The following is a 54,306-nucleotide window of genomic DNA, read 5'->3' on the forward strand; positions in this document are numbered from 1 at the left end:
CGGTGCGACGGGCGAGCCAACCGGCGTAGGAGTCGGCGCTGTGTGCGGTGACCGTGTACACGGGGTGGTTGGCGGCGGAGGGATCGAACCGGCCGTAGTGCCAGTCGCTCGGTATCTCCGCATGGCCGGTGTCCTTGAGGAAGACCGCGAACTCCGCGTTGGTCACCGGGTATCTGGCGATGCGGAAGGCGGCGACCGGGAGGGTGTGGCGGGGGCACTCCTTCTCCACCCAGGACCGCTGCACGCCGAACTGGGCGGAGTCGGCGTGCAGTTCGTCGACCTCGCTCTCGGGTGTGCCGAGGAGTGCCCGACCGGCGGGGACGCGCAGCATCTGCGGGGCGTCCCAGCGAATCCGCGGGTCACCCGCGAGAGCCAGCGCGGTGCCCGCCGCCAGTCGGTGTTCGAGCGCGAGTGACGCGTCCTCGACCTCCACGGCCAGCTCGTCGGCGGGGTGCCCGGCGACGAGCGCGAAGTGCCGGAGGCGCTCGGCTCTGGGCTCCACGTAGCCTTCGGGCAGCCCCATCGCCGCTCTGTCGGTGAGGGAGTTGATGTCGGCGTCGACCAGGTTCGTGTGCGCGATGTGGGAGGTCACGTCGCTTCTTCCTCGTGAGGGGCGGACTGGGGCTCCAGCACGGTGCGCACGTCCTCGCCGATCCGGCGCGTCCCGATCACGCGGAAGACCGGCGCGGCATCGCAGGACGGCACATCGAGACCGCGGACGGCGGGCGCTCCGTCCTGTCCGAGCAGCCGGGCCGCGCTGTACCAGATGATCCGGTCCACCAGGGACTCGGCCAGGAGGGCGCCGGCCAGCGTGGCCCCTCCCTCGACCAGGAGCGACCGGATGCCCCTGTCGTACAGCTTGTGCAGGGACGTGGTGAGGAAGCGCGAGCCGGGGTCCACGGTGATCAGCTCGGCCGCTCCGAGGTGCCCGTCCCCCGCTGTCCGGGTGGTGAGGATCCAGGTGGGGGCCGCTTTGTCGGATGCGAGGCGGGAGCCGGCGGCGGTGCGCAGGCGGCGGTCGAAGACCACCCGCACCGGCTGCCGTGCCCGCGGGTGCCCGGCGGTGTCGCGGGCGGTGAGCTCGGGGTCGTCGACCAGGACGGTGGTGCTGCCGACGGCGATCGCGTCGGTCCTGGCGCGCAGCAGATGGGTGTCCCTGCGCGCCGGCGGCCCGGTGATCCAGCGGCTGCTCCCGTCGCGCGCCGCGATGCGCCCGTCGAGCGTGGCCGCGAGTTTGAGGGTGACGTGCGGCCGCCGGGTGACCGAGCTGGCCAGCCAGGCGTGGTTGACCTCGGTGGCCCGCTCCGCGAGGAGCCCGGACCGGACGTCGACTCCGGCTTCGCGCAGCACCGCCGCACCTTCGCCGGAGAGGGTGGGATCGGGGACGGCGTAGACGACCCGGCGGATCCCGGCGTCGAGCAGGGCCTGGGTGCAGGGCCCGGTGCGTCCCTGCCGGCTGCAGGGTTCCAGGGTGACCACGGCGGTGCCGCCCCGGGCGAGGGAGCCCGCCGCGCGCAGGGCGTGGACCTCGGCGTGCGGTCCTCCGGCCTTGCGGTGCCAGCCCGCCCCGGCCTGCCGGCCCTCGCGGTCGAGGATCACCGCTCCGACGACCGGGTTCGGAGCCACGGTGCCCAGTCCGCGCCGGGCCAGTGACACGGCCCGCCGCATCGCGGTGCGCTCGTCCTCGGTGAAGGTCCGCGCGGCCTCGTGGGGCGCGGATGTCATGACGCCCCCCGCGGTGGGGCGCCGAGCGGGTGCCCGATCAGCGGACGCGTCACGCCCAGCGCGTCGAGATGGCCCATCAGCCGGTCCTTGACCTCCAGGTACGCCTCGTTGAAGGGCGTGCGGAAGCCGCCGAGCGGAACCCGGTCCTCGACCACGATCCCCTGGGTGGCGAGTTGCCCGACCTTCTCCGGGTTGTTCGTCATGAGCCGGACCCGGGTGATGCCCAGATGGCGCAGGCAGTCCGCCGCGATGCGGAAGTCACGTCCCTCCGCGGGGAAGCCGAGGGCGAGGTTCGCGCTGATGGTGTCGTGCCCCGCCGATTGCAGCGCGTAGGCACGGATCTTGTTCGCCAGACCGATGCCCCGCCCTTCCTGGCGGAGCATGTAGACGAGGACACCGTTGTGCGACTGGACGATGGTCTCCAGGGCCGCGGACAGCTGGGGGCCGCAGTCGCACTTCTCGGAGCCCAGGACGTCGCCGGTGAAGCAGGCGCTGTGGATGCGCGCGATCGGCGGGGTGCCCGATTCCCTCCTGGGCGCGATCGTCCGCAGGGTGACCACTTCTTCCGTCTCCTGGCCGTCCGCGCCGGCCTGGCCGAAGACGGTCAGCTGCATCAGGGTCGAGCCGACCGGGACAGGGGCACTCGCCAGGCGCGCCACCAACGTCTCATCGGATGTCGTCATCAGGCGGCTCCTACTTGCTCCGGCCGGAGTTCACGGCGGCGGGCGTCCCGATCCCGTACACCCGGCCGTCGTAGGAGGAGGCCAGGAAACGCCCAGGTGAGCCGGATGCGGTCAGCGCGGAGATCCCGGCGGTCGTCGGCCGCTCGTCGCCCACCCATTCGCCGGCGGCCGGGTCGTAGACGGCAACCCGGCCGTGGTAGCCACCCGTCGCGATCAGGCTGGTGTGCGGGTCGACCGCGACGCACTTGATGCTGTTGCGGTGCGGCGTCGTCACCACTGCCTGCTGTTCCCCGGCAGCCGTCCAGATCCTCAGCGTCAGGTCGCGGCTCACGCTGACGAACCGACCGTCCGGGAGCGCCGCCGCGCCGTTGGCTATGCGAGCGTGCGCCTCGTCGTCGGCTGCGACGAGTCCCAGATCCGGCAGGGAGTGCCACCTCGCGGCGCCGGTGGCGCACACGCTGAACAGCACACCGTTCTGGATGGCCATGCCCTTGACGGCGTTGTCCTGGATGCGGTGTTCGCCCACCGGCTTCAGCCCGGTCCCCGCCTCATCGCGCAGAACGATCGCCTCTCCCGTGTAGGTGCCGACGACCAGCGTGTCGCCGTCAGGTGAGGTGTGCACGGCCGCGCAGTTCAGCGGTGAGCGGTGCTGGTACAGCTTCACTCCGGTGATCGCGTCGTACAGGGCGCCGAGCTGGCCACCGCTGACGACCGTTCCCGCGACCGGGACGACGAAGTTGCAGCAACTGCCGAGCTCGGCCACCGCCTCGTCGTCGCGCCGGACCGTGCCGCTGTCACCGACCGTGAACCGCCCGAGGGGTGTACTCGCGACCGCGTTCAGGCCCGGGGTGGGCTCGACGGGGGGTCAGGTCCCAGCCCCCGGTGCCCCGGTCGAAGACGGCGTAGCTCGACCCGAAGGTGCCGAAGACCCAGCGGGTGGCGTCCAGTTTGGCGCAGGAACGCAGCCAGACGCCGGCCGGCACCTCACTCGTCAGAAGGTGGACGGGCTCCGCGCCCTGGTCCAGACTCCACAGCCGCACCGTGCGGTCGTAGCTGGAACTGAGCAGGATGCCGCCCTCGGCGTCGTAGGCGAGCCGTTTGATCCCGGCGTCGTGCACACGGTGACGCCGCGTGCCCGAGGGATCGACGAGGATCAGCTCTCCCTCGTCGTTGCCCAACGCGAAGCGGTCCACGCCCAGCACCGCGACCGTGTCCGTCTCGACGTCCCCCAGGTCGATGACGCTCAGCACGCGTCCGCTGACCGCGTCCCAGCGGCGGACCGTACCGTCGTCGCTGGTGGTGACCAACTCCGCCCCTCCGCACACCCATTCGACGGACAGGACGTCGGCCTCGTGCCCCTCAAGGCGGTGGATCAGCCGGCCGTCCAGGTCGTAGATCCGCGCGATGTGGTCGCGTGACGCCGTGGCCACCCGTGTCTCGTCGGGCGAGACCACGGTCATCTCCACGTCGTCCTTCTGGTCGGCGAGAACCGTGATGAGGCGCAGGTCCGGGACGGACCATAAACGGGCCGAATAGTCGCTGCTCGACGTCACGACGATGCGGCCGGAAGCGGAGAACCGGCACTGGTTGGCGAGGTGGTCGTGGCGCGCCTCGGTGATCGCGGTGCGAGTCGAGGCATTCCAGAGAATGACCCGGTTGTCATATCCGGCGGTCACCACAAGACCGCCGTGGGCGTCGATTCCGCTGATCGGGGACGTGTGCTTGATCATGGATTCTCCCTGTCGTCGCGCTGCAACGCGGCATTACGGGCAGGGGCGTGCGCCCGTACGAGGCGATGACGCCACATGGGTGATGCGGACGGAGTCCGCCGACTGAATATCCCGTGAAGGAAGGGCGAACGGAGCACTGAACTGGATCGAGTCGTGCGTCGACGGCGGGCCACTTCACGGCCGAGGAAGGACTGTAGTTTTGGCAAATGTCGGCGTCAACATCCGCTGGACGGCTGTCTCGTTTTCACATGTTCCGCTCAGCCGGAAACGCTCCGCGAATTGAGCCAGGGCCGCTTGCCGGCGACCGCGCGCCGACACCGGAATCTCGTGCGCCGCCCGTGCGGGCGCCCGATCAGTGCTCGCTCCGGCCGCTCGCCGAAACCCGCCCCTCCGGGCCGGGCGGTCTGCCCCACGCGCCTTCCGGCCGCCCTGGAACCAGCCAATGTGCAGTGGCCATGTTGCCGGGAGGAGCGGCTTCAACCTTCCATGGGGGGAAGCGATCTTAGAGGGGGATCAGTGGACGAGCTGGACGGCGCTCTGCAGTACCTCGGCGACTCCGGGCCGGAGTTCGGCCCCGGCGTGAGCAACCACGGGCCCATGGCCGCGGAGGCCCTCGGGCAACTCGGGCACACCGCGGCGATCGGTGCGTGGGTTTCCTCCTACCGAAAAATCCTCTACCAGGACACGTACGGACGCTTCCACCGGATCGATCACGACAACTGGCGGCCCGCTCTCGGCAACATGCGTCTCCTCGGAGACTGGACCGAGTTCTTCCGACGGGAACTCGCCGGCGCCGCGTGGACCGACGTCCTCGCCCGGTGGTGGCCACGCCTGCTCCCTGGATTCGCCGCAGGAGGCGGCCACGGCGTCATCCGCACCGGGCACGCGGTGCGGATGCTGACGGAGGCCCACACGCCATGGCGTCTGGAGGAACTCGCCCGGGGGCTCGGCTACTGGGCCGGCCGGTACCAGGAACTCCCCGAGGCGCCTTCGACACCACGCGAACGGGACCTGGAGGAGGCGTGGGAGGCGGTCCCGAGGCTGCGCAGCGACCAGGGCATGGGCATGATCTTCCGGATCCGGCTCGAAACGGTGTGGCTCGAACCGGACTTCGCGCCGGCCGTGGACTCCCTGCTCCCCGAGGACGACGCCGACAGGGCGCTGAGCCGGCTCACCAGGGCCGCTGCCGGCAGCTACCTCGGGGACGATCACAAGACCCCCATGGCCTTCGTGCACGCGCTGACCACGCCCGCTGCGGTGCGCCTCGTGCTGCCGAGCCTGCCTCCCGAGCTGCACTGGCCCAGCGTGACCGCAGCGGTCCGCTTCTCCGCGGCCATCCGCAGCGCGTACGGCACCGGACGACGCGAGCACCATCCCGAGGAGCCGCCCCAGGACTACGTCACACTCGCCGAGCGAGCCCTGGCGACCGAGGACCCGCACGCCATCAAGTACGTCGAGGCCTGCCGGCGTGAGGACGGGCTGACCCCCGATCCGGTGTACGCGATCGCGGCGACGGACTGGGTCCGCCGCTGCGAGACCGGCTCCTTCTGATCGCGGCCGGAGGATCTGCCGATGACGGAGCGCTCCTGGTGGGACGGTGCCGTGATCTATCACGTCTACCCACGGAGTTTCCTGGACACCGACGGGGACGGCGTCGGCGATCTGCGCGGCATCAGCCGCCGGATGCCCTACCTCGCCTCACTCGGAATTGACGCGCTGTGGCTGTCGCCCTTCTTTTCCTCGCCCATGGAGGATTTCGGTTACGACATCCGCGACCACACCGCCGTCGATCCCCTCTTCGGGAATCTGGCGGACTTCGATACGCTCATCCGTTCCGCGCATGACCATGGCCTGCGCGTCCTGATCGACTATGTACCCAATCACACATCGAGTGAGCACACCTGGTTCCGGGAGTCGAGAAAAGGACCGGAAAACCGACTGCGCGACTGGTATGTGTGGCGGGATCCGGCATCCGGAGGCGGGCCACCCAACAACTGGGTCACCTTGTTCGGGGAATCCGCGTGGACCCGGGACACGGAAAGCGGCCAGTACTATCTGCACTCGTTCCTGCCTTCCATGCCCGATCTCGACTGGCGCAATCCGGCGGTCAGGAAAGCGATGTTCGGCGTCGCACGCTTCTGGCTCGACCGGGGTGTCGACGGATTCCGCGTGGACTGCGCTCCGCTGATCGCCAAGGACCCCGGGCTACGGGACAACCCGCCGGCGCCCGCGGAATTCACGGCCCACCACCGTCCCATGGGTGCCTATGACGGCCAGCAGCACATCCACGACCAGGGGCACCCCGACATCCACGAGATGTACCGTGAGTTCCGCGGGCTGCTCGATTCCTATGGAGAGGCCGGGGGCGAACGAATCTGCGTGGGCGAGATCCACGAATACGACTGGCCGGTCTGGAGCCGCTACTTCGGACGTGACCTCGACGAGTTCCACCTGCCCATCAACTTCGGCCTGCTTCGTACCCCTTGGCGGGCCCGGGCCGTCGGAGAACTCGTCCGGGCGGTCCTCCAGGTGCTCCCCGGCGGGGCGGTGCCGACCTGGGTCATGGGCACCCATGACGACCCGAGGGTGGCCTCCCGAGTCGGGGCGGCACAGGCGCCGAACGCCATGATGATGCTGCTCACGTTGCCCGGCACGGCCATCCTGTACAACGGCGACGAACTCGGCCTGCCGAACGCGGACATCGCGCCCGAGGACATCCGGGACCCGTGGGGGCTGCGCACCCACGCGCTGAGCCGCGACCCCGCGCGCTCCCCGATGCCATGGAACGACGGCCCGGCTGCGGGATTCACCGAGCCGGGCGTCCGTCCCTGGCTGCCCGTCACGATGCCCCCCGGAGGTAGTGCGACAGCCCAGGAAGCAGATCCCCGATCCCTTCTCAGCCTCACTCGGGCGCTGCTGGACCTCCGTGGCCACTCCGCACTCGGGCCCGGCGCGATCGAGTTCCTCGACGGCTCCGGCGAAGTCCTGGCCTACGTCCGCCCCGGATCTCCCGGAACCGAGGACCTCCTGATCACGCTCAACCTCACCGACCGACCGGTTCGCCTGGACGAGACGCCCGGTGGCCGCCGTTGGGAGCCGGTGCTCTCCACGGCCTCCGCCGCCTTCCCGCGCGGCGACTCGCCCGTGCTGGCGCCCGCCGAGGGCGTGATCTGGAGACCGGCCGACTCCTCGGCCCTGCGGGCGGCAGCCGGTCAGGGCAGCGTCCAGAAACGGACCGTGACGAGGTAGAAGACGGCAGCCCAGAAGGCCATCGCGACCGCGACGATGCCGAGGCCTCGGAGGTTGGCCTTTGCCCCCGGTTCGTCCGGCGACGGCCGCAGCCAGCGCCCGAGCAGGGGGTTCACGTAGAAGGGCATGGTCAGAAAGCTCATGGCGAAACTCGACAGCAGGTTGCCCAGGAGCAGGCCGATCCAGAGCGGCAGGTGCAGCGGGAACAGCGCGAGCGTCAGGAGCACGACGGTCGGATACAGGCCGACCCAGACGGCGAGGGAGGTCCTGGTCTCGGACGGCGGCGGCGGTGCCTCCTTGCCGTTGCCCTCGAAGGCGAACCAACTGCCGAACGAGTTGTCGATCGTGTGCAGTCTGAAGTCCTTGAACTTCTCGCCCTCGGCCAGGACCTCCTGCCGCTGGGGCGACGTCAGCCAGGCGTCGAGGTGCTCGGCGCTGTCGTAGCGGTACAGCGTGGTCCATTCCTCCTGAAGGCCCTCGATGGGGCGGAAGATCTCGGTCCCGCGAAACCCCTCGAACTTGCTCTCCTCCTGCACCATGTGGTGCTGCCAGTCGAGGAAGTCCTCGACCTGGTTCGGAGGGACGCGGTGGGTGACCACCACGGTGACCAGCGGATCCAGAGACTGGGTACCGCTGCTGACCACCTGCTGGGTCGCCGGACCGTCGAAGTACTTGGCGCCGACGTCGAGATACGTCTGCCTGGTCGCGCTGTTGATCCAGGCCTGAAGATGTGCCACCGAGTCGAACCGGTACACGACCACCCAGTCGGGTTGCAGCGGTGTCGGCGGGGAGATCTCGGCGCCGAGGAAGCCGGGGTAGTAGGCGGCCGCCGTGTTGAGATTCTCCTGCCAGGTCTCGAACTCCCGTTCCACCCCTGGCAGGATCCTCTGGCCGATGATCGCCGTCGCGGTGGCGGCTACGTTCTTTTCGGTGTTCATGGCGGCTCAACCTGTCGACACCGACTGCTCCGCGGGGAGCCGGCCGTATATGCGTTCCGGAGTCAGCGGCAGTGCGCGGTAGCGGACCCCCGTGGCGTCGTGCACCGCGTTCGCGAGTGCGGGGGCCACCGGGTTGACGCAGCACTCCGCCATGCCCTTCGCCCGCATGGGTCCCACCGAGTCCGCCGAACCCACCAGAAGGACTTCGGTGCGGGGGATGTCGGCGTACGTCGGGATGCGGTAGTTCCGGAGGTTCGGGTTGACCATGACGCCGTTGTCGTCGACGTGATGGTTCTCGGTCAGAGCGAAGCCGATTCCCTGGGCGACACCGCCCTCGATCTGGCCCCGGACCTGCGCCGGGTTGATGATCACCCCGGCGTCCGCCGCGTGCACGCTGTACAGGATGCGTATCTCACCGGTCACGCGGTGCACCGCGACCTGGAACCCCTGCGTGTTGGAGGTGACGCTCCGGGGCGAGCCGTACGCCTTGCGTGCCGCGGTGAAACGGACGCCACGCGCCCGGGCCAGCGCGACGAGTTCGGCGAGCGACATCCGCCGGTCCCCGCAGACGACACCGTCGTCGTCCATGGTGCACATCACGACATGGATGCCCGTGTGTGCCGCGGCGAATTCCAGGATGTGGTCACGCACGGCATTGGCCGCCCGGAGGACCGCGTTGCCCGCCACGAAGAGGCCCGCGCTCGCGAAGGCACCGGTGTCGAATCCGGTGCGGTCGGTGTCGGACTGCACCAGCCGGATGCGCGACGGCGTCGTGCCCAGCTGACTGGCCGCGATCTGGACATGGGCGGTTGAGGTGCCCTCCCCGAACTCGACTGTGCCGACGGCCAGTTCGTAGATGAGGTCGTCGCCCAGGGTGACCCAGGCCTCGGAGAGGTGTTCCGTCGGGGGCGCGGTCTCGTGCATCGAACTCGCCACGCCGATTCCGACGAGCCACTCGGGGCCGGGAGGCGGCCGGTGGGCCGCACGGGCCAGGGCTTCGTCCACCAGGTCGACGCACTTGGCGAGTCCGTCCTCGGTGAAGACCACGTCGTCCGGGCCGCCGTCCATGGCGACCAGGGGCTCACCCGGCCGCACGATGTTGCGCCGGCGCAGCTCCAGCGGGTCGATGTGGAGGGCGCGGGCCAGCTCGTCCATCGCCGACTCGACGGCGAACGCCGGCTGCGTCATCCCGTAGCCCCGCAGCGCCCCGCTCGGCACGGTGTTCGTGTAGACGGAGTACGCGTCGTACTTCTTGTTGGGGCATCGGTAGATCATGACGGCGGCTCCGCCCGCGTACGCCGTTTCGCCGCCGTGGTTGCCGTAGGCGCCCGTGTTCGACACGTTGCGCACCTGCAAGGCGGTGAGCGTGCCGTCGCCCTTCGCGCCGAGCTTGACCGTGAGCGTCATCGGATGCCGCGGCGAGGCCGTGGTGAACTCCTCCTCACGGGTGTACTCGAGGCACGTGGGCCGCCCGGTGTCCAGGGTGGCGAGCGCGACCAGGTCCTCCGCGATCACCTCCTGCTTGCCGCCGAAACCGCCGCCGACGCGCTTGCAGAACACCCTGAGCCGGTCCGGGCGCAGCGCGAACAGGTACTCCAGTTTCTCCTTCGCGATCGAGGGTGACTGCGAACTGGTGCGGACGTTCAGACGGCCGTCCTCCATCCAGGCGATCGACCCGTGGGTTTCCAGATGCGCGTGCTGTACGCGCGGTGAGGAGTACGTGCCTTCGTGGATCACGTCGGCGGCGGCGAAACCCGCGTCGACGTCGCCGATGTGCGAGTGGAGTTCGAGCAGGATGTTGTGGACGGGGTCGCGGACGAACGGATCGTCGGAGCCGTGCAGTTGGGGTGCACCGTCGGCCATCGCCGCCGCCGGGTCGAAGACCGCCGGCAGCACCTCGTACTCGACCGCGAGTCGCCGGCAGCCCTCTTCGGCCGCCCCGGCCGTGTCGGCCAGGACCGCGGCGACGCGCTGGCCGGCGAAGCGGACCGTGTCGTCGAGGATGCAGGTGTCGTCCGGGTCGACCAGGTGGTCGGTGTGGATGGCCGTGGTGAAGCGTCTGCGGGGTACGTCCTGCCAGGTGTAGACCCGGTGCACGCCGGGGACGGCGAGGGCCGCGCTCTTGTCGATCGAAAGGATCCGGGCATGCGCATGGGGTGAGTGCAGCACCTTGAGGTGCAGCATGCCGTCGATCCGCGTGTCCATGGTGAACTCGGCGTGGCCGGTCACGACGTCGTGGCCCGCCGGTGCGCCGACGCTCGTCCCGACGGCCTTGCCTGGGGCCGCCGTCTCCACCGCGCCGACGCCCTTCACGGCGTCCTCGATCGCCCGGTATCCGGTGCAACGGCAGAGGTTGCCCTTCAGCGCCCGTGGCAGATCCGCCTTCTGCTCCTCGGTGAAGGTCGCACACGTCATGATCATCCCGGCGGTGCAGAAGCCGCACTGGAACCCCGGGGCTTCCTCGAACTGCCGCTGCATGGGGTGCGGGACACCCGGCCGTCCGAGGCCTTCGATCGTGGTCACCTCGCGGCCGTCCGCGCGGAACGCGGGGGTGATGCAACTGTGCACCGGAGCGCCGTCCAGCCACACTGTGCAGGCACCGCAGTCGCCGGCGTCGCACCCCTTCTTGACACCGAGATGGCCGAGTTCGCGCAGAAAGGTGCGCAGGCACTGACCGGGGGCCGGTTCCCGGTCGAATTCCCTGCCGTTCACGAGGTAGCTCATGCAAGGTCCCCAGCCGTGAGTTCGCGGCAGATCTCCTCGGCGAAGTGCCGTGTCAGATGCCGACGGTGGTCGGGAGTCCCGTTGGGATCGGCGAACCAGAGGTCGGCCGGCACCGCGTCGATGCTCTGCCGCAGGGTTCGAACATCGGGCAGGGATTCGAAGGCGATGCGGACCGGCCGCGTGGTGCCGGCGGTGATGGTGAGCAACAGGTCGCTCGCTCCCAGACGTTGCGTGCCGACGAGGAACACCGTCGAACGGCCGAGGCGCGTCAGTGCGAAGCGGCGGTGCGCGGTGCGTTTGCGCAGCGCGTGCTCCGGGATGGTGACGCGCCTCAGAACCTCCCCCGGAGCGAGAACGTTCCGGTGGTCGCCCGTGACGAAGTCGAGTGCGTCGACGAAGCGCGCGGAGCCGTCGGGGGCCCATAGTTCGTACCGCGCCTCCAGCGCGACCGTCAGCGTGATCATCGGTCCGGCGGGCAAGGACATGCAGATGTTTCCGCCGACGGTCGCGGCGTTCCAGACCTTGAACGAGGACAGGAACGCCTCACAGCTCTTCCGGAGGAGAATTCCGGCGGTCCAGCCCACCGGCCAGGAGAAGGCGTACAGGTCGCGGATGGTGCATGTGGCACCGATCTCCAGGCCCTCGTCCGTCCGGACAAGAGGTTCCCAGGGCAAGGCCGTCAGGTCGACCAGCCGTCGCAGCTCCGGCTGCTCCACGGAATAGAGCCATGTTCCGCCTGCGAGCCAGGCGTCGCCCTCGTGCCAGTCCATGCCTGGGCGCTCGGACGGTCGCCGGACCACTTCGGTGATGGTGTTGAGGTCCATGAGAACCGGCCCACAAGAGAACGTATCTACGGGAGGACAGATGTCCCGTGACGCCCGGTGACGCTGGTCTCACGCCGGCCGAGCAGCCGTGAGCCTTCGCGCCGTACCGCTCGGGGCGGCTGAGCCGCGAGGGGCCAGCTTACGCGTACTTTTGCCATATTTTATCGCAGTATGCGGATGTGGGCATGGGGGTGAGGGCCGCCCCGAGGTGTCGTGGCGGTTCCGCGTCACGGGGCGAGGACGCAGAACTCGTGGCCTTCCGGGTCGGCCAGACACGTCCACGGCACGTCGCCCTGGCCGACGTCCAGATCGGTGGCGCCGAGAGCCCGCAGCCGGGTCACCTCCGCCGCCTTGTCATCACCCGGGCAGGGCAGCAGATCAAGATGGACGCGGTCCGGCACGGTCTTCACGCCGGGCGTGCGGATGAACTCGAGATAGGGACCGCCACCCCGGGCCGAGCGCAAAACCGCGCGATCGTCGGTCACCTCGTGCAGGGCCCAGTCCAGCGCCTCACCCCAGAACCGGGCCATGGCCCGCGGATCCACGCAGTCGACCACCATCGCGGCGATCGGCCCGGTGTCCCGGTAGACCTCCCGAGGCTCCAGCACGCAGAACTCGTTGCCCTCGGGGTCGGAGAGGACGGTCCACGGCACGTCGCCCTGGCCCACGTCGGCAGGCGTCGCACCGAGAGCCTCAAGGCGCGCGACCAGCTCCGCCTGGTGGGCGGCGGACGTGGTGGCGAGATCGAGGTGCATGCGGTTCTTCGTCGCCGTCCTGGGTTCCGGGACGGGCACGACGTCGATGCCGACGGCGACCGGGTCCGGCCAGACGAGGCCGCCGACGGGGCCGACGTACGTTGTCACGCCGGGGCTGTAGGCACTCCAGCCGAGCGCCTCCGCCCAGAACCGGCCGACCGCCGAGCCGTCAAGGGCCTTCATGTTCACCTGGACAGGTCGCAGTGCCATGCCGGCGATCCTATGCGGCCACTTGTCCCCGCTCCACGACCCAGTCATGCAGGCGCCCGCGTCCTCCCCCGCACCGCGGGCCGTTCCGGTTCGGCCGGCAGCCTCAGCCGGGCGGGGGCGGCAAGCAGTCGGCGAAGCGCGCGGTACGACCGGTCCGGCCCCCCATGAACGCGGGTGCACCAGGCCGATCGCGCCGCCGTGCCGGTGTCTCCGGTGGTTCGGCTCGCGGCGAGTCAGGCATGGGCGTGGCGCGGCCCGTTCGTCTTCCGTGAAGCGGCGTGGTGCGCGGGCTCGGCCGCGCTCGCGGCCTGGAAGCGCTGCAGCCACAGGGTGGTCGCGGCCAGGAGGCCGGCGAAGATGGCGAGGAGGAGGGCGGATACCCACATCTGCCGGCTCCCGGGAGACTGCCAGCTCGTCCAGGCGGTCGACGCAGCCCACAGCAGGGCGCCCACCGCGTAGAAGGAGCGAACCCGGCGCAGCTGCCGCACGGCCCGCAGGGACATGAGATCAGTTGTGGATGCCATGCCGCCCCGTGTACCCCGCTGAACGCCGTTCAGCGCTCCGGGATCGCCCCATCCGCTCCGCCAGGCCCACGAGTTGATTGGCTGGCTGCCTCTCGCAGCCTTATGGACACCCCGTGAGGGGACGTGCTCTCATGCTGGGTGCGTGATTTCCATCGTTGAAAGCGTAGGCGGCTCTTTCTGAAGTGGCCGCATGTCTCTGGTACTTCCGCACCCAGCCCCACCACCCAGGAAACAGACGCACCCTGCTCAGCGCCGTCGGTGCCATGACGTGCCCGGGACGGATGAGCCGCCCGGCCGACAGGAGAACGGAGTCGCGTATGCCAGCCCCATGGACAAGGCGCCGGCCGAGATCGCCGCAGCGCCTGGTGGGAGGTGCCGTTGCCCTCGTCACGACCGCTGCGATGGCACTGACCCACGCCGGTGCGGCAGCGGCGGGAGCCGTGCAACGTGCTCACGTACCGACCGTCTCGTCAGGTGACGCCCGCTTCGAGATTCTCTCGCCGACACTGATCCGCACCGAGTACGCGGGGGACCAGAAGTTCTCCCACGAGCCCACCTTCAACGCGATCGGCCGCAGCGGATTCACCCCGGCGGCCTACACCACCACCACGTCCGACGGCTGGCTCACCATCAGGACGAGCGCCATGACCCTGCGCTACCGGGTCGGCTCCGGACCGTTCGACGCCCAGAACCTCTCCGTACGGCTGACGGCGGGCGGCACACCGGTGACCGCCACTCCGTGGCACCGCCTGACCTGCGCACTCGGTGCGTTGTGCGAAGCCGAGAATCTGCAGCTCAGCGGAGTCTCCGTAGCCTCCGACCACAGCGGCCACACCGGAACCGGTTTCGCGGCGGGCTTCGAAGGAACAGGCAGCTCGGCGTCCGCTGACATCGATGTCAGCACTGCCGGGACCTATCAGTTGGGCCTGAGGTACGCCAACTCCCGCGGCGGCGACGGCCAGACCAAGCCCCGCACGCTCACCCTGACCGTGGACGGCGGTGCGCAGCAGACGGTGACTCTGCCGACCACGGCTGACTGGGACACGTGGGGCCTGGTCACCAGGAGCCTTCGACTCGGCGCGGGACACCACACTGTCGCCCTGACCCGGACCGCCTCGGATTCCGGTGACGTCAACCTGGACAGCGTGGCACTCGTACGGCCGGGCGACCCCTACCCCCCGCTCTCGGCCACCGCGATCCCGGACTGCCGTTTCGGCGTGAGCTGTGAGGCGGAGGCCGCGCGCATCGGCGGCACGGCGGTCAGTGCCACGGACCACGCGGGATACGCGGGCACCGGCTTCGTCGCCGAACTCGACCAGGGAACCGGCTTGTCGACCCATGTGGTCGGCGTGCCCTCCGACGGCGTCTACACGCTCCGGGTGCGGTACGCCAACGGCACGGGCGGCGACGGCCGGCACGAGAACCGCACCGCCACCGTCAGCGCGGGCGGCGCCACCGGCACCCTGACGTTCCCGGCGACGAAGGACTGGGACGACTGGGAGACGGCCTCAATACCCGTGACCCTCAAGGCGGGCGCGGATGACATCACCCTCGGCTGCCCGGACGCGGCCAGCTGTCACGTCAACGCCGACACCCTCTCCGTGGCCGGCCCGGACGCGGCCGCGCCCCCGCCGCATGTCGCACTCGGCGGGTACCGCCGGGGCCTGGACGGAGTGAGCGGCAGTTCTCCCATCGTGACCACGCCCGGCCTGCTCAACAGGGACGGGTGGTATCTCCTGGACGACACGTCATCGGCCCTGTACGACACCGCGACGCGCAAGGTCACCCAGCGGCCCGGCCACGGCGGCGCTCCCTACCAGGACGGCTATGTCTTCGGCTTCGGACACGACTACAAACAGGCACTGGCGGACCTGGCCGCCTTGACCGGTCCGCCCGCGCTGCTGCCCCGGTGGGCCTACGGTGTCTGGTACTCCGAGTACATCGACCGCACCGCGGCCGACTACAAGGACAGGATCCTGCCGGCGTTCCGGTCCGAGGGCGTTCCTCTGGACGTCCTGGTCACCGACACGGACTTCAAAGCCGTGAACAAGTGGAGCGGCTGGGAGATGGATCCCGCCGAATTCCCCGATCCCAAGGACTTCTTCGACTGGTCGGCCGCCGAGGGACTGCACAACACGCTCAACGTGCATCCGAGCATCCTCGCCTCCGACCCTCAGTTCGCCCAGGCGCAGACCACCGCCAAGGGCAAGCTGACGAAGGGAGGCTGCGCCTCGGGTGCCGGCGTCCAGGACAACTGCTACACCTTCGACTTCGGCGACCCCGACCAGCTCGAGGCGTACATGGACCTGCATCGCACGATGGATCAGCAGGGCAACGACTTCTGGTGGCTGGACTGGTGCTGCGACGCCTCGCAGTCCTCGTTGCCGGGTGTGACCCCGGACGCGTGGATCAACCAGCGGTACGCCGCAGCCGGCCCCGGCGACCGGGGCTTCGTCCTTTCCCGGGCCTACGGCTCACTGCAGGCCGGCGGGTACAGCGGCCAACAGGCCCTGCCGACCGGGCCATGGGCGGACAAGCGCACGACCGTCCACTTCACCGGCGACACGTCCTCCACGTGGGGCGTGCTGAGGCAGGAGGTCGGCTACACGCCGGGCGAGTCCGCCGCGACCGGGATGGCCGCCATCACACACGACATCGGCGGCCACAACGACACGACGGGGCTGACCGGTTCGGAGACCTACACGGACGGCGGCAAGCCCCGCACCACGTACAAACTGCCCGACGACCTGTACGCACGCTGGGTCCAGTTCGGCGCGTTCCAGCCCATCGACCGCCTGCACAGCAATCACAGCGACAGGCTGCCCTGGCAGTACGGGACGGCAGCGCGCCGGTCGGCCGACAGGTTCCTCAACCTCCGCGAAAACCTGGTGCCTTACACCTACTCGCTCGCCGAGGAGGCTCATCGCACCGGCGTGCCGATCGTCCGCCCCACCTATCTCGAGTATCCGGACGAGCCGCAGGCGTACGCCGTCGCGAACAGCGAGTACTTCTACGGCTCCGACGTGCTGGTCGCTCCCGTGACCACACCGGGTGACTCCGCCACCACGTCGGTGTGGTTCCCGCCCGGCCGGTGGACCGACTACTTCACCGGCAAGACCTATTCCGGCGGAGCCACGCGCGACATCACCACCGGCCTCGACTCGATGCCGGTGTTCGTCAAGGCCGGCGGCATCCTGCCCACGCGCACGCACGACGTCGCGCACGACGACCACAACGCCCTGACCGACGTCACGCTGGCCCTCTCCGCCGGCGCCTCGGGCTCGTACAGCCTCTACGAGGACAACGGGGCCGCTGCGCCGAAGAGCGCCACGACGAGGATCCGGTACGGGCAGACCGGATCGCGCCACACGGTGTCGATCAGCCCGGTGAAGGGGGCGTTTCCGGGCCAGGTCCAAAAGCGTCGGTGGACACTGACGTTCCTGGGGGGCGAGGCGCCCGTCGAGGTGGCCGCTGACGGGAGGAGGCTCTCCCCCGACGCGTATCACTGGGACGGCGACACCGGGATGCTGACCGTCGCCCTCCCCCGGCACAGTGTGCACACCCCCGTCACGGTCACTTACCAGTAGGGGGGCGGCCAAGCCCGCCTGCGGCCGCCCGCGGACCAGCGCGTACCCGCGCTCCCGGGCGGCCGCACCACGTCGGTCAGCCCGGGCGAGGTGGGACGTGGCCGGTGAACGGCGTGAGCAGGCTGCGCGGATTACGCGGCGGCCAGCCCTGTCGTCAGACCGAGCCCGGCCGCGAGTAGCGGCAGCTCGGGCGATCGCCTCGGGCGGGATCGCGCCGATCATGCCTGCCCCTCCGCCTGGATCGAGCCGCATCCGGTTCCCCCTGTGCGTGCGAAGCTGAAATGACGGAAGCAGCGGCGATCAGCGGCGAAGAGGGAACCCCATGACCAGCTGGGTGGTGCGACCGGACGGTGGCCGTCCGGAGGGGCGCAGCTGTGCACACGCTTCGGATGCGGGCTCGGCACCGGTGCCGGCGCCCCAGAGCGGCGTGTGTCTGGAATGCCGAGCCCGAGGACGCGACGGAGGGCGCCTGCGGCTCTGTCTGACCTGTGGGCACATGGGATGCTGCGACAGTTCGCCGGGCGCCCATGCCACCGCTCATTACGAATCGACCGGCCACCCTCTCGCACGCTCCACGGAACCGGGAGAGGTGTGGGCCTGGTGCTACGTCGACGAGGTGTACCTGCAGCCCGCAGGGACCGCGTGACCTGCTCCCACATCCCTCAGCGGCTCGATGTGCGGGGCGGTCCGGCACTCGTAGAGGCCGCATGCTCGGTTGGTCGTGTCGGCGATGCTCACCTATCCGATCACCCGGAACGGGTGTTCAGGAGGGCCGGCGGATTCTGACGGGGGTCTTCTCCGTGGTCATCCGAGGGCGTTCCAGAAGGTGCAGTGGTGGCGGGAGGGAACCGTGCGGGTGGGGACGACGTGGTCCGGTGCCAGGGACAGCACCGTCTGCCGGGGCCAGGGCGGAGACGACGGGCCGTTCGGGTCGGCGGTGCGGGCGAAGCGGGTCCAGTAGCCGATCATGGTGTCGGCCAGCCGGTGCTGTGCGGGGGTCAGGTCGCGGGGGCGGCCGCCCAGGTCGAACAGGTAGGGCAGTTCGCTCGCGTGCGGTGCGCCGAGCGGGAAGGGCGGCGTGCCCGGGGTGAACGGCGGAGCGTGCTCGTCGGCGAACTCGTAGCTCCAGACGGGCACACGGGCCCCGAGGAGACTCTCGGTGCGCGCGGTCGGGCAGGCGAAGTCGGCGTCTCCGATGACCGCGCCGAACACCGGGCCGCCGTCGGTGCGGTGCACCGGGTATTCGTGGACGATCGCCTTGGCCTGTCCCGGCCCGGGGAAGAAGGCGGCCACGACGTCGGTCCAGGTGCCGGGAGTCACGGGGTTGCCGGCCTGGATGATTCCTGCTGCCCAGCCGTTGCCCTCGTCGTGGTTGTGGCCCATCAGCACGGGGACCTGGTGGAAGCGGCCGTCGGCCGCCGCCGTCGCGGGATCGTCGGGCAGCAACGGGGTCGCGTGAGCCGGTTGCTGGTCGGCGTCCTGGGCCGCGAGGAGACGGGAGACGTCGAGGCGCCGTAGGCAGGCCATCACGTCGCGGGCGGAGCCGCAGCCGGCCTTGGCCGCGAAGTCCGCGCCCGTGACGCGCGCTGTGGACAGGGGAACGGAGGACGGTGCGAAGGGCCGGTCGGGACGGCCGGTGCACGGGCCGCTGCCGATGATCGCCCGGTCGAAGAGACCCGCGGCGGCGGGTGAGGCGAGCTGGGCGCAGACGCTGTACCCGCCCGCCGATTCGCCGGCCAGAGTCACGTTGTGCGCGTCGCCGCCGAAGGCGCCGATCTCGGCGCGGACCCAGCGCAGCGCCGCCTGCTGGTCCGCGAGGCCGAAGGTGCCGGAGCCCGGCAGCCCGCCGTGGGCGAGGAAACCGAGGGCCCCGAGGCGGTAGTTGACGGTGACGACCACGACGTCGCCCCGGGTGGCCATGCGGTGGGCGTCGTAGGAGCTGCCCGCTCCAGTGGTGAAGCCGCCGCCGTGCAGCCATACGATCACCGGCCGGGGGCGCGCCGGTCCGGCGCCGTCGGGCGTGGTGACGTTCAGGTGGAGACAGTCCTCGTCGGTACTGCCGCCGGGCACCTCGCCGGCCGGCTGTGGGCAGGCGCTCGCGGGCCGGGTCGCGTCCCTTGCTCCGGGCCAGTGAGCCGCGCGATGGGGCGGTGCCCAGCGCAGCCTGCCGACCGGGGATGCCGCGTAGGGGATGCCTACGAAGGTGCGGTAGCCGTCGTGGGCGGCGCCCCGCACCAGACCGTCGTGGGTGCGAATCGTCGTGGCGGAGGGCGGGGCGGGCCGCGTCGGCGGTGCCGCGGAGGACCATGCGGTCGCGAGGACGGTGGTCAGGGCGCAGCTCAGGGTGGTCAGGACGCGGTACGTTCTCATCGTCTCCCCATCCGGGCGGGTCAGCTGCCGCCCATGCCGCCCTGTGCGGCGATCATGGTGGTCGGCAGTGCGCGTACCGCTTTCTCGAGGCCGGGCGCGAGAGCGGCGAGGGTCCCCGTGCAGGCGTCGATACGGGCACGGCGGATCTTGTGGTCCTGCCGGGACACGACCGAGCGGACGCCGCCCGCGGCGGCGAGCGCCAGCAGCGCGGCATCGGCGGCGGGGATCTCCCCTACGGGTCCGTCCCCGTGCAGCGCCGCGGATACGCGGGCGCGCAGCGCGGCGGGCACGGCGCGGTCCGTCACGGTGAGCCTTCGGGTGCCGAACGGCGTGCGGGGATCCTTCACGGCGAGGAGTCCCGCCGCGGCGAGCCGGTCCTCCACTTGCGTCAGGGTGCGCCTGCGGTCGCTGCGCATGAGGTGCCTCCAGCCATGTGCGGCGGCCGCCTCTCGCAGCACTCCGTCCAGGACGGGGTCGCCGGTCGGCCCGGCCCCCGACACGGTGACCGTGCCGTCCTCCTCCCCCAGTCGGCCGCGCAGTACCAGGTCGATCAGGGCGGCGGCACGCACCACGAGCCGCGTCCGGGGCCGGTCGTAGGGGCCTTCGGCCGCATCGTCGTGGGCGAGCAGATACATCAGGCAGGGCAGGTCGTCGATCACACCTCGACGCTACGGCCGGCCGCACCGCGCGCGGATCGGCCGTGAGAGCGGTCCGGCACTGGGACCGCGGGAGGATCGCGGCCCGGTCTCCTACCTGAGGAGGAGACCGTGTGAGGAAGGGAGCCCCATGTGCAGAGGGGCGTCGGGATGCGGCGACCGTCCCGATGAGGGGGAAGTGGCGTCAGGAGCGGCGCGGTCGCACGAGACCGTGGTCGTAGGCGGCGACGACGGCCTGGACCCGGTCACGCAGGCCCAGTTTGCGCAGCACCGCGGTGACATGGTTCTTGACGGTCGCCTCCGACAGGCCGAGCCGCGCGGCGATCTCCGCGTTCGACAGCGCCTGCCCGATCAAGGTCAGCACCTCCCGCTCGCGGCCGGACAGATCCCGCAGGGAGGGCGGCGGCGCCGGGTCGGGCGTGGTGCGCAGGTACCGGTCCAGGACCCGGCTCAGTACGGCCGGCGCCAGCAGCGCGTCCCCGCGCGCTGTCAGGCGGATAGCGTCGACGAGCTCGGTGGGACGCATGTCCTTCAGCAGGAAGCCGCTCGCCCCGGCCCGCAGAGCGGCGACAACGTTCGCGTCCACGTCCCAGGTCGTCAGCACCAGCACCCGGGTGCGGCTGCCGCACGCCACGATCTGACGGGTCGCCTCGATGCCGTCCACGACGGGCATCCGTACGTCCATGAGCACGACGTCGGGTGACAGTTCCCGTGTCAGCCGCACCGCCTCCTGACCGTCGGACGCCTCACCTGCCACCTCGAGATCGTCCCGGGCGTCGATGATCATGCGGAATCCGGTCCGCACGAGGGCCTGGTCGTCGGCCACCACCACACGCACCGTCATGACTCGTCCCCCACCGGCAGCCGCGCCGCCACCTCGAAACCTCCCTCGGGCGACGGACCGGCACGCAACGTACCGCCCACGAGCCGCGCCCGCTCCTCCATCCCCACCAGACCGCGTCCCGCTCCGGCCGAAGCCGAACCCGTCTGCCGCGCGCGGCCGTTGTCGACCACCGTGACCTCCACGCACTCCCCCGCAGCCGTCACCCGAACGCTCACCTCGTCAGCGCCGGCCGCGTGGCGCAGCGTGTTGGTCAAGGCCTCCTGGACGATCCGGTACGCCGCCAGGTCCACCGCGGCCGGCAGCCCGTCCACGGCACCCTCGCGGTGCACACGCACGGTCAGCCCCGTGGCACGCACGGTGTCGGTCAGTTCGTCCAGGCGAGCGAGCGAGGGCCGCTGTTCCCGCCGCGCCCCGTACTCGCCCTCCCCCGCCTCCGGCCTGAACGCGCGCAGCAGCAGGCGCAGTTCACCGAGGGCCGAGCGGGCGCCCGTCTCGATGGCCCGTAGCGCCTGACGGGCCTGGTCGGGCCGTTCGGTGAACACGTCGTCGGCGGCTCCCGCCTGAATGACCATCACCGACAGGGTGTGGGCCACGACGTCGTGCACCTCGCGCGCGATCCGGGCGCGCTCCTCCACCACGGCCCGGCGCATCTCCGCTCTCACCCGAGCCTGCTGCGCCCTGCGCCACTGCCCCGTCATCCACGCCAGGACCACCGTCAGCAGATAGACCGCCAAACCGGTGGCTCCACCCGCCCCGAACGCCAGTGGCGCGGGCGCGCACATCGCCGCCAGCGCCCCCACCGACACCCGCCGCGGCCTGGTGGCCGACAGCACGCACAAGGTCACCTGCGCCGCCAGCAGCGCCCCCGTCAGGGACACCGCGGGCAGCAGTGTCCACACCGCGAGCCCGGACGCCGCGTTCACGGCCAGCACGCGGGCCGGTGCGCGTACCTGCCACCTCAGGGCGCAGGCCTGCACCAGGACCAGGGCCACCGCCACGGGCAGCCGCCGGCCGCGCCCCGTACCGGCCACGAGCACCGACGTGCCTACGACGGCCAGCACCAGGGCGGCCGGCCCCCACCACAGCGCCCGGGCCACCCGGGACTGCAACCCGCCCCGCGCCTCCCCCTCGAGCGCCTCGTCCGGCTGCCTGATCCCGCTGTCCACGTCCCGACGATATCCAGTCGTGCGGGCAGGGTCGCGAATCCGGCGCTGCCCACATCCGCGACGTGACGGCTCCTGCGCCTCCGGCGTGAGCGCGCACCTCCGCCCCTTGCAGGCTAACGGCGTTAGCCCTACGATCGCATGACAGCCAACAGCATTAGCCATTCGGCTCGGCACCGTTCGACCCTGGAGGCAGCAGCCGTGACCGCAACGGCCACCACTTCCGCGCCGCGCTCCACACTCACCGTTCTGCACCGCTCCGCATGGCTGGCCAGTGCCCTCTTCTGGTCGGCCTTCGCCGTCGTGGAAGGCGTGAATCACGGCCCGCTCGCCGGCGGCCTCGCCCTGCTCTTCCTTGTGGTGCCGGACCTGACCTTCCTGGTGGCCCTGGGTGACGCGACCCGCACGGCCAAGGGGCAGCCGGCCCCGCGCGCGGTGCCGTACTACAACGCCACGCACCGCGCCCTGGTCCCGCTCGCGCTGATGGCCGCCTACACAGCCCTGCCGATCGACTGGCCGCCCGCCTTCGCGGCCCTGTGCGGCTGGGTCGCGCACATCTCCTACGATCGCGCCTTCGGCTATGGACCGCGTACCGAGAAGGGCTTCAGGCGTGGCTGACGGAACGACGGCCGACGGGCCGATGACCCTACGGCTCACCCCGCGAGCCCAGCAGATCGCGGCGGTCGCCCGGGAACTCCTCGAGGAGTCCGGCCCGGCCCTGCTCACCATGCGCACCCTCGCCGACCGCCTCGGCATCAAGGCGCCGTCCCTCTACAAGCACTTCCCGGACAAGCACGCCGTCGAGGTGGAGCTGATCGTGCAACTCCTCACCGAGACGGCCGAGGCACTGGAGGCCGCCGAGGCCCGTACGCCCGGCTCCCTGGAAGCGCTCGCCGACGCCTACCGCGACTACGCCCTCGCCCACCCCCACCTGTACACCCTCGCCACCGAACACCCCCTGCCCCGTACCGAGCTCCCCGCAGGCCTGGAGGACCGGGCCGCCCTGCCCCTGCTCCGCGCGTGCGGCAACGACATCGACCTCGCCCGAGCCGTCTGGGCGTTCGCCCACGGAATGGTGGCCCTGGAGATCCACGGCCGCTTTCCGCCCGACGCCGATCTGGACACGGCGTGGAAGCGGGGTCTGAAAGCCCTGCACCCCTGACCTGGCTCGACCCGCCACGACGGGGAGCCTGATGCCGGAACGAGCACCGCGTCCGGGGGCACCTCCCGGCCGACAGCGCCTTCCTACGCGCTTCGCGGCCGCCGGGAGGCCGTCTTCTTCGCTGTCGACTTCTTCGCTGTCGTCTTCTTCGCCGCGGCCTTCTTGGCCGGCTGCTTCCCGGCCGGCTGCTTCTTGGCGGCCGCCGTCTTCTTCGGCTTCGGCAGCCGGTGCACCTCGCCGGGGCCGGCGTCCTCACCGCGGGATGCCTTGGCCTTCTGCACCGACTCGCTCAGCGCTGCCATCAGGTCGAGCACCTGGGCCGGCGCTTCCGGCTCCGGCGCCTCGGGCAGCGGCTTCTCCTCCCGCTTCGCCTCGATGATCTGCGCCATGGCCTCGGTGTAGCGGTCCTGGAACTCCTCCCCCTCGAGATCCTCGCGCGTCATGGTCTCCATCAGGGCGAGCGCACCCTCGATCTCCTCGTCCGACACCTCCACCGGCGGCGGCAGCAGCTCCTCCGGGGAGCGGATCTCGTCGGGCCAGCGCATCGCGTGGAGCACCAGGACGTCGTCCTTCACCCGGAGCAGGCCGAGCCGCTCACGACCGGACCACGCGTACTTCGCGACCGCCACCTTCGATGAACGGCCGAGCGCCTGGACGAGCAGCTTGTACGGCTTGGCCGCGACCTTCCCGGCCGGTTGCAGGTAGTAGCCCTCGCCGATCCGGATCGGGTCGATGGAGGCGAGCGGCACGAAGGCGTCGATCTCGATCGCCTTCGCCGTCGGCAGCGGGAGATTGCGCAGATCCTCTTCCGTGATGGGGATGACCTGCGTCTTCGTCAGCTCGTAGCCCTTGCCGATCTCGTCCTGGGAGACCTCACGGTCCTCGAGCTCGCAGATCTTGCGGTAGCGGACGCGCCCCATGTCCGTGGTGTGGAACTGGTGGAACCGGATCGAGTGGTCCTCCGTCGCGCTGACCACGTTGATCGGCACGGTGACCAGACCGAACGAGATGGCACCGGACCAGATGGTTCGGGGCATGCCCACACCTCCGCAGTAGCCTCGAGCACCACCAGCCTAAGGACGCCGCACGCGGGCCGCACCCCACTGGGCCGGGCCGGCAGTGCTCCCACCGGGTGCATGGGCGGGCGACGACGCCTTCGAGGGGTGAAGCTGAGACCGTGAGTATCAAGAACGAGCGTCCGGTGAGCGCGGAACAGATCAATGCGGCGCTGAGCGCACTGGGAGCCGAACCGACGGCGGATCCAGGAGCGCGACGCGAGGAGCCGCAGGAACCCGATCGGCTGCGACTGCTGGGCCATCTGCTGGCCAGGGCGGAGTGGGAGATCACCGCCGCGACGCGCCTGTCCGAGGAGGGGGAGATCGAGGATGTCCTCGACACGATGCTCGGCTGGGCGGAGCACCTCGAACATGATCCCGGGCTTGCCGTCAACGTCCTGACGAACAGACTGCAGCGCACCGCCATACAGGTGTCGGAATCCGAGGCGGAGGAAACACCTCCGGGCCGGGAGGCGTCCTTCGCGGCCGCGATGACGGCCTTGTACACCCTCAGCGCCCAGCTTCACGCCGATCGAGGTGACGTCGAGGGGACCAGGCGGGCCCTGAGCGGGGCGGAGGAAGCCCTCATCGACACCATGCAGGGCATGCACGACCTGCGCGTCGCCATCGGTGACACGCTCGGCGAGGACGAGGAGCCGGAGAGCTGACGGCCACGCCGGCCGGCCCGCCTCTCGTGCGAGCCCCTGGCCTCCGGCCGTTCAGCACCGCCCGTCGGCCACCCGACCTGCCGCCACCGTGTCGGTGATGCCGCCCGGGCAGGCCAGTCGGTGCACATCCCACCCCGCCAGCTCGGCGCCGGCCTGGTAGGCGCTGCCCAGGAACTCGTGCACCGCCGTACGGGGGTCGGGCTCCCCCCGGGCGCTGTCGTAGCCGAGCACCGCGAGATGGCTGCCGCGGCGTGCCGCCCAACGGGCGGTCGCCGGGCGCAGCGGCCGCTCGGCCAGGCCGGGTGGCTCGGGCGCCGTGTACGAGTAGAAGGCCGGCTCGGGGAACTCCGGGTCACCGAACCAGAACCCCGCGCTGATCACTTCCTGCGAGTACGCCTCACGGGTCACCGAGTCCAGCGCACCGGACTGCTCGACCTCGCGACCGGAGAAGCGGGTGACGGCGATGTCGAAGGTGTGCCAGAAGTGATGAACCGGACTGGTCTTGCCGGAGTAACCCGCCGCGTACTCCTCCAGCACCAGGTTGACCTGCGACAGGACCTGCCAGTAGCGGTTCACCATGGCCGGGTCGTACGCACGGTGCTCGTGGTCGTCGGAGAAGTCGCGGTCCGCGTCCGGGAGGTCGAAGGGGTGCGGCCGCGCGATCCGGGCCCTGACGTCCAGACCGTCCAGCATCTCCCACAGCGTGCGGTAGAAGTCGCCGACGCTCAGCCCGGCCAGCGCGAACGACGCCTCCCGGCCGTCGCCAGTGGTCGCGATGAGCCTATGGTCGACAAAGTCGAAATCCAGGCAGAAGAAGTTGCCGTCGGCGCCCAGTCCCATGGGACGTGTGGTGATGCCGTGGCCGGTCAGGTGGTACGGCACGTTCCACCAGTGATTGCGGCGGGGACTCGCGGCCAGGCGAATCTTGCCGACGATCTGCGCGAAGCGGTGCAGGGTCTCCTTGCTCTCCTGCCACGAGCGATAGGGGATCGGCGGGAAGCATTCCATCGGTATCGGCCCGTTTCTCGCGCGCCCGCATCGGCGCGCGTCGTCGACTGGAGACGATGGCCGGGGCAACGTTCACCGACGAGCAGGGCGGCATCGCCCCTGGCATCATGGCTTGCGTGATCGACGAGGTCGCAAGCCCTCTCCGTGAGCGGGTGGATCCACGCGCAGCGCGACCCTCTCACTCTCCAACCGTCGCACGCATCCGCCTCCACGGCCGAGTACCCGCCTCACCCCGCACCGCACCGGCGCAGGCGCCGGCGTTCCGCGGGAACTGGGACGTCGTGGCCGAGCGGCCCGGACCGGTCAGCGCCGGGCCAGTGCCAGCACGCTCAGCCCGAACATCAGGACGCCCAGCGGAAGATGGACCGCCGGTATGTGCGCGATACCGAGCACGACCTGGACCGACGCGAGGACGAGGAAGCCTGACGCGTGCCAGACAGGCCGGGTCGAGCCGCCGCCCGGCCTCCACGCCAGCACCGCCGCGAGCAGGTACAGCATCGACGCCCCGTACATCACACGGGCTCCGACACCGTGCAGGGTCTCTCCGTAGGACGAGGTCAGCAGCAGCCCGGCGGAAACCGCCTGAAGGAAGATGGTCAGGGTCTGCAGGGCGATCGCGATACGCAGGAACGCGGAGCTGCGCCGTGCGTTCGCCGTCGTCGTCTCCTGAGTGGCCATGTCACGGTCCCCTCTTTCCGCCCTCGGGCGGTAGATCGATAAGGTCTCACCAGTCCGACGACGCGGGCCTGCGAAAGGTAAGGCGAGGGGGCGGCCGGAAGCATGGGGACTGTCGGGACCAGCACGGATGAGATAGCGGGCGAGCGAAGCCAACTGATCAATGTCGCCTACCGGTTGCTCGGTTCGGTGACCGAGGCCGAGGACGCGGTACAGGACGCCTACGCGCGCTGGTACGGGCTGCCACGCGGCCGGCAGGAGGAGATCCTCTCCCCGGGCGCCTGGCTGACGACGGTGACCAGCCGCATCTGCCTGGACCTGCTCGGCTCGGCCCGGATCCGCCGTGAACGCTACGTCGGTGCGTGGCTGCCCGAGCCGTTGCCGGACCGCGCCCAGAGGGACCGCCCGGGCGGCGCCGACCGCACCGTCCCCGCGGATCCCGCCGACCAGATCGTTCTGGACGAGTCGGTGGCCATGGCCTTCCTCGTCGTCCTGGAGACGATGACGCCCGCCGAGCGGGTGGCGTTCGTCCTGCACGACGTCTTCCGGTACCCGTTCGCCGAGATCGCCGGCGTTCTCGGCCGGACCCCTGCGGCCTGCAAGCAACTGGCGGCCTCCGCGCGGCGGCGGGTGAGCGCGGCGAGCACTCCGGTGACGGCGGCCGGCCAGGCCGAGATGGTGAGGCACGTCAAGGAGGCGTGGGAGACCAAGGACATCGCAGCGCTCGTCGGTCTGCTCGACCCGGCCGCCGTGATGACCGCCGACGGTGGCGGCATGGTCGGCACCGTCCTGCGCCCGGTCGAGGGCGGCGCGCGCATCGCACAGTACATGGTCGCCATCGCCGACAGGGCTCCGGGGCTCGAGCTCCTGGAACGGTCGGTCAACGGTGCGCCGGGCCTGGTGGCCCAGCGAGCCGGCGTCGTCATGACCGTGGCCTCGTTGGGTCTCCGCGACGGGCGCGTCACCCGGATCTGGGCGGTCCGCAATCCGGAGAAGCTGCGGCCCTGGGCGCGGGCCGCCACAACGCAACATGGGCGCGGGCGACTTGACCGCGGTACCGGGCCCGGCGTCACGTCCTGACCGCGGCACCGGACCCGGAGTTACGACTTGACCTTGTTGCCGGGCCCGGAGTTCACGTGGCCCTGGGCGTGGTCTCGGCGAGTTCCAGGACGCGCCGCGGCTGACCCTGGAGGCCGGACAGTTCCAGAGTTCCGCCTCGCGCTTCGGTGTGCCGGTGCAGGCTCCGCAGCAGGCTCAGGCCGCTGGCGTCCATGAACGACACACCGGCCAGGTCAAGGCAGAGGGTGCGGTTGCGGATGCTCACCGCGTCGGCGGCCTGGGTGATCCGCGGGCAGGTGTCGAAGTCCAGTTCGCCCGCCACAGTGATCATGATGCGGTTGCGTTGACTGCTGACGTGCACATCCAAGGACGGCATGGTGAAACCACCGTTCGGGATCAAAGCCCATCACGGTCGGCTCCCACTGCCGGAAGTAGGCCGTCAAGCGCGCGGCATGGGCCGCTCACAGCCGAGCGAGACCACCCGCACCGTCCATCGGCCACTCGGGCTCGGTCACCACGACGGTGGCGCGGGGTCTCCCACCAGACCAGGCTGGCTCTCCTCGCAGGGTGTCACATCCACGCCCACTTCGGGGGACACCCCGGGTGCTCGGCCGCGGCGCACGCGAGAGCCCCGTCACAACCGGGGACGTTTGTTCGGGCGCAGACGGAACACACGATGAACTGACAAGTTCTTTATGAGACGAAGCGGAGAGGTACATGGGCATCATCGCGTGGATCATCATCGGGCTGCTCGCCGGCGCCATCGCCAAGGCGCTGATGCCGGGCAAGGACCCCGGGGGCATCATCGTCACCATGCTCATCGGCGTTGTCGGCGGTCTGCTCGGAGGCTGGCTCGGCAAGGTCATCTTCGGAGTCGACTCCATCGACGGATTCTTCGATCTCTCCACCTGGATCGCGGCGATCGTCGGCTCCCTCATCCTGCTCGTTCTCTACCGCCTCGTCACCGGCAACCGGCGCTCGCACCGTCACGCGTGACACCGCACGGCCGGACACACCGGATCGGCTCCCCCCATGTCGGGAGGGAGCCGATCGCCGTTCGGTGCCGCGCCGGTCGCCGGGAGCGGGTGGAGTGTCACCTCCGCGGGCGGGCAACGGCCTTCGCCCGCGGCGCGTCACAGGGTCGCGGTCGTCCCCTCGCCGGAGGCGCTGGCCGCGAGCCACTCGTCCCACCCCAGGTTGAAGTCGGCGTATCCGTTGTCCGCCGGGGCCTTGGCACGGGCCGAGCCGGTGATGGTGACCGGGTCGCCCTGCTTGACCTGGCCGTAGAACCACTTGGCGTCCGACATCGACAGGTGGACGCAGCCGTGCGATCCGCGCGCGCTGCCGCTGCCCGGATTGGGGTCGCCGGTCGAGTAGTGCACGTACGTGCCCGACTGGGTGAGGTGGACGTCCCAGGGCAGCGTCAGGTCGTAGTAGTTGGCGCTTCCCTTGTCACAGCTGATGCCGACGCTGCAGGAGGTCATGTGGACCTTCTCCTGCTTGTCGATGACGGCCATCGTGCCGTTCCACGTCGGGTACTGAGCACTGCCCGCGTTGATCGACAGGGTGCGCACCAGCTTGTCGTTCCTGGTCACCTTCATGGTGTGACCGGTCACCGACACATCCGCGCGTACGTCGTCGCCGATCGTGAAGCTGTGTGTGTAGCCATGGACGCCATAGCGGCCGTTACCGTTGCTGACGCCCTCCATGTCGGCATCGATCTTCACCTTCGTACCGGACGGCCAGTAGGTCTTCGGCCGCCAGTCGGCGCGTTTGTCGCCGAACCAGTGCCAGGCTCCGGCCACCGGCTGCGAGGCGCTCACCTTCATGTGCTTCTCAACGGTGGCCCGTGCCTTCTCCGCCACCGGGTTGGTGAAGACCACCGAGATCGGCATGGCCACGCCGACCGTGGACCCCGTCTGCGGAGTGATCGTCTCCAGCAGCATCGGCGGCCCCTTGGGCTTCGTCGGTGACGGAGAGGCACTCGCGCCCTGCTTGCCGGGCGCCTTCGCGTCGTCCCCGCCCGCCTTGTCACTGCCGCTTCCGCCACCACAGGCGCTCACGCCCATCAGCATCGCGCCCGTAACGACTGCGATCCCTATGCCGCCCTTGCCCCGTCCCACGACCTGCCCCGCTCTCTCGTCATTCGGCCCTGACAGGCCCAACGCCCTGTCAGACAGTGAGGACGCGGGCCACAGTTGCGTGTATCGCGTAAAGCGTGTTCCAAAACTCGAAACACAACGCCCTTGAGGCACTGGGCAGCTCACGGCACGGGACTGCCGCGCCAGGTCGGTCCGGGGAGGGTGTCGTCGACAGGGCGTGCCGGCAGTAGTGCATACGGTGATCCTTCGGGGGCAGACGGGTCCCCGGCCCGTTTTTCGAGAGAGGTTGTCGCCGTGTTGTTGCCTGCGGAGAAGGAACTGCGTGCGGTGCTGGCTCGCTTCGCCGAGGCGCGCTTCCGCCATGACCTGCAGCCCACCGGCCACTCGAGCCGAGAACTGGAGGACACTTCCAGCACGCTCTGCGCCATCACCGGCACCCAGTCCGTGGACGAGGCCCTCACCGCCGCCGACGCTCTCCTGGAACAGCTGCGAGCGGACCGCTGCGCGAACCGGAAGACGACCCAGTCGCTGGCCGCCTGACCTGCTCATCGCTCGGACGGCCACGGAAGCGCGCATGATGGAGGTCATGCGAACGCGACCTGTGCTGGTCTACGACGGTGACTGCGGCTTCTGCACGGCCTCCGTGACCCTCGCACAGAGATGGATCGGGCCACGCTGCGACATCACGGCCCGCCAGTGGACCGACCTGGAGGCGCTGGGCGTGGCCCGGGAGCGGGCCGAGCACGAGGCCCTGTGGGTCACCCCTGACGGAGCGGTGTACGGCGGCGCTCAAGCGGTCGCCAAACTGCTGTCGAGCGCACGCGGCGGCTGGGCCGTCATGGGGGCCGTGCTGCAACTGGCGCCGGCACGCTGGATCGCCCAGGGCGTCTACCGCGCCGTCGCCCACAACCGCTACCGGCTGCCCGGCAGCACGCCGGCCTGCTCCCTCCCCACCGGACGAAGGCCGGGGAAGAGCTGAGAGGGCACGAATCGGCATCGGCGCAGCACGGGCCCGATGACGGCACGGCGGCGCGACGCTTCCCGAGGCCCGCCCACGACGACGACACGACGGTGCGGACGTGCGCCGCGTCCCGACCACTCCCCTGGTCACACGGGTCGGTACGCCCGATCTGAGAGTCAAGTCCGATTGTCAGTGGTGGGTGAGACGGTAGGAGCATCACGTCGGAAAGAGGGGGAGCTGCCATGTCCGGAAACCAGAACTACATCAACCACGTTGCCCTTGTCCTGGATGCCAGTTCGTCCATGTCGCACCTGAGCCGCAAGGTCGTCGAAGTCGCCGACCAGCAGATCGAGTACCTCGCCCGCCGGTCCCGGGAGCTGGACCAGGAAACGCGCGTCACGGTGTACGTCTTCGCGGACAAGGTGGAGTGCGTCATCTACGACAAGGACGTGCTCCGGATGCCGTCGCTCAAGCAGCTCTACCGGGTGGGCGGGATGACGGCTCTGCTGGCGGCCGCACTGAAGTCACAGCGGGAACTGGCGCAGACGGCGCAACTGTACGGCGACCACAGCTTCCTGACGTTCGTTCTCACCGACGGGCAGGAGAACGCGAGCCATCGGTCCCCTGACGCCTCCTCCAGGGACCCGCGTGAACTGGTCCAGGCCGTGGCGGAGATGATGCGGACGCAGCAGGACAACTGGACGCTGGCCGTCCTCGTCCCGGACCAGATGGGCAAGCGCGAGGCCATGCAGTGCGGCTTCCCGAAGGACAACATAGCCATCTGGGACGCCACGAGCACTCAGGGCCTCGAGGAGGCAGGGCAGGTCATCAGGCAGGCCACCGAGAACTTCATGGTGGGCCGCTCCCAGGGCATCCGGGGATCGCGGGCGGTGTTCTCCACGGGCGCCCAGGCGGTCAACAAGAAGACCATCAAGGCGGCCGGACTGACCCCGGTGAAGCCGTCGGAGTACCAGCTGATCCCGGTGGCCCGCCACGCGGGCATCCGGGAGTGGGTCATCGAGTGCGGGCACGACTACCGCACCGGTGGCGCCTTCTACCAGCTGAGCAAGTCGGAGAAGATCCAGGCACAGAAGCAGATCGCGGTGCTGGAGAAGAAGACGGACCGGGTGTACACCGGGCCCGAGGCCCGAGCCCTGCTCGGCCTGCCGGACGTGGAGATCCGCGTCAGGCCGGACCACAACGACGACTACACGATCTTCGTACAGAGCACCAGCGTCAACCGCAAGCTCGTACCGAACACGCGGCTTCTGCTGATGCTCTGATGCCGGCCGGCAGGAGGATCGGCAGGATACGGTCATGGAATCGCTGAAGACTGGCATCGACGAAGACGGCTGAGCGGGCCGGGTTCAGGCGCGAGGGGCTGCTGAGGAGCTGGCAGCCGGTGGGGAACGAACGCCGGGACATGTTCATGTACTCGTTCCTGCGCGATGACAGCTGACCGCTCCTGACGTTCGGGGCCGGGCCGGAGCCGGTCGGCCCGGCCCGGTCCCGGTCCGGGCCACCCCGGTGAGCCGGTGCGGGCGTCGATCACCGCCCGCGCCCCCGCACCCCTGATCGTCAGACCGTCGCCCGGTCCTTGGCATCCGGCTTCCAGTCCTGGGCGAGGAGTCCGAGCAGCACCTGGTCCAGGAACTCGCCCATCACCCAGGCCGAGGAGCGCAGCACGCCCTCGCGGACGAAGCCGTTGCGCTCGGCGGAGCGCAGCATCGCGGTGTTGTCCGACAGCGTCTCGATCTGCAGCCGCTGCAGGCCTCGCACGATGATGCCGTAGTGGGACAGCACCGCGACCACGTCGGTGCCGTAGCCCTTGCCGCGGCAGGACGGCAGCAGTCCCAGCCCGATGTGCGCGGACCGGTTGTGGTTGTCGATCCCCCACAGCGTCGCGGTGCCGACCAGTGTGCCGCCCTCCAGCTCCACCACGGAGAACTGCACGCTTGCCTGCTGCGTCTCGTCCACCACGAGCCGCGGGTCCTTCGAGTCGGGCTTGATCGGCCGCCACGGCCCGCCTTCGGCCCGGGAGGCGTTCACCACGTCGTCGTAGAGCTCGGCCCGCAGGACCGGAATGTCGTCCTCGTGCCGGGCCCTGAGCCCGACCTTGTTACCCCTGAGCATGCAAGCTTCTTATCCGCCCGGGGCGGCCGGCGCAAACCGATATGCGGTCGCCCCCGTCGGCGGCCGGGCCGCCGCTGAGCAGGGCCGAAGCGGGGGCGCGGGAGGGCTTGTCGGGCGCCGTCGGGTCTGGTTGGGTACCAGCTCCGCCGGCATGTCGGCGGATGTCGAGTGGAGCGAGACACGTGCACAGTACGGAACGGCAGGACGGGTCGTGGACCCTGCCCGAGGGCCTGGGACAGGCGATCCGGGGCACCGCCGAGGAGATAGCCGCGCTGGTGCGGAGCGCGGGCGACACGGCGCTCGCCGTGCCGGGGTCGGAGTGGACCGTCGGTGAGGCCGCCGCGCACCTGGCCGTGGCGAACGAACTGATGGCAGATCTGGCGGCCGGGAGGGAGCGCCCCTACGGCAACGGAACAGCGCAGAGCCTCGCCGCCGCCAACGCGGAGTCCCTCACCGTCTTCACGGAGCGCCGGGCGGAGCCGCTCGCGACGATGATCACGGAGCAGTGCGAGAGGTTCCTGGACGCACTGTCGCGCTCCGCGGCCGATGACCAGGCGCCGGCCACGCCCCTCGGCCTGATGAGCCGGTCCGTTCTCGCGTCCTACCTGCTCACGCACATGCTCGGCCACGGGTATGACCTGGCTCGCGCCCTGAAGCGTCCGCACATGGTCGACCCGGCACGGGTCAGCCTGTGCATGCCGTTCATGCTCTCGGTCATGCCGCGGGTCGCCGCCCCCGATGCCACGGCCGGGCTCGAGGCCCGTTACCGGATCCGGTTGCGTGGGGGTGAGTCGTTCTGCGTGTCGCTGGCGGATGGTGCCGTGCAGGTGACGCCGGGCGCATCGTCGCAAGAGGTGGACTGCACCATCCTGCTCGACCCCGTCGCCTTCCTGCTCATCGCACTCGGCCGGGTCAATCCGTGGCGGGCGATCGCCCGCGGACAGGTTCTCGCCTGGGGCCGCCGGCCCTGGCTCGGACCTCGCTTCCCCAGGCTGTTCACCGCCCCCTGAACCGCACCCCGACGATCCAGGGCGGTACAAGCAGGCGCCGGGAGTCGCCGAAGGTGCACCTGGCGACGTAGGCGTTGATGTGGGAGGTCACCCGAGGCATGACCCGAGCCTTCGACGGGAGCGCGGTGCACACGGCGCGGTGCCGGGACTCACGGAGTCAGAGGGGCTGGATCCGGGTGCGCAGGAGGCAGAACTCGTTGCCTTCCGGGTCGGCCAGGACGTGCCAGCTCTCGGTGCCGGTCTGGCCGACGTCGGCGGGCTTGGCGCCCAGAGCGAGCAAGCGCTCCAGCTCGGCGTCCTGGTCACGGTCGGTCGCGCTCACGTCGATGTGCAGCGGCAGCTTCCCGGTCCGTGGGTCGTCGCTGGGGCTGAGGACGAGGGTGGGCTGCGGGCCTCCGAAGCCGGCGTCGGGCGGCCCGATCTCGATGCTTCCGTCGTCTTCCCGGCCGAGTTCGACGTAGCCGAGGACCTCGCTCCAGAACGCGGCGAGCCGCTCGGGATCCGCGGCGTCGAGGACCAGCTCACTGATGCGGCATGCCATGCCCGTCAGTGTAGGTGGACCACCTGGCGCCACGCCGGTATTCGGCCCGGCGTCCGGCGGGGGGCCGTGTCCGGTCGGGGGACTCGGCGGCACCGCCGGGCGGTCAACGTCTTCACGCCGGTCACTGGGCGGCTGGGTTTATCAGCGATGCTCAGTACGCGGAGTTGACGTTGTCGATGGAACCGTAGCGGTCCGCGGCGTAGTTGGCGGCCGCGGTGATGTTCGCGACCGGGTCGGTGATGCTGTTGGAGGTGCCCTCGACGTGGTAGGCCTTGAACGTGGGGTCGATGACCTGGAGCAGGCCCTTGGACGGGATCCCGTTCTGGGCGTTGACGTCCCAGTTGTTCTGCGCGTTGGGGTTACCGCTGGACTCACGCATGATGTTGCGGTGCAGGCCCTCGTAGCTGCCCGGGATGCCCTTGTCCTTCATGATGGCCAGCGACTGCTTGATCCAGCCGTCGAGGTTCCCGGCGCTGCCGGTCGAGCCCTTGGGGTCCGTGTGGCTGTCGCGCGAGGGAGCCGAGGCGCTGTGGGCCGTCTTCGGCGCCTCGGCGGCCTGCGCGGAGGCGGGCATCAGCGTGAGGGCCACGGTCGCGGCGCCGGTCGTGGCGATGCCGGTCAGAGCGAGAGTGCGCAGGCGGGCAAGGCGGCGGTTGGCGGTGATCGCGGTCATGTGAAAGGGACTCCTGGGGACGTCTACTAGGCGCCGGCCGGGTGCCGGTCACGGTGCGGGCTTCGGAACCAGGGGCCCGTACTGCTGCGCAGCGGGGCATGCCCGGTGGTGATCGCCCGGTCGCCCTGCGGCTCGCGGGGCAACGACCAACATGTTTAGCGGCCCGCCGAAACCATGCAAGGGTGTGACCTACTACCCCAGAGCGTAGACATGTGGCATATCGGACTTCCCGCCGCACAAAGCCGTCACTCGTCACGGACCGCTTCTACGATCCCGCATAGGACGTGACATGGCTCCTATGGGCCGCATCACCTGTTTTCGGACGGAACGGCGCCCCGAACCCGCCTTTTCAGGCCACGCCGAAGCCGCCCTCGCGTCGGACAAGGTCCTGGGTCCGGAAGGCGGAAGGGCGGCGGCTCAGTACCAGAGCGCTCCGGGACGGCGCGCAGATGCATGTGGAAGCTCCCATCACCCTCCCCCACGTGCGGCCCGGCGTGCGCGGGCGCGGCGGAGCGTACCCGGATGCTCTGACGACGCACGGTTCGTCGTCACCGGATCACCGGATCACTGGCCGACTCGTCCGTCGACGCACTCGCGCAGCAGGTCGGCGTGTCCGCAGTGGCGGGCGTACTCGTCGATCCTGTGCACCATCAGTTCCCGGATGGCGATCCCGTCCTTGCCGACGCGCTCGCCCAGATCCGCGTACTCGGCTAGTGCCGTGTCGGTCGCGGCCTGCTCGCGTTCCAGGTCGGCGCGGGCCGCGTCGACCACGGCCTGCTCGGCGACGGCTCCGAGGAAGTCCGCGTCCCTCGCCCCGTACAGCTTCGGCAGCGGCTCGTCGTCGCCGAGCCAGTTGCGCCAGTCCCGTTCCACCTCGGCGAGGTGGCGGAGCAGGCCGAGCAGCGACATCGTCGACGGCGAAACCGACCTGCGGGCCAGTTGTTCCGCGTTCAGGCCCTCGCACTTCATCAGCAGGGTCATGCGGTAGTTCGCCAAGAAGTCCTGCAGTGTGGCGAGTTCGCCGTCCGGACTGTTGCCGTTGTCCCGGGGGTCGTCGTCCGGGTCGGCCCACATGTCGGGGTAGACGGTCGCCTGGGTCCATCGCGCGGGTTGATCACTCATAAGCTGCATGGTGCTGACCGACGGCCCTGGTCCGCCACCGAGTTTCGGATTCGCGCCGCGGGCGGTCACTGCCACGTACCCGTGTGCCGGTCAGGAGGTGCCGCTGTGGCCGGTGAGATGGTCGCGTACGAAGGAGGCGAAGTCGGGGTCGGGTTCCAGAGCCAGTGCCGCGGCGCGCCGCCCGTGACGACGATCCTCATCTGATCCCTCCCCTGGCGGTGAGCCCGGCAGTCGAGACCCTTCACAGGGGATGGCCGGGTCAGACCCCGACGGCGGGCGGAGCTCGGGTACGGGGTACGGGGCGGGGCGACATCTGTACACGGTCGAGTGAGACGTGCCCGCGGACCGCGCCCGCCGCCGCGCCCGCGTCAGGGGCGGATCAGCGGCCCGTCAGCGGGTCCTGCCAGTCTTGTTCTCGTGAACGGGCCGGGAGAACACCGGGCCGGGAACGAGGAGAGGTGCCCGGAGTGGTTGATCGGGGACCGCGAGCACGCTCATGGTCGGGCCCCTGCGGGGGTCCACGCAGGTTCGAATCCTGCCCTCTCCGCCGCAGGGAACACCACCTCGGCCGGCCCGGCAGGTGGGCGGCCGGGGATCAGACGACCGTCAGGACGATCTTGCCCGTGGTCCGGCCCAGTTCGCCGATCTCGTGCGCCTTCGCGGCGTCCGCCAGCGGCAGGACCGTGTCCACCACAGGCTTCAGAGCGCCCCGCTCCACCAGGGCGGCGATCTCGCGCAGGCCCAGGTGGTCGGGCTCGACCAGCATCCACGTCGCCCGGACCCCGTCCTGGGTCGCGGGTACGTCGTCGGGGCCGGGCAGGGTGATCAGCCGGCCGCCGGGCCGGAGCACCTTCACCGAACGCTCGGCGGTCTCGCCGCCCAGTCCGTCGAGCACCACGTCGACGTCGCCCACCACGTCCTCGAACCGCACCGTGCGGTAGTCGATCATCTCGTCCGCGCCCAGCCCCCGGACCAGGTCGTGCTTGGCGGCACCCGCGGTGCCGATGACATGAGCGCCGCGGGCCTTGGCGATCTGCACCGCGAAGTGGCCGACGCCGCCGCCCGCCGCGTGCACCAGTACCCGCTCGCCCGGGCGCACGTTCGCCGTGTCCACCAAGGCCTGCCAGGCGGTCAGCGCGGCGAGCGGCAGGGCGGCCGCCTCCACGTGCGTGATGTTGGCCGGCTTGGGGGCGAAGTGCCGGGCCGGTGCCACCACGTAGTCGGCATAGGCCCCCGCCTGGCGCGGGAAGAGCGGCATGCCGAAGACCTCGTCCCCGGGACGCCACGTCCCCACCCCCGGTCCGACGGCCTCGACGGTGCCGGACACGTCCCAGCCGACGGCGGGAACGGTGCCCCAGTCGATGAGGGCTCCACCGGCGCGGGTCTTCCAGTCCACCGGGTTCACCCCGGCCGCGTGCACCCGCACCAGGATCTCGTTCAGACCCGGCTCGGGGCGCTCGACCTCACGCTGGACCAGGTTCTCGGGTCCGCCCCACTGCTCCACGACCACCGCACGCATGCTGCCTGCCTCGTCTTCCGTCTCGAATCCGCACGTCACCGGGACCTCCCCGGCGCGACGCAGTCCACGATCCAGGAGAGGGGCACGTCGCGGTGTTGGCCGTCCGGCCACTATGTGACAGGATCTGGCCATGGGTGAAATGCGAGCACCACGGACGACGGCCGCACCGGACCGGACGACGGCCACACCGGGCCGGACGACGGCCGCACCGGACCGGGCGGCGGATGCGCCGCCCCGCCGGCACCGCATCGCCGTGCTCGCCCTGCCGGGCGTCCCGCCCTTCGAACTGGGCATCCCCTCCCGTGTGTTCGGCAGCGTGGAGGACGCCGAGGGCCGCCCGCTCTACGACGTCACCGTCTGCACGGCCGACGGTGCGCCGGTGCTCAGTGACGCGGGGTTCACCGTGCAGCCCGCGGCCGGACCGGAGGCCCTGGCCGCCGCGGACACCGTGATCGTCCCGCCCACGCACGCCATGCCCGAGCTGGGCCGCGGCGGCCCGCTGCCCCCCGAAGTGATGGCGGCCATCGCCGGCATCCGGCCAGGCACCCGCCTGGTGTCGATCTGCACCGGCTCCTACGTACTGGCCGCCGCAGGACTGCTCGACGGCCGGCCGGCCACCACCCACTGGAACCTCGCGCCGGAGTTCCGCCGCGCCTACCCGAAGGTCAAGGTGGACGAGGAAGTGCTGTTCGTCGACGACGGTGACGTGCTGACCTCGGCGGGCGTGGCCGCCGGCGTCGACCTGTGCCTGCACATGATCCGTCGCGACCACGGCGCGGCCCTGGCCAACCGGGCCGCCCGCATGTGCGTCGTGCCGCCGTGGCGGGACGGCGGACAGGCCCAGTACATCGACCGCCCGGTCCCCGAACCCACCGTCGCCAGCACCACCGCCACCCGCGCCTGGGCGCTTGAGCACCTCGGCGAGCCGCTGTCCCTCCTCCAGCTCGCCGCACACGCCCGGATGAGCCTGCGCACCTTCACCCGGCGGTTCCGCGACGAGGTCGGCATGACCCCGGTGCAGTGGCTCACCGCGCAACGCCTGGAACTGGCGAAGCAGTTGCTGGAGACCACCGACCTGTCCATCGATCTGGTCGCGCACCGGGCCGGCTTCGGCTCCGCGAACTCCCTGCGCGCGCACATGCGCACCACGTTCGGGGTCTCCCCCGCCGCCTATCGTCGCGCCTTCAGCCCCAACGACCTCGCCGTGGCTCCGTGACGCGCCGCCGGTCTCCTGATGGCCCATCACCCCCAGGGCCCTCACCTGCCGGTTCGGCGGTACGGCGTTTCGCCCGCCGCCCGGAGGTGGCTGCCGTCTAACCTCGACGCGTGGGGCAGCCGGAGCAGCGTGCCGAGGGTGCGGGACCGTTCGTCACCAGGCAGACGTGGCACCGTCCCGGCGGCGAGGTCGTGGTGTGGGAGTCGCGGACCGCACGGCGGCGCGGAACCGTCAAAGTCCGGCCGCCCGGTGCCGCGCGGAGCCGTCGAGCCACCGCGGACGCCGTGTCCGTCGGCCGGCTGCGCAGGCTCAACGCCGTCGCGGCGACCGCCTTCGTCATCGGAGGAGCCCTCTTCGCGGTGGGCGCGGCCATCGCCCAGTTCGGCTCCGGTGACGCCCTCGAGAGCGCCTCGGTCTACTTCGCCGGTGGTCTGTTCTTCAACACCGGCGGCTATGTGTCGCTGCTCCAGGTGATCAACGCCCCGGTCCACTCCGAGGGCCGGCTGATCACCCGCCGCTGGCGGTGGTGGAGCTACGAGCCCATGCGGGTGGACTGGCTGAGCGTGTTCGTCCTCTTCGCCGGCACGCTCGTGTTCGCCCTCAACCTGATCGACTCCTTCCTGCGGGGCCTGAGCGTTCAGCAGGTCAACCGGTTGATCTGGGTACCCGACGTGGTCGGCTGCGTGCTCTTCCTGGTCTCCGGGCACCTGGGCTTCACCGAGATCTGCCACCGCGGCCGCCCCTGCGCCCACCCGCGAAGTCTCGGCTGGTGGATCGTCGCCGTGAACCAGCTCGGCTCGATCCTGTTCATGGTCTCCGCCCTCACCGCCTTCACCCGCCCCGCCACCGGCAGCCTCGTCAACGCCGACGTCGCCAACTGGGGCACGCTCACCGGCGCCCTGTGCTTCTCCGTCGCCGGCTTCCTCCAGCTCCGCGAAAGCCCCTGACCGGACCAGGCCGAACCATGCCGTGTGCTGGTCCGCCGCACACAGCTACCGGGTGCCGTGCGCCGGAACCGCGATATCCGGCCGGTTTCTCATCATCAGCGGGGCACACGGGGTACAAGAGACAGGCGAGGGCCTCGCACGTGCGTCCACGAACAGCACGGAGGCTCGCAATCCGATGAGTGGAGGCGAGGACATGGGGCGGCCGGAGCGTACGGAAACCCGCCATGAGCGGTACCGGACGGCGTCTTCCTCCCGGCTGACCCGCGCGCTGGAGGCCATCGGCGCCGGCGCCTACGCCGTCGACGAACAGGGCCGTATCGTCGCCGCCAACACCCGTGCCGGGCATGTGCTGGGCCGGGCCGCCGAGGATCTGATCGGCCAGGACGCCCATGACCTGCTGCACCGCGGGTCACAGGGACAGCGGCTGCCCGCCACACAGTGCAGCATGCGCCAGGCCTTCCACTCCGGGCACCCGGCACACGGCCTCAGCGACTACTTCGCCCACGCCGACGGCACCCTGCTGCCCATCTCCTGGATGATCACCCCGTACGACATCGGGGACGACGCGAACGGCACCCTCGTGATCTTCCACGTCCTCGACGGACCGCACCCGGCCGGTCCGCACCCCGACGTGGCAGCGGAAACGCTCACCGACCTGGAGCGACTGGCTCTCCTCGCCGAGACCACCACCCAGCTGACCGCCACCCTCGACGTCGACGAGGCGCTGCGCCGGCTGGTGGGCCTGGTCCTGCCCCGGCTGGCGGACTGGGCCGTCATCGACCTGATCACCGAACGCGACGAGGTGTGGCGTGCCGCCGTGATCCAGGCGGACGGCGGCACCCTGATCCCTCACGAGGAGCTCCAGGGACCGATGCCGCCGGTACCGGAGGCGTCCCTCATGCCCCTGTCCAGGGCCCTGCGCGGCGTCGCCTCCACGCTCGCCGGCCCGGAGACCTACCAGGTCGCCCCGGACTCCGGCATCGCCGTCGAACAGCGCCGCCTGTTCGACTCCACCGGCATCCGCTCCGCCGCCATCGCGCCCATCCGCAGTACCCGGGACGTCCTGGGCGCACTGACACTGGGCCGCGCCGAGCAGCCGAACGACTTCACCGCCGCCGACCTCACCCTGCTGGAGGACATCGCCCGGCGCGCCGGCCTCGCCCTGGACAACGCGCGCCTCTACCAGCGCCAGCGCGCGATCGCCGAAACCATGCAGAACCATCTGCTGCCCCAGATGCCGCGTGTGCCCGGCCTGCAGATGGCGGTGCGCTACCTGCCCGCCCCCGACGCCTCGCAGGTCGGCGGCGACTGGTACGACGCCTTCACCCTCCCCGACGGCGCCACCGCACTGGCCATCGGCGACGTCGTGGGCCACGATCTCGAGGCCGCCGCCGGCATGGCCCAGCTCCGCAACATGCTCCGCGCATACGCCTGGTCCCAGCAGAAGCCGCCCAGCAGGATCGTCGACCGGCTCGACGAGGCCATCATGCCCATCACCGACGTCGCGATGGCCACCCTCATCTTCGCCCGGCTGAGCCGTACCGGCGACGGCCGCTGGGAGCTGTCCTGGACCAACGCCGGTCACCCCCCGCCCCTGCTCATCACCCACGACGGCCTGACCGAGTACCTCACCGACGGGCACGGCATCCTCCTCGGCACCGGAACCGGCGCCGGGCGGCCCGACGCCACGATCACGCTGCCGCCGGACAGCACCCTCCTGCTCTACACCGACGGCCTCATCGAAGCGCCCGGCCGCACCCTCGACGAGGGCCTGAACGAGCTGCGCCAGCATGCCGCGGCCCTGGCCCACCGGTCGCTGACCTCCTTCATCGATCAGCTCCTGCAGCGCGTGCGCCCACCAGGCCTCGACGACGTCGCCCTGCTCGCCCTGCGCACACCGCCGGGGCCCCGCGCGAACAACCCGTAGGCGGGCGTGGCGCGGCCCCTGCGGCCGAGCCACCGCGGACGTACCCCCCGGGGCCGCTCGCGCGGCACGCGACGCGTACCGTGCGAGCGAGCGGGGACGCGCACGCGGGCCCTGGAGGACGCGAGGTCACCGGCCGGTTCGCGGCGCCGCCCCGCCCCGCCCCGGCCCCCGCCGCCCCGCTCCCATCGGCCCCGCCGTGGAAGGATCTCGTGCTCACCTCCTACGCCGCCCACTTCGACACCCCTGCCGGGTACCTCGACTTCGCACGGTTCGGCCCGCCCTCCCGTGACGCCGTGGCCGCCACCGCACGCGCCATGGACGAGGCCGCGCACGCGGGCCACACCACCGTGGACGACCTGATGCGCGCGGAGGACACGGCACGCGAGACCGCCGCCCGGCTGGCGGGGAGCGACGCCGAGCACACCGTGCTGCTGCCCAACGCGTCCACCGGCCTGTTCCACGCCGCCCTCGGCGTCCGGGAAGGCGTGGTCCTCGTGCCGAGCACCGACTTCCCGGCGAATCACTATCCGTGGCGGCGCACGGCCGAGCTGGGCCGGGCCACGCCTCGCTGGCTGGCCCCGGAGCCCGGCGAAGGGGTCACCGCCGACCTGGTCCGCGCCGCCCTCACCGACGACGTGGTCGCGGTGTCCGTCAGCGCCGTCGACTTCCGCACCGGTTTCCGTGCCGACCTGGCGGCGCTTCGCGAGGCGATCGGGCCCGGCCGGCTGCTCATCGTGGACGCCATCCAGGCGTTCGGCGTGACCGAGATGGCCTGGGAGGTGGCCGACGTTGTGGTCGCGGGCGGCCAGAAGTGGCTGCGCGCCGGCTGGGCCACCGGCTTCGCGACCCTGTCCGACCAGGCCCTGCACATGCTGGACCCGGTCCTCACCGGCTGGACCGGCGTGCGGGACGCGGGGGTCTTCGACGGCGCGGAGCACTCGCCCGCCCCGTATGCGCAGCGGTGGTCCGTCACGAATCTCAGTCCCGTGACGGCCGCCGCGTTCGCCGCCGCGCTGGATCTCGTCGAGCGGCACACCGTGACGGCGATCGAGGCGGCCATCGCCGCGCGGATCACCGAACTCACCGAGGTGATCCACCGGCACCGCGGACGGGTCCTGTCCCCCGCCGACCCCGCCAGGCGCGCGGGCATCCTCTCCTTCACCATGCCGGGCCATGATCCGTCGCACGTCGCGATGGCGCTGCACGCCGAGGGCGTCGCGCTGACCGCCCGGGATGACTCGCTCCGGCTCTCACCGCACGCCTCCACCCCGCCCGAGGTGTCCGAGCGGCTCGCCGCCGCGCTCTCCGCTCTGCCCGACCGGCGATCGTGACACCGGCCGGCCCGGATGCCGGGGGCACGGGCCCGTCGGCCCTGGGCCCACGCATCCGGGCCGGGTGGCGAGGGGCATCCGGAACGAGGAGAACACCGCAGGGCCTCCTCGCCCCACGCGCCGGCCGGACAGCCGTCCACGACGTCGGCCCCGCTCAACCGCGCGTCCACGTCCGAGGTCCTGGCCATATCGGCCCCGCCCCGCGATTCCCTCAGGCAACGACGGCGCGTCACTCCTGGGCCTCGAGGAGTTGGCGGGTGCGGTGCAGCAGGGCCTGGCGTACGGCGTCCGGTGCGAGGACCCGGAGCGGTGTGCCGAGGCCGAGGAGGTAGCGGGCGAGGCCGTCCGGGTCGGGGCCGCCCAGGTCGACCAGGGTCGCGTCGGGGCCGTCGGGGCGGTGGGTGCCGATCGTGGCAGGGATGAGCCGTAGCGCGGCGTCCATCGGGAGGGGGAGACGGATGGTCGCCGAGAGCGGGTAGGGACCGTTCGCGATGTTGCGGGAGACCAGACGTGCCGCGTCGGGCGGGTCGGTGAGGTCCGCCGGACGACCGGTGGGCTGCACACGGCCGACCCGGTCGGCCCGGAACGTCCGCCACTCGCCGCGCGCCACGTCCCGGGCGACGAAGTACCAGCGGCGTCCGGTGCACACGAGACGGTACGGGTCGACGTCACGGAGCGTCGCCCGCCCCTCCGCGTCGACGTAGGACAGCCGTGCCCGCTCCCCCCGCCGGCAGGCGACGGCCAACTCCAGCAACAGGCCCGTTCTGATCCGTGGTCCGTCGGCCGTGGGAAGGCTGACGAACGCGTCGTCCAGGTCACCGAGCCGCTCCGCGATCCGCCGGGGCAGCACCTGACGCAGCTTCAGCAGAGCGGAGAGCGCGGCCTGGTCACCGCCCATGGCGTCGCTCTGGGCCGCCTCCCGCAGGCCTGCCGCAACGGCCAGTGCCTCCTCGTCGTCGAGGATCAGCGGCGGCACCTGGGAACCGGCGCGGAGGCGGTAGCCGCCCCAGGGACCGGCCTCGGAGTCGACGGAGTAGCCGAGCTCGCGCAGCCGGGCGACGTCCCGGCGGACCGTGCGGTCCGTGACCTCCATCCGCTCGGCCAGTTCGACGCAGGTCCATGACGGCCGGGAGGACAGCAGGGACAGCAGCCGCAGCAGGCGGGCGGAGGAGCTGATCACCCGGGGAAGTTTTCCACACCACGCCACGACCAGGACCGGAACTGTCCGGGTCATGTCCTAGCGTTGCCCGCATGAGTACGGACACCACTTCCGAACCCGCGTTCCGCTACGCCGCCGTCACCTTCGACTGCGCCGACCCCGCCGAAATGGCCCGCTTCTACAGCGAGTTGCTCGGCATGTCGGTCCACTACTCCAGCGACGACTTCATCCTGCTCGGCAGGGAGGGCGCGACCGGCCTCGCCTTCAACCGCCTGGCCGACTACCGCCCGCCCACCTGGCCGGACCCCGCCCAGGAGAAGCAGGCCCACATCGAACTGGGCGTGGACGACCTGGACATCGCCGAGAAACGACTGCTCGACCTGGGCGCCACCAAGCCCGGCTTCCAGCCGCAGCCCGAACGCTGGCGCGTGCTGCTGGACCCGGCCGGTCACCCGTTCTGCATCACGACCCTGGTCTGACACGCCTGCGCGGCTCACCGACACCGCGGCCGGCGTCCACGCCGTGTTTCGCGTGCCGGTGAGTCCGGTGACGCCTGTCAGTGAGTGCGGCCGGTGTTGAGCCTGGCGGCCTGGCGTGTGAGGTGGTCGCGTTCGGCGAGGTTGGGTGCCTTCCGGGCCGCCTCGGCGTACAGCCGTGCCGCCTTCGCCAGGTCGCCGTCGCGTTCGTGCAGGTAGGCCGCCACCGCGGTGTGCCGGGGCAGTGATTCGTCCAGCGCCGCGAGCGCCGCCAGCCCGGCGCGCGGTCCGTCGGCCTCGCCGACGGCGACGGCGCGGTTGAGCCGGACGACCGGGCTGGCGGTCAGCTTCGCGAGTTCGTCGTACCACTCGACGATCTGCACCCAGTCGGTCTCCTGGGCGGTGGGTGCGTCGGCGTGCAGCGCCGCGATGGCGGCCTGGGCCTGGAACTCGCCCAACCGGTCACGGGCGAGGGCGGCCTGCAGGACATCGACGCCCTCGGTTATCGAGGCGGTGTCCCACCGGCCGCGGTCCTGCTCGGCGAGCGGGACCAGGCTGCCGTCGGGCGCGGTCCGGGCGGCGCGCCGGGCGTGGTGGAGCAGCATGAGGGCGAGCAGCCCCGCCACCTCGGGGTGGTCGATCCGGGCCGCGAGCTGCCGGGTGAGGCGGATGGCCTCGGCGGCGAGGTCGATGTCGCCCGAGTAGCCCTCGTTGAAGACCAGGTAGAGGACGCGCAGCACGGTGGTGACGTCGCCCGGCTGGCCGAACCGCACGCCGCGTACGGTGCGCTTGGCTCTGCTGATGCGTTGCGCCATGGTCGCCTCGGGCACCAGGTAGGCCTCGGCGATCTGGCGGGTGGTCAGGCCGCCGACGGCGCGCAGCGTGAGCGCGACCGCCGATGCCGGTGAAAGCGAGGGGTGGGCGCACAGGAAGTAGAGCTGGAGCGTGTCGTCCTCCGCGGGCGCCGGCCCCGGTGGCGGCTCCTCGTCGATCCGGTCCTCACGCCGGCGGCGGGCGGCGTCCGCCCGCGTCGCGTCGAGGAACCGGCGCCAGGCCACGGTGACCAGCCAGCCCTTCGCATCCCTCGGCGGGTCGGCCGGCCACGCCCGCACCGCCTCCACCAGCGCGTCCTGGACGGCGTCCTCGGCCGCCGCGAAGTCGGCTCCGCGGCGGACGAGGACGGTGATGACGCTCGGGGTGAGACTTCTCAGCAGCGCCTCGTCCATCGGTCGGGTCACTCCGTGACGGTGGGCGGCGCGGTCAGGAAGGGGCGCACCTCGAGCCACTCGTGGATCGGCTTCCCGCCCGCACCCGGGGCGGCCGACAGTTCCCCGGCCAGCTCGACGGCGCGCTCGTGGCTGTCGACGTCGATCACCATCCAGCCGGCGATGAGGTCCTTGGTCTCGGCGAACGGGCCGTCGGTGACCGGCGGCCGCCCCTCGCCGTCGTACCGGACCCACATCCCCTCGGGAGCGAGTGCCAGGCCGTCGACGAACTCCCCCGTTCCTTCGAGCCGGGCCGCGAAGTCCCGCATGTACTGCACGTGCGCGGAGATCTCCTGCGGCGTCCACTGGTCCATCGGCACGTCGTTGACGGCTGCCGGAGCGCCTCGGTAGTGCTTGAGCAGCAAGTACTTCGCCATCGTGTGACTCCTCCGTACTGGTGCGTCCCATTGTGGTCGCCTTCACCACGGGGACGGAGCCGGCCACGGGTTCTCGACATCGTCGCGCGAACTTTTTTTCGCGCCGTCCGCCGCCTGCGACCGGGGAACGCGAAGCCGCAGGCCACGGCGGTACCGGAGCGATTCTTCTCCCCGACGACCGTGCCTGTCTCGAACACCACTTCGATGTGAGAGCGAGGCGGGATTTCCCGGCCCGGCCGCGCCGGCTTCGGCTCTTCACGCGGCCATGTCGTTGTGCGACATGGGTGACGACGTCGTGATACGTTCGGCGCCGTCGTGCGCCACTGCGAATCGAGGAGGTGAGACCGATCAACGCTTCGACAGGTCGGGACTCCCTCTCTCGCACGGTCAGGGGAGTGCCCGCGTAAGGCATTCCGAAAGGCCAAGGCCATGCGCTTCACTTCCGAGACGTCGACCGACGGCGTTACCGAGCGAATTTTCCACCTCGGTGAAATCCCCGGCGTGCTGTGGACTCCGGAAGGGGCCACGGGCACGCGTCCACTCGTCCTGATCGGACACGGCGGCGGCCGGCACAAGAAGGCCCCCGGCCCCACGGCCCTCGCACGCCGCTTGGTGACCGAGTGCGGTTACGCCGTGGTGGCGGTCGACGCGCCCGGCCATGGCGACCGGCCGAAGCACGCGGAGTACGACCGGCTGGCGACCGAGAACCAGGCGCGCGTCGACGCCGGCGAGGAACTGGGCCCGCTGATCGCCGGTTTCCATGCGCTAGTGGCCCGTCAGACCGTGCCGGAATGGCGGGCGGTGCTCGACGCGGTCCAGGCCCTCGCGTACGTCGGGCGTGGGCCGGTGGGCTACTGGGGTGTGTCGCTGGGCTGCGGGCTGGGGGTTCCCTTCGTCGCCGCCGAGCCCCGGGTCCGCGCGGCGGTGCTGGGCCTGGGTGGAGCGTCGGCGTCGGCGGGGGTCGCCTCGCGCATCACCGTTCCGGTGGAGTTCCTGCTGCAGTGGGACGACGAGCGGGTGCCGCGGGCGGCGAGTCTGGCGCTGTTCGACGCCCTGGCGTCGGCGGAGAAGACGCTGCACGCCAACCCCGGTAAGCACGGAGATCTCCCGGCGATCGAACTGGACAGTTCTCTGCGGTTCTTCGCCCGGCACCTGAGCTGACGGCACCGGGTCGACAAGGCGTGCGTGGCGGAACGGGCCTGCCGTCGATATCGGCTTGCGCGATTCCGTCCTGCGGGTCAGTGTCGCTCGACACTCGAGGGAGGCGGAGCAGATGACCACGATGGACCACCCCGTGGACCACGAACTCGTCCAGGCCGCGGCGCATGTCGCCCGCACGCGCTGCCGGGGTGACAACCACACCATGGCAGCGGCGGCCCGAGCCCGCGACGGCCGGATCGTCACCGCGGTGAACGCCTACCACTTCACCGGAGGACCCTGCGCAGAGCTGGTCGTCATCGGCGCGGCGGCCGCCCAGGGCGCATATGAGCTGGAGACCATCGTGGCCGTGGGCGACCGGGACCGGGGGGTTGTTCCTCCGTGCGGCCGCTGCCGTCAGGTTCTGCTCGACTACTTCCCGACACTCCGGGTCATCGTCGGCAACGGGGACGGCATCCGGGCGGTTCCCGTCTCCGATCTGCTGCCGGCGAGCTATGTCTGGGCCGACCACCAGCTCGACGCCGAGTGAACGGTACGGCGCCGGACGAGAGGGAACGGACCGGCGGCCGTTGACGGTGGGCGTCAGGGCCGCGTCAGCTTCCTGTCATCAGTCTCCGGCAGTCTCGTACTTGTGAACGGCACGGGGACGACACGGGCCGGGAACAGGGAGAGGTGCCCGGAGTGGTTGATCGGGGACCAGCGAGCTCGCCTCACGGTCGGGCCTCCTCGGAGGCCCACGCAGGTTCGAATCCTGCCCTCTCCGCAACGCGCAGCCGTCCGTCGGGATACGACACCGCGGAGGCCCGTCACGGAAGTGACGGGCCTCCGAGGTGCGCGGGGCGCGATGTCAGTGGTTGGTGAGCATGCCCTCGCGGAGCCGGGCGAGGGTGCGTGAGAGCAGGCGCGAGACGTGCATCTGCGAGACTCCCAGGCGCTCACCGATCTGGGCCTGCGTGAGTTCCTCCACGAACCGCATGTGGATGATCTGCCGGTCCCGCTCGGCGAGCCCGGCGATCAGCGGGGCCAGGGCGTGGAAGTCCTCCACCAGCCCCAGCGCCGCGTCCTCGGTGCCGATGAAGTCCTCCAGCGCGGCTTCACCGTCCGCGCTGCCGTTGATCGTGGCGTCGAGGGAGGAGGAGTTGTAGCCGTTCGCGGCCAGCCGGGCCTCGCGCACCTCTTCCTCGGACAGGCTCATCAGCTCCGCCAGTTCCTTGGCCGACGGCATGCGGCCCAGGCGGCTCTGCAGTTCCTCCGTCGCACGGGCCAGCTGCACCCGGGCCTCCTGCAGGCGCCGGGGCACGTGCACGGCCCAGGTGGTGTCGCGGAAGAATCGTTTGATCTCGCCCACGATGTAGGGGATGGCGAAGGAGGTGAACTCCGCCTCCCGGGAGAGCTCGAACCGGTCGATCGCCTTGATCAGGCCGATCATGCCGACCTGGACGATGTCCTCCATCTCCTCCGCGCCCCGGCTGCGGAACCGGCCGGCCGCGAAGCGGACGAGGGACATGTTCATCTCGATCAACGTATTACGGGCGTACTGGTACTCGGGCGTGCCCTCTTCCAGCACCGTCAACTGGTGGAAGAACAACCTGGACAGCTCGCGGGCATCCTTGGGGGCCACCCGGGAGGGGTCGGCGACCTCCGGCAGCTCCGCCGTCCGCGTACCTCTTGCCACCGTGCTCGTGGACGTCATGCTTCCCCTCCCGAAGTTCCAGACCGCCGCCGTTGTCTCTGCCACCGCTGCTGCACAGTGGCCGACGGCCGATGACGGAGCGCGTACCCCCTCATCCTGCACCCATGCCTGCCGCTCACACCAATTCGTCGAACGGGCGGCGCGCGGTGCGTCGGGGCGCGAGACGGGCGGGCGCCGGCTGTCCCCGGTCGGGTGCGGAAGAGGGTGGACGGGTGCGGACCTTCTCAGGCTCGCGACGGGTCAGCAGCGCGTGGAATGCTGATCCGAGCCACAGGGAAGGACCGCCCATGACCGACAGACTTGACGAGACCGGCCAACGCGGCCCCGAGCCGCGGCCGGACCTCGTGCGGCGCTCGGCGCCGTTCCTGCCCGCCGGCAGTGAGATCCGGCAGGCGTTCATCTGCCAGAGCGCGCCCAACTTCTTCTTCTTCGTCATCACCTACCTCACCGGCCTGACGATGCTGACCAACACGTACCGGTGCGTGGCCATCACCAAGGACGCCATCTACGTACTGGACAGCAGCAAGATGTCCGGCGGCGCGAACCCGCAGCGGCTGGCCGGGACCATGCCGCGCGACACCCGGCTCGGCCCGGTCACCGGCCGCTGGGGGGAAGTGAACATCCTCGGCCGGCGTCATTGGGTCCACACGCGCTTCCACGACCAGATCGCCGCCGCCGACCGGGAGGCCGGCTTCACCCAATAGGGCAAGGGAAAGGCAGTTCGGCGTGGTGGTGTGACGCGTTGGCAGATGCCCCTGGGCTATGCGAGATCACGGTCTGATGCCGACCGCGTCCACCGCCGCAACTCGCCGTTCCTCAGGGCCGTTTGCCCGCACGTGTATGACGAACGCCCTTTCACCGCCGGCACCGCCCGCCTCTTGGGTTCCTACTGGCTGGAGTCCTCCGACTGGCTTCCTCCCAAGCCCTGTTGCAGCTTCACGCCGCCCCCGCAGCGGCGCGTGGTGAGCGGGGTGCGTCTGGCCCGGACCGCGTTCACCGTGGCCGCGTACGCCCTCATCCTCACCGCGCTCGCCCTCACCGCGACCGGCTGACCTGTCGCGTCGTCCCTCGGGGAGTCCGAACAGCCATAGGCCGTGAAGGGTGTGGAACCGGCGGGCGTATACGGCGCTCACGGCGGCGGCCCCGAGGACCCGGGAGCAGGGGTGGAGAGGCGACGCCCCTGTCGGCGGCCAGTGGAACTACGACCACGACAACCGGCAGCCACCGCCCCGCGACGCGTCGTCCCTTCCGGTTCCGGCGCCCTACCGTCCCCGGGAGGACGAGATCGACGACGAGGTCCGTCACGACCTCGACCGCTGGGAGAAGGACGGTGACGTGTCCTTCGTCGGACGTGACGGACCCCGCTCGTTCCCCGCGACCCGTGCCGAGGCGCGAGCCGCCCTGAAACGCTTCCTCTCCCACCGGCTCGGCACCTTCGGGCCCTACGAGGACGCCGTGCTCGCCGCCGACCCGGTGATGAGCCACAGCCTGCTGTCCTCCTCGCTCAACCTGGGCCTGCTCGACCCGGCCGAATGCGTCGAGCGGACCGAGGCCGAGTTCCGCGCCGGGCGAGCACCGCTCAGCAGCGTGGAGGGGTTCGTCCGGCAGATCGCCGGCTGGCGCGAGTACGTGTGGCACCTCTACTGGTACTTCGGCGAGGACTACCGGCATTCCAACGTCCTGCACCACACCGCCCCCCTGCCGGAGTGGTGGAACGAGCTGGACGCGGACGCGGTCGGGGCGCGCTGTCTGCACACGGTCCTGGAGCAGGTACGGGACACGGGGTGGACGCACCACATCCCCCGGCTGATGATCCTCGGCAGCCATGCCCTGCAGCGGGGCTGGGACCCCGCCGCGGTCACGGACTGGTTCCACCGCTGCTTCGTGGACGGCTACGACTGGGTCATGGTGCCCAACGTCGTCGGCATGTCCCAGTACGCCGACGGCGGCCGGATGACGACCAAGCCCTACACGTCGGGCGGCTCGTACGTGAACCGGATGAGCGATCTGTGCGGACCGTGCCGCTACCGGCCGGGCGAGCGGACCGGTGAGCACGCCTGTCCCTACACCGCCGGCTACTGGGCCTTCCTGGACCGGCACCGGGAACGGCTCAGCCACAACCAGCGGATCTCCCAACCCGTGCGGCAGTTGGACCGGCTCGCCGACCTGGCCGAGGTACGCCGGCAGGAACGCGCGCGGGGTGACGCGCCTCCCTGAGCGCGGCGCGCCGGTCACGCGCGCGTGAGGTCGCCCAGCACCTCCCGGGCGGCCCGGGTGCCCGACGCCAGCGCACCCTGCACGGAACCGGTAGCCCGGTGGTCTCCGCAGACGTATCTGCCCGGCGCGAAGCGCGTCGTGCGGCTCAGCGGCCACGGTGGCCGCATCGCGGGCAGGGCCCCCTCCACGGTGTACGCGGCGACCTGCCACCACTCGCCGGTGTCGGTGCCGTAGAGCTCGGCCAGGCGCCGCAGGACGGCCCGGCACACCTCCGGGTGGTCGGGTCCCAGCACGGAGGTGGAGATCAGCGCGGTGCCGGGCGGCGCGTACGTGGGCGTCACCTCGGTCAGGACACAGGCGTTGAGCACCACTGCGGTGCTGTCCCCCACCAGGGTGGGCTCGGCCAGCGGGGAGCGCGCGGCGGCATGGTAGTACGTGGTGACCGTGCGGCTGTCCGGCGCGGCCGAGCCGGGCAGGAGACGGGCCGCCGTGACGGCGTCGGTCGCCACGACCACGGATGTGGCGGGCAGCTCGGTGCCGTCGGAGAGGAGCACCCCGGAGGTGGTGACCTCGGTGACCGGCGTCTCCAGCCGCAGCACGCGGTCGGGCAGTTCACGGGCCAGCCGGGCGGGTACGGCGCCGATACCGTCGGCGGGAAGACAGAGCGTCCCGCGGGCCATGCTGCGCCACACCAGGTGGAAGAAGCGGCCGGAAGTCTCCAGTTCGTCCTCCAGGAACACGCCCGAGAGGAACGGCCGCAGGATCTCGTTCACCGTCTCCGCCGAGACACCGGCGCGCGACAGGGTCTCGGCGGCGGAGCGGTCCGCGCCCCGCTTGAGGGCACCGGCCGGCAGCAGGGTGTCCCGCGCGGTGAGCGCCCCGAGGGCGGCAAGGTCCCGGGCCGGCAGGACCCGCCCAGGCAGCAGCGCCCCCGCGTCCTTCGGCCGGCGGGTCGGATCGGCCAGGCGGACGGGGCCGTTCGAGGTGTGCGCGATGACGCCGGGGGTGAACGGCCGCAGCCGCAGGCTCCTCAGGTCGAGGCGCCGCTTCACCTGGGGATAGGAGGTGTTGAACACCTGAAAGCCCCGGTCCAGCAGGTACCCGTCCCGCCGGTCCGTGCGCATGCGGCCGCCCACGCCGTCGGACGCCTCCAGGAGCGCGACACGGCGACCGGCGTGACACAGGTCCAGTGCGCAGGCCAGGCCGGCGAGCCCCGCACCGACGACGACGGTGTCCGGCTCCCCGCTGTGCCGAGTCATCAATGTCCCCTTCCTTCGACCCGGACACCTGTACCCCGAACGCCGGGGCAGGCCTCGCGGCACGCCCGCCCGGACCCGCGGTCGCACCCGTTCCGCCGCACCGCGGAGCGCCGCGGACGCCGGCGAGGCACATCGGTCAGTTTTCGAGAAGCCTCGGCTGCCGGGCTTTCCCTACCGTCGATGACATGACCTCCATCGACTCCGTCACTCTGGAAGTGGCCGACGCCGCGGCCGCCGCCCGCTTCTACTCCACCGCCTTCGGGCTCGACCCCTCGCAGGTACGGTTGCGCGCCTGCGACGAGCCCACGAGCGGCTTCCGCGGCTTCACGCTGTCGCTCGTGGTGTCCCAGCCGGGCAACGTGGACGCCCTCTTCGAGGCGGCCGTCGACGCCGGCGCCACCGCCCTCAAGCCCGCCTCGAAGTCGCTGTGGGGATACGGCGGCGTGGTCCAGGCCCCGGACGGTACGGTCTGGAAGATCGCCACGTCGGCGAAGAAGGACACCGGCCCGGCCACCCGTGCCTTCGACCAACTCGTGCTCCTGCTGGGCGTCGAGGACGTGAAGGCGAGCAAGCGGTTCTACGTCGAGCGGGGCCTCACCGTGGGCAAGGGCTTCGGCGGCACGTACGTCGAGTTCGCCGCCGGACCGGAAACCGTCAAGCTCGCTCTGTACAAGCGCCGCGCGCTCGCCAAGGACGCCGGGCTGCCCGCCGACGGCACCGGATCACACCGACTCGTGCTCTCCGGCGCCGCCGGCCCGTTCAGCGACCTCGACGGCTTCGTCTGGGAAGCCGCGGCCCCCCTGAGGGCCACCGCGTGAGACAGGCTCCCTCCGCCTCCGAGGCGGAGGCGGAGGCCGGCTCGGCTCGTGCCCGTGCTCACGAGCACAGGCACGGGTCCGTGCCCCACCCCAGTCCGGTGAGGTCGCTGCCCCGCAGCGCCCTCCGTCCGCACACGCACGTGGGGCCCGGCCATTGCGGCCGGGCCCCGTCCACGGTTCAGGCGTGGCGTGTTCTATGCGTCGGGACGCTCGTCTACCAGCGGTACCAGCGTCCCTTGCGGCCGCCACTGCCCGCGGGCCGGACCACGAAGCCCAGCAGCCAGACGACCAGGACGATCACCGCTATCCACCACAGCGCCTTCAGGGCGAAACCCGCGCCGAAGAGAATCAGGGCCAGCAGAAGAACCAGAAGCAGGGGAACCATAGTTATCAACCTCCTGGCCACCGAATGCCCTTGGTCCACCCTTGCACGCCCACGAATCGGCTGGTTTTTTCCGTGGAATGAAGGGAACATGCGCGTGTCGCGACGTTTCCGGGGGCGGTACGTGACCGGGCCGCCCCCGGCGGAGTCAGGCCGGCTCGGGTTGCGGTTCCGGCTTGGCGATCGGCACCCGGACCGGGTCCCAGAGTTTGGTGGTGCGCACGTAACCGTGGATCACCGAGGCCATCGCCAGGATGAGAAGCGGTCCGAACACCCATGGATGCCTGGCCATTTCGACCGGCAGATAGCGGTAGGAAACGAGAAGCGCGGCGAAGACCGTCGTACCGTGGACGACGAGCCGGGTCCCCGCGCGGTCCCAGCCGCGTTCGAGGGAGCGCAGGGCCGCCTCGA

General features: G+C 70.9%; 54 protein-coding genes and 3 pseudogenes (2 of these 57 only partly in view). 26 read left to right on the forward strand and 31 right to left on the reverse strand.

Features of this window, described 5'->3' with window-relative positions; translation table 11 throughout:
• The 5 genes in view from ACZ6B1_RS27555 to ACZ6B1_RS27575 are tightly spaced (at most 31 nt apart) and all read right to left on the reverse strand, a layout consistent with a single transcriptional unit that may run on beyond the window.
• On the reverse strand, positions 1-592 hold the 5' portion of the coding sequence (locus ACZ6B1_RS27555; protein WP_468782679.1) for a formylglycine-generating enzyme family protein. The gene continues 422 nt to the left of window position 1, outside the view; only the first 592 of its 1,014 coding nucleotides appear in the window; the start codon lies at positions 590-592; its stop codon lies beyond the left edge, outside the window.
• Positions 589-1,725 carry a bifunctional diaminohydroxyphosphoribosylaminopyrimidine deaminase/5-amino-6-(5-phosphoribosylamino)uracil reductase RibD gene (gene ribD, locus ACZ6B1_RS27560; protein ID WP_468782681.1) on the reverse strand — a complete coding sequence of 379 codons (1,137 nt, stop codon included), beginning with the start codon at positions 1,723-1,725 and terminating at the stop codon, positions 589-591. Before ribD ends, ACZ6B1_RS27555 begins: the two co-directional genes overlap by 4 nt.
• The gene (gene ribA, locus ACZ6B1_RS27565) at positions 1,722-2,408 is read right to left on the reverse strand and encodes a GTP cyclohydrolase II RibA (protein WP_468782682.1); all 687 of its coding nucleotides are present in this window, start codon (positions 2,406-2,408) and stop codon (positions 1,722-1,724) included. The genes ribD and ribA overlap by 4 nt, the downstream gene beginning before the upstream one ends.
• A gap of 10 nt (positions 2,409-2,418) precedes the next feature.
• The gene (locus ACZ6B1_RS27570) at positions 2,419-3,171 is read right to left on the reverse strand and encodes a WD40 repeat domain-containing protein (RefSeq protein WP_468782684.1); all 753 of its coding nucleotides are present in this window, start codon (positions 3,169-3,171) and stop codon (positions 2,419-2,421) included.
• A gap of 31 nt (positions 3,172-3,202) precedes the next feature.
• Positions 3,203-4,138, reverse strand: a complete 936-nt coding sequence (locus tag ACZ6B1_RS27575) for a WD40 repeat domain-containing protein (protein ID WP_468782686.1) — start codon at positions 4,136-4,138, stop codon at positions 3,203-3,205.
• Between the two features lie 516 nt (positions 4,139-4,654).
• Between ACZ6B1_RS27575 and ACZ6B1_RS27580 the strand changes: the two genes are divergently transcribed.
• Positions 4,655-5,689, forward strand: a complete 1,035-nt coding sequence (locus ACZ6B1_RS27580) for a questin oxidase family protein (protein ID WP_468782688.1) — start codon at positions 4,655-4,657, stop codon at positions 5,687-5,689.
• A 21-nt stretch (positions 5,690-5,710) separates the two neighbouring features.
• On the forward strand, positions 5,711-7,387 hold the full coding sequence (locus ACZ6B1_RS27585) for an alpha-amylase family glycosyl hydrolase (RefSeq protein ID WP_468782690.1): 1,677 nt from the start codon (positions 5,711-5,713) through the stop codon (positions 7,385-7,387).
• Here the strand turns inward: ACZ6B1_RS27585 and ACZ6B1_RS27590 are convergent.
• From ACZ6B1_RS27590 to ACZ6B1_RS27610, 5 genes are all read right to left on the reverse strand, one after another.
• Positions 7,351-8,325 (reverse strand): antibiotic biosynthesis monooxygenase, encoded by a 975-nt coding sequence (locus tag ACZ6B1_RS27590; RefSeq protein WP_468782692.1) that lies wholly within the window; start codon positions 8,323-8,325, stop codon positions 7,351-7,353. The two genes, ACZ6B1_RS27585 and ACZ6B1_RS27590, sit on opposite strands and share 37 nt — an antisense overlap.
• A 6-nt stretch (positions 8,326-8,331) precedes the next feature.
• Positions 8,332-11,049: a molybdopterin-dependent oxidoreductase gene (locus ACZ6B1_RS27595; protein ID WP_468782694.1), complete on the reverse strand. Its 2,718-nt coding sequence runs from the start codon at positions 11,047-11,049 to the stop codon at positions 8,332-8,334.
• The gene (locus tag ACZ6B1_RS27600; protein ID WP_468782696.1) at positions 11,046-11,873 is read right to left on the reverse strand and encodes an FAD binding domain-containing protein; all 828 of its coding nucleotides are present in this window, start codon (positions 11,871-11,873) and stop codon (positions 11,046-11,048) included. The genes ACZ6B1_RS27595 and ACZ6B1_RS27600 overlap by 4 nt, the downstream gene beginning before the upstream one ends.
• Before the next feature lie 227 nt (positions 11,874-12,100).
• A complete protein-coding gene (locus tag ACZ6B1_RS27605; RefSeq protein WP_468782698.1) occupies positions 12,101-12,838 on the reverse strand; it encodes a VOC family protein in 738 nt (245 codons plus the stop codon).
• A 233-nt stretch (positions 12,839-13,071) separates the two neighbouring features.
• Positions 13,072-13,362, reverse strand: a complete 291-nt coding sequence (locus ACZ6B1_RS27610) for a hypothetical protein (RefSeq protein ID WP_468782700.1) — start codon at positions 13,360-13,362, stop codon at positions 13,072-13,074.
• Between the two features lie 401 nt (positions 13,363-13,763).
• Here ACZ6B1_RS27610 and ACZ6B1_RS27615 point away from each other — a divergent pair, with 401 nt between their 5' ends.
• Both ACZ6B1_RS27615 and ACZ6B1_RS27620 read left to right on the forward strand, forming a co-directional pair.
• Positions 13,764-16,949: a TIM-barrel domain-containing protein gene (locus ACZ6B1_RS27615; RefSeq protein WP_468782702.1), complete on the forward strand. Its 3,186-nt coding sequence runs from the start codon at positions 13,764-13,766 to the stop codon at positions 16,947-16,949.
• Between the two features lie 322 nt (positions 16,950-17,271).
• Positions 17,272-17,595 carry a UBP-type zinc finger domain-containing protein gene (locus ACZ6B1_RS27620; RefSeq protein WP_468782704.1) on the forward strand — a complete coding sequence of 108 codons (324 nt, stop codon included), beginning with the start codon at positions 17,272-17,274 and terminating at the stop codon, positions 17,593-17,595.
• Between the two features lie 158 nt (positions 17,596-17,753).
• On the opposite strand, the gene ACZ6B1_RS27625 is transcribed toward ACZ6B1_RS27620, so the two are convergent.
• From ACZ6B1_RS27625 to ACZ6B1_RS27640, 4 genes are all read right to left on the reverse strand, one after another.
• On the reverse strand, positions 17,754-19,319 hold the full coding sequence (locus ACZ6B1_RS27625; RefSeq protein ID WP_468782706.1) for a carboxylesterase/lipase family protein: 1,566 nt from the start codon (positions 19,317-19,319) through the stop codon (positions 17,754-17,756).
• A 20-nt stretch (positions 19,320-19,339) separates the two neighbouring features.
• A complete protein-coding gene (locus tag ACZ6B1_RS27630) occupies positions 19,340-19,978 on the reverse strand; it encodes a GOLPH3/VPS74 family protein (protein WP_468782708.1) in 639 nt (212 codons plus the stop codon).
• 181 nt (positions 19,979-20,159) lie between these two features.
• Positions 20,160-20,819, reverse strand: coding sequence for a response regulator (locus ACZ6B1_RS27635; RefSeq protein WP_468782710.1), 660 nt, complete (start codon positions 20,817-20,819; stop codon positions 20,160-20,162).
• Positions 20,816-21,985 carry a sensor histidine kinase gene (locus ACZ6B1_RS27640; protein WP_468782712.1) on the reverse strand — a complete coding sequence of 390 codons (1,170 nt, stop codon included), beginning with the start codon at positions 21,983-21,985 and terminating at the stop codon, positions 20,816-20,818. Before ACZ6B1_RS27640 ends, ACZ6B1_RS27635 begins: the two co-directional genes overlap by 4 nt.
• A 198-nt stretch (positions 21,986-22,183) precedes the next feature.
• On the opposite strand from ACZ6B1_RS27640, the gene ACZ6B1_RS27645 reads away from it, so the two are divergent.
• Complete coding sequence (locus ACZ6B1_RS27645) at positions 22,184-22,600, forward strand: DUF4260 family protein (RefSeq protein WP_468782714.1); 417 nt, start codon at positions 22,184-22,186, stop codon at positions 22,598-22,600.
• A 22-nt stretch (positions 22,601-22,622) separates the two neighbouring features.
• Complete coding sequence (locus tag ACZ6B1_RS27650; RefSeq protein ID WP_468783098.1) at positions 22,623-23,144, forward strand: TetR/AcrR family transcriptional regulator; 522 nt, start codon at positions 22,623-22,625, stop codon at positions 23,142-23,144.
• Positions 23,145-23,227: 83 nt separating this feature from the next.
• On the opposite strand, the gene ku is transcribed toward ACZ6B1_RS27650, so the two are convergent.
• Positions 23,228-24,181: a non-homologous end joining protein Ku gene (gene ku / locus ACZ6B1_RS27655; protein ID WP_468782716.1), complete on the reverse strand. Its 954-nt coding sequence runs from the start codon at positions 24,179-24,181 to the stop codon at positions 23,228-23,230.
• 140 nt (positions 24,182-24,321) lie between these two features.
• On the opposite strand from ku, the gene ACZ6B1_RS27660 reads away from it, so the two are divergent.
• A complete protein-coding gene (locus ACZ6B1_RS27660) occupies positions 24,322-24,867 on the forward strand; it encodes a hypothetical protein (protein ID WP_468782718.1) in 546 nt (181 codons plus the stop codon).
• A 51-nt stretch (positions 24,868-24,918) separates the two neighbouring features.
• Here the strand turns inward: ACZ6B1_RS27660 and ACZ6B1_RS27665 are convergent, their stop codons facing one another.
• Complete coding sequence (locus ACZ6B1_RS27665) at positions 24,919-25,875, reverse strand: DUF5996 family protein (protein ID WP_468782720.1); 957 nt, start codon at positions 25,873-25,875, stop codon at positions 24,919-24,921.
• A gap of 303 nt (positions 25,876-26,178) precedes the next feature.
• Complete coding sequence (locus ACZ6B1_RS27670) at positions 26,179-26,553, reverse strand: hypothetical protein (protein WP_468782722.1); 375 nt, start codon at positions 26,551-26,553, stop codon at positions 26,179-26,181.
• Positions 26,554-26,655: 102 nt separating this feature from the next.
• Here ACZ6B1_RS27670 and sigJ point away from each other — a divergent pair, with 102 nt between their 5' ends.
• Positions 26,656-27,630: an RNA polymerase sigma factor SigJ gene (sigJ, locus tag ACZ6B1_RS27675; RefSeq protein WP_468782724.1), complete on the forward strand. Its 975-nt coding sequence runs from the start codon at positions 26,656-26,658 to the stop codon at positions 27,628-27,630.
• A gap of 52 nt (positions 27,631-27,682) precedes the next feature.
• Here the strand turns inward: sigJ and ACZ6B1_RS27680 are convergent, their stop codons facing one another.
• Positions 27,683-27,985: an STAS domain-containing protein gene (locus tag ACZ6B1_RS27680; protein WP_468782726.1), complete on the reverse strand. Its 303-nt coding sequence runs from the start codon at positions 27,983-27,985 to the stop codon at positions 27,683-27,685.
• 341 nt (positions 27,986-28,326) lie between these two features.
• Here ACZ6B1_RS27680 and ACZ6B1_RS27685 point away from each other — a divergent pair, with 341 nt between their 5' ends.
• Positions 28,327-28,605: a GlsB/YeaQ/YmgE family stress response membrane protein gene (locus ACZ6B1_RS27685; protein ID WP_390061129.1), complete on the forward strand. Its 279-nt coding sequence runs from the start codon at positions 28,327-28,329 to the stop codon at positions 28,603-28,605.
• Positions 28,606-28,742: 137 nt separating this feature from the next.
• Here the strand turns inward: ACZ6B1_RS27685 and ACZ6B1_RS27690 are convergent, their stop codons facing one another.
• Positions 28,743-29,684, reverse strand: coding sequence for a L,D-transpeptidase (locus tag ACZ6B1_RS27690; protein WP_468783099.1), 942 nt, complete (start codon positions 29,682-29,684; stop codon positions 28,743-28,745).
• 321 nt (positions 29,685-30,005) lie between these two features.
• Here ACZ6B1_RS27690 and ACZ6B1_RS27695 point away from each other — a divergent pair, with 321 nt between their 5' ends.
• The 3 genes from ACZ6B1_RS27695 (at position 30,006) to ACZ6B1_RS27705 (ending at position 31,955) form a co-directional block, all read left to right on the forward strand.
• Complete coding sequence (locus ACZ6B1_RS27695) at positions 30,006-30,251, forward strand: DUF5133 domain-containing protein (protein WP_468782729.1); 246 nt, start codon at positions 30,006-30,008, stop codon at positions 30,249-30,251.
• Positions 30,252-30,297: 46 nt separating this feature from the next.
• Positions 30,298-30,690, forward strand: a complete 393-nt coding sequence (locus ACZ6B1_RS27700; RefSeq protein ID WP_468782731.1) for a thiol-disulfide oxidoreductase DCC family protein — start codon at positions 30,298-30,300, stop codon at positions 30,688-30,690.
• Between the two features lie 224 nt (positions 30,691-30,914).
• Positions 30,915-31,955 (forward strand): vWA domain-containing protein, encoded by a 1,041-nt coding sequence (locus tag ACZ6B1_RS27705; RefSeq protein ID WP_468782733.1) that lies wholly within the window; start codon positions 30,915-30,917, stop codon positions 31,953-31,955.
• A gap of 295 nt (positions 31,956-32,250) precedes the next feature.
• Here ACZ6B1_RS27705 and ACZ6B1_RS27710 read toward each other — a convergent pair whose 3' ends face one another.
• Complete coding sequence (locus ACZ6B1_RS27710; RefSeq protein ID WP_468782735.1) at positions 32,251-32,805, reverse strand: GNAT family N-acetyltransferase; 555 nt, start codon at positions 32,803-32,805, stop codon at positions 32,251-32,253.
• A 182-nt stretch (positions 32,806-32,987) separates the two neighbouring features.
• On the opposite strand from ACZ6B1_RS27710, the gene ACZ6B1_RS27715 reads away from it, so the two are divergent.
• Positions 32,988-33,815, forward strand: a complete 828-nt coding sequence (locus tag ACZ6B1_RS27715) for a maleylpyruvate isomerase family mycothiol-dependent enzyme (protein ID WP_468782737.1) — start codon at positions 32,988-32,990, stop codon at positions 33,813-33,815.
• A 157-nt stretch (positions 33,816-33,972) separates the two neighbouring features.
• On the opposite strand, the gene ACZ6B1_RS27720 is transcribed toward ACZ6B1_RS27715, so the two are convergent.
• The 3 genes from ACZ6B1_RS27720 to ACZ6B1_RS27730 form a co-directional block, all read right to left on the reverse strand.
• Positions 33,973-34,356, reverse strand: coding sequence for a VOC family protein (locus ACZ6B1_RS27720; protein WP_468782739.1), 384 nt, complete (start codon positions 34,354-34,356; stop codon positions 33,973-33,975).
• Positions 34,357-34,507: 151 nt separating this feature from the next.
• Entirely contained in the window at positions 34,508-35,029 is a 522-nt protein-coding gene (locus ACZ6B1_RS27725; protein ID WP_468782741.1) for a transglycosylase SLT domain-containing protein, read from the reverse strand.
• Positions 35,030-35,593: 564 nt separating this feature from the next.
• Entirely contained in the window at positions 35,594-36,160 is a 567-nt protein-coding gene (locus ACZ6B1_RS27730; RefSeq protein WP_468782743.1) for a DinB family protein, read from the reverse strand.
• Between the two features lie 443 nt (positions 36,161-36,603).
• Here ACZ6B1_RS27730 and ACZ6B1_RS27735 point away from each other — a divergent pair.
• Positions 36,604-36,698: pseudogene (locus tag ACZ6B1_RS27735) on the forward strand.
• 48 nt (positions 36,699-36,746) lie between these two features.
• On the opposite strand, the gene ACZ6B1_RS27740 reads toward ACZ6B1_RS27735, so the two are convergent.
• Complete coding sequence (locus ACZ6B1_RS27740) at positions 36,747-37,670, reverse strand: NADP-dependent oxidoreductase (protein ID WP_468783100.1); 924 nt, start codon at positions 37,668-37,670, stop codon at positions 36,747-36,749.
• A 130-nt stretch (positions 37,671-37,800) separates the two neighbouring features.
• Here ACZ6B1_RS27740 and ACZ6B1_RS27745 point away from each other — a divergent pair, with 130 nt between their 5' ends.
• From ACZ6B1_RS27745 to ACZ6B1_RS27760, 4 genes are all read left to right on the forward strand, one after another.
• Complete coding sequence (locus ACZ6B1_RS27745; RefSeq protein ID WP_468782745.1) at positions 37,801-38,886, forward strand: GlxA family transcriptional regulator; 1,086 nt, start codon at positions 37,801-37,803, stop codon at positions 38,884-38,886.
• 110 nt (positions 38,887-38,996) lie between these two features.
• Entirely contained in the window at positions 38,997-39,833 is an 837-nt protein-coding gene (locus ACZ6B1_RS27750) for a hypothetical protein (RefSeq protein WP_468782747.1), read from the forward strand.
• Positions 39,834-40,026: 193 nt separating this feature from the next.
• Complete coding sequence (locus ACZ6B1_RS27755) at positions 40,027-41,760, forward strand: PP2C family protein-serine/threonine phosphatase (protein ID WP_468783101.1); 1,734 nt, start codon at positions 40,027-40,029, stop codon at positions 41,758-41,760.
• 209 nt (positions 41,761-41,969) lie between these two features.
• On the forward strand, positions 41,970-43,091 hold the full coding sequence (locus tag ACZ6B1_RS27760) for an aminotransferase class V-fold PLP-dependent enzyme (protein WP_468782749.1): 1,122 nt from the start codon (positions 41,970-41,972) through the stop codon (positions 43,089-43,091).
• Between the two features lie 229 nt (positions 43,092-43,320).
• Here the strand turns inward: ACZ6B1_RS27760 and ACZ6B1_RS27765 are convergent, their stop codons facing one another.
• The gene (locus ACZ6B1_RS27765; RefSeq protein ID WP_468782751.1) at positions 43,321-44,271 is read right to left on the reverse strand and encodes a helix-turn-helix transcriptional regulator; all 951 of its coding nucleotides are present in this window, start codon (positions 44,269-44,271) and stop codon (positions 43,321-43,323) included.
• A 71-nt stretch (positions 44,272-44,342) separates the two neighbouring features.
• Here ACZ6B1_RS27765 and ACZ6B1_RS27770 point away from each other — a divergent pair, with 71 nt between their 5' ends.
• Positions 44,343-44,729 (forward strand): VOC family protein, encoded by a 387-nt coding sequence (locus tag ACZ6B1_RS27770; protein ID WP_468782753.1) that lies wholly within the window; start codon positions 44,343-44,345, stop codon positions 44,727-44,729.
• Between the two features lie 77 nt (positions 44,730-44,806).
• On the opposite strand, the gene ACZ6B1_RS27775 is transcribed toward ACZ6B1_RS27770, so the two are convergent.
• Positions 44,807-45,952, reverse strand: a complete 1,146-nt coding sequence (locus ACZ6B1_RS27775) for an RNA polymerase sigma factor (RefSeq protein ID WP_468783102.1) — start codon at positions 45,950-45,952, stop codon at positions 44,807-44,809.
• Positions 45,953-45,960: 8 nt separating this feature from the next.
• Positions 45,961-46,368, reverse strand: a complete 408-nt coding sequence (locus ACZ6B1_RS27780) for a YciI family protein (protein ID WP_468782755.1) — start codon at positions 46,366-46,368, stop codon at positions 45,961-45,963.
• A gap of 429 nt (positions 46,369-46,797) precedes the next feature.
• Between ACZ6B1_RS27780 and ACZ6B1_RS27785 the strand changes: the two genes are divergently transcribed.
• From ACZ6B1_RS27785 to ACZ6B1_RS27795, 3 genes and pseudogenes are all read left to right on the forward strand, one after another.
• Entirely contained in the window at positions 46,798-47,529 is a 732-nt protein-coding gene (locus ACZ6B1_RS27785) for a dienelactone hydrolase family protein (protein ID WP_468782757.1), read from the forward strand.
• A 112-nt stretch (positions 47,530-47,641) separates the two neighbouring features.
• The gene (locus ACZ6B1_RS27790; protein WP_468782759.1) at positions 47,642-48,055 is read left to right on the forward strand and encodes a cytidine deaminase family protein; all 414 of its coding nucleotides are present in this window, start codon (positions 47,642-47,644) and stop codon (positions 48,053-48,055) included.
• A 137-nt stretch (positions 48,056-48,192) separates the two neighbouring features.
• Positions 48,193-48,289, forward strand: a pseudogene (locus ACZ6B1_RS27795).
• A gap of 84 nt (positions 48,290-48,373) precedes the next feature.
• On the opposite strand, the gene ACZ6B1_RS27800 reads toward ACZ6B1_RS27795, so the two are convergent.
• Complete coding sequence (locus ACZ6B1_RS27800) at positions 48,374-49,219, reverse strand: RNA polymerase sigma factor SigF (protein WP_468782761.1); 846 nt, start codon at positions 49,217-49,219, stop codon at positions 48,374-48,376.
• 287 nt (positions 49,220-49,506) lie between these two features.
• Here ACZ6B1_RS27800 and ACZ6B1_RS27805 point away from each other — a divergent pair, with 287 nt between their 5' ends.
• The 3 genes and pseudogenes from ACZ6B1_RS27805 to ACZ6B1_RS27815 form a co-directional block, all read left to right on the forward strand.
• Complete coding sequence (locus ACZ6B1_RS27805) at positions 49,507-49,923, forward strand: hypothetical protein (protein WP_468782763.1); 417 nt, start codon at positions 49,507-49,509, stop codon at positions 49,921-49,923.
• 174 nt (positions 49,924-50,097) lie between these two features.
• The gene (locus ACZ6B1_RS27810) at positions 50,098-50,271 is read left to right on the forward strand and encodes a hypothetical protein (protein ID WP_468782765.1); all 174 of its coding nucleotides are present in this window, start codon (positions 50,098-50,100) and stop codon (positions 50,269-50,271) included.
• 118 nt (positions 50,272-50,389) lie between these two features.
• Positions 50,390-51,436, forward strand: a pseudogene (locus ACZ6B1_RS27815) (cryptochrome/photolyase family protein); the annotation flags it as partial.
• A 14-nt stretch (positions 51,437-51,450) separates the two neighbouring features.
• On the opposite strand, the gene ACZ6B1_RS27820 reads toward ACZ6B1_RS27815, so the two are convergent.
• Positions 51,451-52,695, reverse strand: a complete 1,245-nt coding sequence (locus ACZ6B1_RS27820) for an NAD(P)/FAD-dependent oxidoreductase (protein ID WP_468782767.1) — start codon at positions 52,693-52,695, stop codon at positions 51,451-51,453.
• Positions 52,696-52,880: 185 nt separating this feature from the next.
• On the opposite strand from ACZ6B1_RS27820, the gene ACZ6B1_RS27825 reads away from it, so the two are divergent.
• Positions 52,881-53,513, forward strand: coding sequence for a VOC family protein (locus tag ACZ6B1_RS27825; RefSeq protein ID WP_468782769.1), 633 nt, complete (start codon positions 52,881-52,883; stop codon positions 53,511-53,513).
• 214 nt (positions 53,514-53,727) lie between these two features.
• Here the strand turns inward: ACZ6B1_RS27825 and ACZ6B1_RS27830 are convergent, their stop codons facing one another.
• Complete coding sequence (locus ACZ6B1_RS27830) at positions 53,728-53,898, reverse strand: DUF5670 family protein (protein WP_199209256.1); 171 nt, start codon at positions 53,896-53,898, stop codon at positions 53,728-53,730.
• Between the two features lie 145 nt (positions 53,899-54,043).
• Positions 54,044-54,306 carry the 3' portion of a phosphatase PAP2 family protein gene (locus ACZ6B1_RS27835; protein ID WP_468783103.1) on the reverse strand. The gene runs 1,021 nt beyond the window's last position, so only the last 263 of its 1,284 coding nucleotides appear in the window; the start codon falls outside the window, past its right edge; it ends in the stop codon at positions 54,044-54,046.

This window comes from Streptomyces sp. NPDC041129, assembly GCF_055592265.1.

What these genes read in the sequence shown, in the direction of transcription:
- ACZ6B1_RS27825 (WP_468782769.1), top strand. Translation starts at nt 52,881, where the DNA reads ATGACCTCCATCGACTCCGTCACTCTGGAAGTGGCCGACGCCGCGGCC.
- ACZ6B1_RS27710 (WP_468782735.1), bottom strand. Translation starts at nt 32,805, where the DNA reads ATGCTCAGGGGTAACAAGGTCGGGCTCAGGGCCCGGCACGAGGACGAC.
- ACZ6B1_RS27665 (WP_468782720.1), bottom strand. Translation starts at nt 25,875, where the DNA reads ATGGAATGCTTCCCGCCGATCCCCTATCGCTCGTGGCAGGAGAGCAAG.
- ACZ6B1_RS27780 (WP_468782755.1), bottom strand. Translation starts at nt 46,368, where the DNA reads ATGGCGAAGTACTTGCTGCTCAAGCACTACCGAGGCGCTCCGGCAGCC.
- ACZ6B1_RS27740 (WP_468783100.1), bottom strand. Translation starts at nt 37,670, where the DNA reads ATGCGTGCGGTGGTCGTGGAGCAGTGGGGCGGACCCGAGAACCTGGTC.
- ACZ6B1_RS27805 (WP_468782763.1), top strand. Translation starts at nt 49,507, where the DNA reads ATGACCGACAGACTTGACGAGACCGGCCAACGCGGCCCCGAGCCGCGG.
- ribD (WP_468782681.1), bottom strand. Translation starts at nt 1,725, where the DNA reads ATGACATCCGCGCCCCACGAGGCCGCGCGGACCTTCACCGAGGACGAG.
- ACZ6B1_RS27685 (WP_390061129.1), top strand. Translation starts at nt 28,327, where the DNA reads ATGGGCATCATCGCGTGGATCATCATCGGGCTGCTCGCCGGCGCCATC.
- ACZ6B1_RS27610 (WP_468782700.1), bottom strand. Translation starts at nt 13,362, where the DNA reads ATGGCATCCACAACTGATCTCATGTCCCTGCGGGCCGTGCGGCAGCTG.
- ACZ6B1_RS27830 (WP_199209256.1), bottom strand. Translation starts at nt 53,898, where the DNA reads ATGGTTCCCCTGCTTCTGGTTCTTCTGCTGGCCCTGATTCTCTTCGGC.
- ACZ6B1_RS27700 (WP_468782731.1), top strand. Translation starts at nt 30,298, where the DNA reads ATGCGAACGCGACCTGTGCTGGTCTACGACGGTGACTGCGGCTTCTGC.
- ACZ6B1_RS27745 (WP_468782745.1), top strand. Translation starts at nt 37,801, where the DNA reads ATGGGTGAAATGCGAGCACCACGGACGACGGCCGCACCGGACCGGACG.
- ribA (WP_468782682.1), bottom strand. Translation starts at nt 2,408, where the DNA reads ATGACGACATCCGATGAGACGTTGGTGGCGCGCCTGGCGAGTGCCCCT.
- ACZ6B1_RS27605 (WP_468782698.1), bottom strand. Translation starts at nt 12,838, where the DNA reads ATGGCACTGCGACCTGTCCAGGTGAACATGAAGGCCCTTGACGGCTCG.
- sigJ (WP_468782724.1), top strand. Translation starts at nt 26,656, where the DNA reads ATGGGGACTGTCGGGACCAGCACGGATGAGATAGCGGGCGAGCGAAGC.
- ACZ6B1_RS27755 (WP_468783101.1), top strand. Translation starts at nt 40,027, where the DNA reads ATGGGGCGGCCGGAGCGTACGGAAACCCGCCATGAGCGGTACCGGACG.
- ku (WP_468782716.1), bottom strand. Translation starts at nt 24,181, where the DNA reads ATGCCCCGAACCATCTGGTCCGGTGCCATCTCGTTCGGTCTGGTCACC.
- ACZ6B1_RS27600 (WP_468782696.1), bottom strand. Translation starts at nt 11,873, where the DNA reads ATGGACCTCAACACCATCACCGAAGTGGTCCGGCGACCGTCCGAGCGC.
- ACZ6B1_RS27615 (WP_468782702.1), top strand. Translation starts at nt 13,764, where the DNA reads ATGGCACTGACCCACGCCGGTGCGGCAGCGGCGGGAGCCGTGCAACGT.
- ACZ6B1_RS27770 (WP_468782753.1), top strand. Translation starts at nt 44,343, where the DNA reads ATGAGTACGGACACCACTTCCGAACCCGCGTTCCGCTACGCCGCCGTC.
- ACZ6B1_RS27625 (WP_468782706.1), bottom strand. Translation starts at nt 19,319, where the DNA reads ATGAGAACGTACCGCGTCCTGACCACCCTGAGCTGCGCCCTGACCACC.
- ACZ6B1_RS27790 (WP_468782759.1), top strand. Translation starts at nt 47,642, where the DNA reads ATGACCACGATGGACCACCCCGTGGACCACGAACTCGTCCAGGCCGCG.
- ACZ6B1_RS27730 (WP_468782743.1), bottom strand. Translation starts at nt 36,160, where the DNA reads ATGCAGCTTATGAGTGATCAACCCGCGCGATGGACCCAGGCGACCGTC.
- ACZ6B1_RS27590 (WP_468782692.1), bottom strand. Translation starts at nt 8,325, where the DNA reads ATGAACACCGAAAAGAACGTAGCCGCCACCGCGACGGCGATCATCGGC.
- ACZ6B1_RS27725 (WP_468782741.1), bottom strand. Translation starts at nt 35,029, where the DNA reads ATGACCGCGATCACCGCCAACCGCCGCCTTGCCCGCCTGCGCACTCTC.
- ACZ6B1_RS27785 (WP_468782757.1), top strand. Translation starts at nt 46,798, where the DNA reads ATGCGCTTCACTTCCGAGACGTCGACCGACGGCGTTACCGAGCGAATT.
- ACZ6B1_RS27670 (WP_468782722.1), bottom strand. Translation starts at nt 26,553, where the DNA reads ATGGCCACTCAGGAGACGACGACGGCGAACGCACGGCGCAGCTCCGCG.
- ACZ6B1_RS27800 (WP_468782761.1), bottom strand. Translation starts at nt 49,219, where the DNA reads ATGACGTCCACGAGCACGGTGGCAAGAGGTACGCGGACGGCGGAGCTG.
- ACZ6B1_RS27585 (WP_468782690.1), top strand. Translation starts at nt 5,711, where the DNA reads ATGACGGAGCGCTCCTGGTGGGACGGTGCCGTGATCTATCACGTCTAC.
- ACZ6B1_RS27690 (WP_468783099.1), bottom strand. Translation starts at nt 29,684, where the DNA reads ATGCTGATGGGCGTGAGCGCCTGTGGTGGCGGAAGCGGCAGTGACAAG.
- ACZ6B1_RS27720 (WP_468782739.1), bottom strand. Translation starts at nt 34,356, where the DNA reads ATGGCATGCCGCATCAGTGAGCTGGTCCTCGACGCCGCGGATCCCGAG.
- ACZ6B1_RS27595 (WP_468782694.1), bottom strand. Translation starts at nt 11,049, where the DNA reads ATGAGCTACCTCGTGAACGGCAGGGAATTCGACCGGGAACCGGCCCCC.
- ACZ6B1_RS27650 (WP_468783098.1), top strand. Translation starts at nt 22,623, where the DNA reads ATGACCCTACGGCTCACCCCGCGAGCCCAGCAGATCGCGGCGGTCGCC.
- ACZ6B1_RS27820 (WP_468782767.1), bottom strand. Translation starts at nt 52,695, where the DNA reads ATGACTCGGCACAGCGGGGAGCCGGACACCGTCGTCGTCGGTGCGGGG.
- ACZ6B1_RS27575 (WP_468782686.1), bottom strand. Translation starts at nt 4,138, where the DNA reads ATGATCAAGCACACGTCCCCGATCAGCGGAATCGACGCCCACGGCGGT.
- ACZ6B1_RS27775 (WP_468783102.1), bottom strand. Translation starts at nt 45,952, where the DNA reads ATGGACGAGGCGCTGCTGAGAAGTCTCACCCCGAGCGTCATCACCGTC.
- ACZ6B1_RS27620 (WP_468782704.1), top strand. Translation starts at nt 17,272, where the DNA reads ATGACCAGCTGGGTGGTGCGACCGGACGGTGGCCGTCCGGAGGGGCGC.
- ACZ6B1_RS27635 (WP_468782710.1), bottom strand. Translation starts at nt 20,819, where the DNA reads ATGACGGTGCGTGTGGTGGTGGCCGACGACCAGGCCCTCGTGCGGACC.
- ACZ6B1_RS27680 (WP_468782726.1), bottom strand. Translation starts at nt 27,985, where the DNA reads ATGCCGTCCTTGGATGTGCACGTCAGCAGTCAACGCAACCGCATCATG.
- ACZ6B1_RS27705 (WP_468782733.1), top strand. Translation starts at nt 30,915, where the DNA reads ATGTCCGGAAACCAGAACTACATCAACCACGTTGCCCTTGTCCTGGAT.